This window comes from Stenotrophomonas rhizophila, from assembly GCF_001704155.1.
Lineage (GTDB): Bacteria > Pseudomonadota > Gammaproteobacteria > Xanthomonadales > Xanthomonadaceae > Stenotrophomonas > Stenotrophomonas rhizophila_A.
This window is the reverse complement of record NZ_CP016294.1, coordinates 105001-162671: the sequence shown is the minus strand read 5'-3', so window position 1 is coordinate 162671 and position 57671 is coordinate 105001. Positions and strand designations below refer to the sequence as shown.

Annotated in this window: 45 protein-coding genes, 1 rRNA gene and 2 pseudogenes (2 of these 48 only partly in view); 25 read left to right on the top strand and 23 right to left on the bottom strand. The window is 67.9% G+C overall.

The features are described from left to right. Both dnaN and dnaA read right to left on the bottom strand, forming a co-directional pair. Positions 1–457 carry the beginning of a DNA polymerase III subunit beta gene (gene dnaN, locus BAY15_RS00610; protein ID WP_068848019.1) on the bottom strand. It extends 644 nt beyond the left edge of the window, so the window shows 457 of its 1101 coding nt (coding positions 1–457); the start codon lies at positions 455–457; its stop codon lies off the left edge, out of view. A 276-nt stretch (positions 458–733) separates the two neighbouring features. Beyond that, positions 734–2068 carry a chromosomal replication initiator protein DnaA gene (gene dnaA, locus BAY15_RS00605; RefSeq protein WP_068848017.1) on the bottom strand — a complete coding sequence of 445 codons (1335 nt, stop codon included), beginning with the start codon at positions 2066–2068 and terminating at the stop codon, positions 734–736. Positions 2069–2321: 253 nt separating this feature from the next. On the opposite strand from dnaA, the gene rpmH reads away from it, so the two are divergent. From rpmH to BAY15_RS00575, 7 genes are all read left to right on the top strand, one after another. After that, complete coding sequence (gene rpmH / locus BAY15_RS00600) at positions 2322–2462, top strand: 50S ribosomal protein L34 (RefSeq protein WP_006404565.1); 141 nt, start codon at positions 2322–2324, stop codon at positions 2460–2462. 5 nt (positions 2463–2467) lie between these two features. Then, a complete protein-coding gene (rnpA, locus tag BAY15_RS18655) occupies positions 2468–2956 on the top strand; it encodes a ribonuclease P protein component (RefSeq protein WP_083214014.1) in 489 nt (162 codons plus the stop codon). Then, the gene (gene yidC / locus BAY15_RS00595; RefSeq protein WP_068848015.1) at positions 2956–4647 is read left to right on the top strand and encodes a membrane protein insertase YidC; all 1692 of its coding nucleotides are present in this window, start codon (positions 2956–2958) and stop codon (positions 4645–4647) included. The genes rnpA and yidC overlap by 1 nt, the downstream gene beginning before the upstream one ends. Positions 4648–4740: 93 nt before the next feature. Then, the gene (locus BAY15_RS00590) at positions 4741–7419 is read left to right on the top strand and encodes a polysaccharide deacetylase family protein (RefSeq protein WP_068848012.1); all 2679 of its coding nucleotides are present in this window, start codon (positions 4741–4743) and stop codon (positions 7417–7419) included. 3 nt (positions 7420–7422) lie between these two features. Continuing rightward, on the top strand, positions 7423–8766 hold the full coding sequence (mnmE, locus tag BAY15_RS00585) for a tRNA uridine-5-carboxymethylaminomethyl(34) synthesis GTPase MnmE (RefSeq protein WP_068848010.1): 1344 nt from the start codon (positions 7423–7425) through the stop codon (positions 8764–8766). A 66-nt stretch (positions 8767–8832) separates the two neighbouring features. Then, complete coding sequence (locus tag BAY15_RS00580; RefSeq protein ID WP_237334295.1) at positions 8833–9924, top strand: virulence RhuM family protein; 1092 nt, start codon at positions 8833–8835, stop codon at positions 9922–9924. Positions 9925–10088: 164 nt separating this feature from the next. After that, a complete protein-coding gene (locus BAY15_RS00575; RefSeq protein ID WP_068854469.1) occupies positions 10089–11126 on the top strand; it encodes a glycerophosphodiester phosphodiesterase in 1038 nt (345 codons plus the stop codon). A gap of 152 nt (positions 11127–11278) precedes the next feature. On the opposite strand, the gene BAY15_RS00570 is transcribed toward BAY15_RS00575, so the two are convergent. Then, positions 11279–12058, bottom strand: a complete 780-nt coding sequence (locus BAY15_RS00570; protein ID WP_068848008.1) for a rhomboid family intramembrane serine protease — start codon at positions 12056–12058, stop codon at positions 11279–11281. Between the two features lie 99 nt (positions 12059–12157). Continuing rightward, a complete protein-coding gene (locus tag BAY15_RS00565) occupies positions 12158–13114 on the bottom strand; it encodes a TerC family protein (RefSeq protein WP_068848006.1) in 957 nt (318 codons plus the stop codon). A 277-nt stretch (positions 13115–13391) separates the two neighbouring features. On the opposite strand from BAY15_RS00565, the gene BAY15_RS00560 reads away from it, so the two are divergent. Both BAY15_RS00560 and BAY15_RS00555 read left to right on the top strand, forming a co-directional pair. After that, complete coding sequence (locus BAY15_RS00560; protein ID WP_068848004.1) at positions 13392–14564, top strand: class I SAM-dependent rRNA methyltransferase; 1173 nt, start codon at positions 13392–13394, stop codon at positions 14562–14564. Between the two features lie 114 nt (positions 14565–14678). After that, a complete protein-coding gene (locus BAY15_RS00555; protein WP_068848002.1) occupies positions 14679–15914 on the top strand; it encodes a dipeptidase in 1236 nt (411 codons plus the stop codon). Between the two features lie 44 nt (positions 15915–15958). Here the strand turns inward: BAY15_RS00555 and BAY15_RS00550 are convergent, their stop codons facing one another. From BAY15_RS00550 to BAY15_RS00535, 4 genes and pseudogenes are all read right to left on the bottom strand, one after another. Continuing rightward, the gene (locus BAY15_RS00550; RefSeq protein WP_068848000.1) at positions 15959–17389 is read right to left on the bottom strand and encodes an amino acid permease; all 1431 of its coding nucleotides are present in this window, start codon (positions 17387–17389) and stop codon (positions 15959–15961) included. Between the two features lie 100 nt (positions 17390–17489). Continuing rightward, positions 17490–17873, bottom strand: coding sequence for a hypothetical protein (locus BAY15_RS00545; protein ID WP_208856117.1), 384 nt, complete (start codon positions 17871–17873; stop codon positions 17490–17492). A 165-nt stretch (positions 17874–18038) separates the two neighbouring features. Further along, positions 18039–18665: a leucine efflux protein LeuE gene (gene leuE, locus BAY15_RS00540; RefSeq protein WP_068847996.1), complete on the bottom strand. Its 627-nt coding sequence runs from the start codon at positions 18663–18665 to the stop codon at positions 18039–18041. 16 nt (positions 18666–18681) lie between these two features. Further along, positions 18682–19649 (bottom strand): annotated as a pseudogene (locus tag BAY15_RS00535) (LysR family transcriptional regulator); the annotation flags it as partial. A gap of 87 nt (positions 19650–19736) precedes the next feature. Between BAY15_RS00535 and BAY15_RS00530 the strand changes: the two are divergent. Continuing rightward, complete coding sequence (locus tag BAY15_RS00530; RefSeq protein ID WP_068847991.1) at positions 19737–20744, top strand: zinc-binding alcohol dehydrogenase family protein; 1008 nt, start codon at positions 19737–19739, stop codon at positions 20742–20744. Between the two features lie 3 nt (positions 20745–20747). Here the strand turns inward: BAY15_RS00530 and BAY15_RS00525 are convergent, their stop codons facing one another. Continuing rightward, a complete protein-coding gene (locus BAY15_RS00525; protein ID WP_068847989.1) occupies positions 20748–21368 on the bottom strand; it encodes a glutathione S-transferase family protein in 621 nt (206 codons plus the stop codon). A 49-nt stretch (positions 21369–21417) separates the two neighbouring features. Here BAY15_RS00525 and rmuC point away from each other — a divergent pair, with 49 nt between their 5' ends. The 3 genes from rmuC to BAY15_RS00510 all read left to right on the top strand — a co-directional run bounded on the left by rmuC (position 21418) and on the right by BAY15_RS00510 (position 23967). After that, positions 21418–22881 (top strand): DNA recombination protein RmuC, encoded by a 1464-nt coding sequence (gene rmuC, locus BAY15_RS00520; protein ID WP_068847987.1) that lies wholly within the window; start codon positions 21418–21420, stop codon positions 22879–22881. Between the two features lie 92 nt (positions 22882–22973). Next, on the top strand, positions 22974–23348 hold the full coding sequence (locus tag BAY15_RS00515) for a hypothetical protein (RefSeq protein WP_068847985.1): 375 nt from the start codon (positions 22974–22976) through the stop codon (positions 23346–23348). A gap of 58 nt (positions 23349–23406) precedes the next feature. After that, the gene (locus BAY15_RS00510) at positions 23407–23967 is read left to right on the top strand and encodes a glutathione peroxidase (RefSeq protein WP_068847982.1); all 561 of its coding nucleotides are present in this window, start codon (positions 23407–23409) and stop codon (positions 23965–23967) included. Positions 23968–24002: 35 nt separating this feature from the next. Here BAY15_RS00510 and BAY15_RS00505 read toward each other — a convergent pair whose 3' ends face one another. The 6 genes from BAY15_RS00505 to BAY15_RS00480 are packed head-to-tail and all read right to left on the bottom strand — an operon-like array spanning position 24003 to position 28080. After that, a complete protein-coding gene (locus tag BAY15_RS00505) occupies positions 24003–25019 on the bottom strand; it encodes an MlaA family lipoprotein (RefSeq protein WP_068847980.1) in 1017 nt (338 codons plus the stop codon). A 1-nt stretch (position 25020) separates the two neighbouring features. Beyond that, on the bottom strand, positions 25021–25332 hold the full coding sequence (locus BAY15_RS00500) for an STAS domain-containing protein (RefSeq protein WP_068847978.1): 312 nt from the start codon (positions 25330–25332) through the stop codon (positions 25021–25023). After that, entirely contained in the window at positions 25322–25984 is a 663-nt protein-coding gene (locus tag BAY15_RS00495; RefSeq protein WP_068847976.1) for an MlaC/ttg2D family ABC transporter substrate-binding protein, read from the bottom strand. Before BAY15_RS00495 ends, BAY15_RS00500 begins: the two co-directional genes overlap by 11 nt. Continuing rightward, entirely contained in the window at positions 25981–26505 is a 525-nt protein-coding gene (gene mlaD, locus BAY15_RS00490) for an outer membrane lipid asymmetry maintenance protein MlaD (protein WP_068854468.1), read from the bottom strand. Before mlaD ends, BAY15_RS00495 begins: the two co-directional genes overlap by 4 nt. 37 nt (positions 26506–26542) lie before the next feature. Then, positions 26543–27292 carry an MlaE family lipid ABC transporter permease subunit gene (locus tag BAY15_RS00485; protein WP_068847974.1) on the bottom strand — a complete coding sequence of 250 codons (750 nt, stop codon included), beginning with the start codon at positions 27290–27292 and terminating at the stop codon, positions 26543–26545. After that, the gene (locus BAY15_RS00480; RefSeq protein WP_068847972.1) at positions 27292–28080 is read right to left on the bottom strand and encodes an ABC transporter ATP-binding protein; all 789 of its coding nucleotides are present in this window, start codon (positions 28078–28080) and stop codon (positions 27292–27294) included. The genes BAY15_RS00485 and BAY15_RS00480 overlap by 1 nt, the downstream gene beginning before the upstream one ends. 233 nt (positions 28081–28313) lie before the next feature. Here BAY15_RS00480 and recC point away from each other — a divergent pair, with 233 nt between their 5' ends. From recC to recD, 3 genes are read left to right on the top strand one after another with little or no spacing between them, the layout of a single operon-like run. Then, positions 28314–31658 carry an exodeoxyribonuclease V subunit gamma gene (gene recC, locus BAY15_RS00475; protein ID WP_068847970.1) on the top strand — a complete coding sequence of 1115 codons (3345 nt, stop codon included), beginning with the start codon at positions 28314–28316 and terminating at the stop codon, positions 31656–31658. Further along, positions 31655–35302 carry an exodeoxyribonuclease V subunit beta gene (gene recB, locus BAY15_RS00470; protein ID WP_068847968.1) on the top strand — a complete coding sequence of 1216 codons (3648 nt, stop codon included), beginning with the start codon at positions 31655–31657 and terminating at the stop codon, positions 35300–35302. Before recC ends, recB begins: the two co-directional genes overlap by 4 nt. After that, positions 35299–37188, top strand: coding sequence for an exodeoxyribonuclease V subunit alpha (gene recD, locus BAY15_RS00465; RefSeq protein WP_068847966.1), 1890 nt, complete (start codon positions 35299–35301; stop codon positions 37186–37188). The genes recB and recD overlap by 4 nt, the downstream gene beginning before the upstream one ends. Positions 37189–37215: 27 nt before the next feature. Here the strand turns inward: recD and BAY15_RS00460 are convergent, their stop codons facing one another. The 6 genes and pseudogenes from BAY15_RS00460 to BAY15_RS00435 form a co-directional block, all read right to left on the bottom strand. Continuing rightward, positions 37216–37638: a hypothetical protein gene (locus BAY15_RS00460; protein ID WP_068847964.1), complete on the bottom strand. Its 423-nt coding sequence runs from the start codon at positions 37636–37638 to the stop codon at positions 37216–37218. A 35-nt stretch (positions 37639–37673) separates the two neighbouring features. Beyond that, positions 37674–39698: an FUSC family protein gene (locus BAY15_RS00455; protein ID WP_068847962.1), complete on the bottom strand. Its 2025-nt coding sequence runs from the start codon at positions 39696–39698 to the stop codon at positions 37674–37676. A gap of 112 nt (positions 39699–39810) precedes the next feature. Beyond that, positions 39811–41262: pseudogene (locus BAY15_RS00450) on the bottom strand (efflux transporter outer membrane subunit); the annotation flags it as partial. Beyond that, entirely contained in the window at positions 41259–42173 is a 915-nt protein-coding gene (locus BAY15_RS00445; protein WP_068847960.1) for an efflux RND transporter periplasmic adaptor subunit, read from the bottom strand. The pseudogene BAY15_RS00450 and the gene BAY15_RS00445, both read right to left, overlap by 4 nt. Continuing rightward, positions 42170–42379: a DUF1656 domain-containing protein gene (locus tag BAY15_RS00440; RefSeq protein ID WP_017354740.1), complete on the bottom strand. Its 210-nt coding sequence runs from the start codon at positions 42377–42379 to the stop codon at positions 42170–42172. The genes BAY15_RS00445 and BAY15_RS00440 overlap by 4 nt, the downstream gene beginning before the upstream one ends. Before the next feature lie 84 nt (positions 42380–42463). Continuing rightward, a complete protein-coding gene (locus BAY15_RS00435) occupies positions 42464–42919 on the bottom strand; it encodes a MarR family winged helix-turn-helix transcriptional regulator (protein ID WP_068847958.1) in 456 nt (151 codons plus the stop codon). A gap of 129 nt (positions 42920–43048) precedes the next feature. Between BAY15_RS00435 and folE the strand changes: the two genes are divergently transcribed. The 4 genes from folE (at position 43049) to BAY15_RS00415 (ending at position 49294) form a co-directional block, all read left to right on the top strand. After that, positions 43049–43651 carry a GTP cyclohydrolase I FolE gene (gene folE, locus BAY15_RS00430; RefSeq protein ID WP_068847956.1) on the top strand — a complete coding sequence of 201 codons (603 nt, stop codon included), beginning with the start codon at positions 43049–43051 and terminating at the stop codon, positions 43649–43651. Between the two features lie 94 nt (positions 43652–43745). Next, a complete protein-coding gene (locus tag BAY15_RS00425) occupies positions 43746–45215 on the top strand; it encodes a DUF3375 domain-containing protein (RefSeq protein ID WP_068847954.1) in 1470 nt (489 codons plus the stop codon). Then, positions 45202–45903, top strand: a complete 702-nt coding sequence (locus BAY15_RS00420; RefSeq protein ID WP_068847952.1) for a DUF4194 domain-containing protein — start codon at positions 45202–45204, stop codon at positions 45901–45903. Before BAY15_RS00425 ends, BAY15_RS00420 begins: the two co-directional genes overlap by 14 nt. A 19-nt stretch (positions 45904–45922) precedes the next feature. Further along, positions 45923–49294, top strand: coding sequence for an ATP-binding protein (locus BAY15_RS00415; RefSeq protein WP_068847950.1), 3372 nt, complete (start codon positions 45923–45925; stop codon positions 49292–49294). 5 nt (positions 49295–49299) lie between these two features. On the opposite strand, the gene BAY15_RS00410 is transcribed toward BAY15_RS00415, so the two are convergent. Continuing rightward, entirely contained in the window at positions 49300–50076 is a 777-nt protein-coding gene (locus tag BAY15_RS00410) for a sulfite exporter TauE/SafE family protein (protein WP_068847948.1), read from the bottom strand. 59 nt (positions 50077–50135) lie between these two features. Here BAY15_RS00410 and BAY15_RS00405 point away from each other — a divergent pair, with 59 nt between their 5' ends. The 4 genes from BAY15_RS00405 (at position 50136) to BAY15_RS00390 (ending at position 55106) form a co-directional block, all read left to right on the top strand. Continuing rightward, positions 50136–50525, top strand: coding sequence for a YchJ family metal-binding protein (locus BAY15_RS00405; RefSeq protein ID WP_068847945.1), 390 nt, complete (start codon positions 50136–50138; stop codon positions 50523–50525). A gap of 84 nt (positions 50526–50609) precedes the next feature. Beyond that, complete coding sequence (egtB, locus tag BAY15_RS00400) at positions 50610–51902, top strand: ergothioneine biosynthesis protein EgtB (protein WP_068847943.1); 1293 nt, start codon at positions 50610–50612, stop codon at positions 51900–51902. Then, positions 51899–52873 (top strand): L-histidine N(alpha)-methyltransferase, encoded by a 975-nt coding sequence (gene egtD / locus BAY15_RS00395; RefSeq protein WP_068847941.1) that lies wholly within the window; start codon positions 51899–51901, stop codon positions 52871–52873. Before egtB ends, egtD begins: the two co-directional genes overlap by 4 nt. 55 nt (positions 52874–52928) lie before the next feature. After that, on the top strand, positions 52929–55106 hold the full coding sequence (locus BAY15_RS00390; protein WP_068847939.1) for a lytic murein transglycosylase: 2178 nt from the start codon (positions 52929–52931) through the stop codon (positions 55104–55106). 13 nt (positions 55107–55119) lie between these two features. On the opposite strand, the gene BAY15_RS00385 is transcribed toward BAY15_RS00390, so the two are convergent. Next, positions 55120–56313 carry a benzoate/H(+) symporter BenE family transporter gene (locus tag BAY15_RS00385; protein WP_068847937.1) on the bottom strand — a complete coding sequence of 398 codons (1194 nt, stop codon included), beginning with the start codon at positions 56311–56313 and terminating at the stop codon, positions 55120–55122. Between the two features lie 638 nt (positions 56314–56951). On the opposite strand from BAY15_RS00385, the gene BAY15_RS00380 reads away from it, so the two are divergent. Beyond that, positions 56952–57671: ribosomal RNA gene (locus BAY15_RS00380) — 16S ribosomal RNA — on the top strand (it continues 827 nt past the right edge of the window).

Sequence of the window (57671 nt, the reverse complement as noted above, 5' to 3'; positions counted from 1 at the left end):
AGTAGCGCACGTCCTGCTGGGCCATCGCGAACGCGGTGCGTTCGATCAGCTCCTTCAGGGTGGCTTCGCCGATGGCCACGCGCTCGGTGGCTTCCACTTCGTCCACCGACGGGAAGTCGTTGGCCGGCAGCGTTGCCAAGGTGAAGCGGCTGCGGCCGGCCTGCACGGTGATCTTGTCACCGGTCTGCGAGACGGTGATCCGGCTGCCGTCGGGCAGGGCGCGGATGATCTCGAACAGTTTGCGTGCCGGGATGGTGGTCTCGCCGTCCTGGGCATCATCCACCGCGATCCGCGACACCATCTCCACTTCCAGGTCGGTACCGGTCAGCGACAGCTGCCCGTTCTGGACCTGGACCAGGAAATTAGCCAGAACCGGCAAGGTCTGGCGGCGTTCGACCACGTTGACGACTTGTGCCAACGGCTTGAGAAAGGCTTCGCGCTGCAGTGTGAAACGCATGTGGTTCCGTGCCCCTATGCTTTAAAAAGATGTGGAATAAATCAAAAGCTTGGTGGTGATGGTAGAGCCAGAATTGCGGGAAAACACATCTAAGTATTTGTAAATAAAGGCTTTTATGGCCTCGAAACCCTCTGCACTACTACCCCCCAAGGGGTGGGGAAGCCTGTGGATAAAAATCCCGCCAACTCAAACCGGTTTTTTATCCACAGCCTGTCCCTCGCTTACACCCGGATTTTGCACCGTTTTATGCGATGACGCCTATGCGGCGTACATGCATCATTCGCTCAACTTCCGGATCAGCTTGTCCCAGTCTTCCCGCAACTTGCCGTCCGTCTCCATCAACGTCCGGATCTGCCGGCACGCATGCAGCACCGTGGTGTGGTCGCGACCGGCAAAGGCATCGCCGATTTCCGGCAGGCTGTGCTCGGTCAGCTCCTTGGTCAGCGCCATGGCGACCTGTCGCGGACGGGCCAGTGAGCGGGTCCGGCGCTTGGACAGCAGATCCTTGATCTGCAGCCCGTAGTAGTCGGCCACGGTTTTCTGGATGTTGGGAATGCTGATGGCCTGCTGCTGGGCACGCAGCAGGTCGCGCAGGGTTTCCTGGGCGAAGTCGGTGGTGATCGCGCGGCCGGTGAAGTTGGCACGGGCGGTCAGGGTATTGAGCGCACCTTCGAGGTCGCGGACATTGGAGCGCATCTTCTTGGCAATCAGAAACGCCACATCGTCGGGAATCTCAGCACCGCGTTCGCGGGCCTTGGCCAGCACGATCGCGGCGCGCGTTTCGAAGTCCGGCGGCTCGATGGCCACCGACAGGCCCCAGGCAAGTCGCGACTTCAGGCGCGCTTCCAGGCCTTCGACTTCGCGCGGGTACCGGTCGCAGGTGAGGATGATCTGCTGCTTGCCGTCGAACAGGGCGTTGAACGTGTGGAAGAACTCTTCCTGGGTTCGGTCCTTGCCGGCGAAGAACTGGATGTCATCGATCAGCAGCGCGTCCACCTGCTGGAACTGGCGCTTGAACTGATCCATGGTTTTTTCCTGCAACGCACGGATCATGGCGCTGAAGAACTGTTCCGAGCGCAGGTACAGCACCTTGGCGGCCGGATTGGCCTGGCGCATGGCGTTGCCGGCGGCGAACATCAGGTGGGTCTTGCCCAGGCCGGTGCCGCCGTACAGCAGCAGCGGGTTGTGCGCCCGGTCGCCCGGCTTCTGGGCGGCCTGGAACGCTGCGGCCAGGCCCAGCTGGTTGCTGCGGCCTTCCACGAAGTTGGTGAAGGTGTAGTGCGAATCCAGGTTGCCGGCGAACGGCACCAGGGGCTCAACCGGCGCAGCGGGTGCCGAATGGCCCGGAATCGGCGCGATCTGCGCCTCCACGGCCCGCGGACGCGAGCCGATTTCAAGAAAAACGTCGCCAAAACCGGCGAAGTGCGCCAGCAGTTCCTTGATCCGCGCCAGGTACAGCTCGCGGACCTGGTCGACGATGAAGGCGTTTGGCGCATAAAGCACCAGGCTGTCCGCGCGCAGATCGGCCTGCAGCGGCTTCAACCAGGTGTGAACATCTTCGGGCGGGAACTCCGCCTCAAGGCGTTCGAGACAACGGGACCAGGCATCCATCGGCAATAATCGTCTGGGGCCGGCGGTTGGGGCGCAGAAAGCCGCCGTGCCGCAGGCCGGAAGGGGAAAGAATGGATGGCGCAGCCTACCACCGACGCGGGGTGCCGGGAATGGTTGTCCCGAAGTTATTCACAAAATGATCCACAGCTATTGCACAGGCCGGTGAAATCCCGTAGTGACATGGGCTTGACGCGCCCCGGGGTAGGTCTATAGAATTTCCGGTTCTTTCCGTCCCCTTCATATAGAGGCCCGCATGGCCACCAAGCGCACTTTCCAACCCAGCAACCTCAAGCGTAAGCGCGACCATGGCTTCCGTGCCCGTATGAAGACCGCTGACGGCCGCAAGATCCTGTCGCGTCGCCGCGCCAAGGGCCGTAAAGTCCTGAGCGCTTGATTGCAATGCCGCTTCCCGCGGCAGACGCAATCCTGACTGTGAGCAGTTCCGACCCGCGCAAGCGATTTCCTCGCTCTGCGCGGGTTCGTACGCGTGCCGAATATACAACGGTCTTCAACGGCGCCCGCCGTGTGTCCGAACCGCTGATGACCCTGCACTGGCTGAAGAGCGACACGCCGGCCAGGCTGGGTCTTGCCGTTTCGCGCAAAGTCGATCCCCGAGCCGTGGGTCGCAACCGTATCAAGCGAGTGCTGCGTGACGCCACCCGCCACCTACGGCCGTGGATGACGTCCGGCGATTATGTCGTGGTTGCCCGCAGTTCCGCCCGTACCGCAAGTAATTCCGAGATCCGCCAGGCCTTCGAGCGCCTGCTGCGCCGGCTGGGCGCATTGCCCATGCCGGGCGCGGACGGCACAATGCCGCCGCCCGGGGTTGCACCCCTTTCCCAGTCCGAGCCGGCACCCGCTGCCGGCCCCGTCGAGCCTGCACGCTGATGAACCAGACCCGCGTTTTCCTGATTGTTGCCTGGCTGATGGTGGCCATCCTGCTGTGGATGCAGTGGGGTAGCGACAAGGCCCAGCCGGCGCCCACCGCGCCGGTGGCCGCCCAGACCCAGGCACCGGTGCCGGGTGCAACGGGCGCCGTGCCCGCTGCCAACGTGCCGCAGGCCCCGGGCAGCGCCCCGGCCACCCAGCCGACCGCGCAGGCCCAGGCCGGCGCGCCGCGCGTGACCGTGACCACCGACGTGCTGCGCCTGGTGCTCGACGGCGGCTCCGTGCTGGATGCGGAGCTGCTGCAGTTCCCGCAGACCAAGGACGACGGCAGCCCGCCGGTGCGCCTGCTGACCGAAGACCCGGCCCACCCGTACCGCGCGGTGACCGGCTGGACCAGCCAGGACAAGAGCATGCCGGTGCCGGAAGCCAACGGCTTCACGCTGGTGGGCGATGCCAAGGACTTCGTGCTGGCCAAGGGCCAGAACGAACTGCAGATCCCGTTCGTGTGGAATGGTCCGAATGGCGTGAGCATCCGCCGCACCTTCACCGTCAACCGCAATGAATACGCGGTCAAGGTCAAGGACGAAGTGATCAACGCCGGCACCGCCCCGTGGAGCGGCTACGTGTACCGCACCCTGGACCGCACGCCGACGATCCTGTCGCGCAGCATGACCAACCCGGACTCGTTCAGCTTCAACGGCGCCACCTGGTTCGACAAGGACGGCAAGTACCAGCGCCGGGCTTTCAAGGATTACCTGGACGATGGCCCGCTGAACCAGCAGGTCACCGGTGGCTGGGTGGCGATGCTGCAGCACCACTTCTTCACCGCGTGGGTGCCGCAGAAGGACCAGGCCGCGAACTACTCGCTGTCCCAGCATGATGGCCGCGACCAGATTCAGGCCACCGGCCCGGCGTTCACCGTGGCCCCGGGCCAGCAGGTGAGCAGCGAGGCACGCCTGTGGGTGGGCCCGAAGCTGGTCAACCAGATCGCCAAGGAAGATGTGCCGGGCCTGGATCGCGTTGTCGATTACAGCCGCTTCTCGATCATGGCCGTGATCGGCCAGGGCCTGTTCTGGGTGTTGAACCAGGTCCACAAGGTCGTCAACAACTGGGGCTGGGCCATCGTGGGCCTGGTGGTGCTGCTGAAGCTGGTGCTGTACCCGCTGTCGGCGGTGCAGTACAAGAGCGGCGCCAAGATGCGTCGCTTCCAGCCGCGCATCGCGCAGCTCAAGGAACGCTATGGCGATGACCGCCAGAAGTTCCAGACCGCGATGATGGAGCTGTACAAGAAGGAGAAGATCAATCCGATGGGCGGCTGCCTGCCGATCCTCATCCAGATGCCGATCTTCTTTGCGCTGTACTGGGTGCTGGTGGAATCGGTTGAACTGCGCCAGGCCCCGTGGCTGGGCTGGATCCAGGACCTGACCGCACGCGACCCGTACTTCATCCTGCCGGTGATCAACGTGGCGGTGATGTGGGCCACCCAGAAGCTGACCCCGGCCCCGGGCATGGACCCGATGCAGGCCAAGATGATGCAGATGATGCCGCTCATCTTCGGCGTCATGATGGCCTTCATGCCGTCCGGCCTGGTCCTGTACTGGGTGGTCAACGGCGGCCTGGGCCTGCTGCAGCAGTGGTGGATGACCAAGCGCCATGGCGGCGACCCGGTCCCGGCCACCGCCAAAAAATAAAACCCCTGGAAAACCCGCTCCCCGGCGGGTTTTTCTTTGCCGGCGATACAATCGCCTGCATTCACCCACCCGCAGCACCTCACCGAGCCCCCCATGCCCCGTGCGTCGTCGTTGTTCCGCCTGCCGTCCCTGCTGCTGCTGACCCTGGCCGTTGCCAGCTGCGGCAACAACGACCCCGCCGTCCCGGCAACGCCGACCCCGACGCAGCCCAGCGCGCAGGCCGCAGCCTCCGCCGACCCCGCGGCTGCGCCGCTGCTCACCGCCCTGCAGAAGCAGCTCGACGGCCACCGCCGCATCATCGTGCTGCTCGCCGACGAAGCGCAGCAGTCCGCGCGTGACCGTGACACCTCCAGCCGCATCGGCCAGCAGTTGTTCCACGACGGGCTGGACCAGCGCCAGGCCATCGCCACCCAGTTCGATGCGTTGCTGCGCGACGGCAGCCCGCAGCGCTTTGCCACCCTGGGCACGGTGCTGGACTACATCGAATCGGCGCCGGAGCTGTACGACGCCGACCGCCTGGCGTTCCGCGAAGTGCTGCGCGACCTGCACGAGCGCATCGGCACCGATTCCTCGCTGCCGGCGGTGAAGCTGCACCAGCGCGTGGGCGAAGACCTGGACGCGCTCGATGAGATCGAGCGCAACTACAACCAGGAAATCACCAACATCTTCAGCCGCTTCGACCGCACCCGCGCGATCACCCTCAAGCGCGAGAAGTGGGACGACTACCTGGCCCACCTGCACAAGCAGTACAGCCGCGAGGCGATCCTGCGCGATTACGGCGTGATCGAGCCTTATCCGATGTCGATGAAGGACAGCGACCGCGAGATCTTCGGCCGCGACCTGCCGCCCAAGACCGTGGTGCTCACCTTCGATGACGGCCCGCACAAGGCCTACACCGACGAAGTGGTGGCCATCCTCAAGCGCTACGACGTTCCGGGGGTGTTCTTCGAAGTGGGCCGCAACCTGGGCGAAGTGCATGCCGATGGCAGCGTGAAGCTGGGTCCGATGGCCGGTATCAGCCGCAACCTGATGGAACAGGGCTACGCGGTGGGCAACCACAGCCTGACCCACGCGCAGCTGTCACGCACCACCGGCGAGGCGCTGCGCCAGCAGGTGCTGGTGACCGACACGCTGCTCAAGGACGTGGACAAGCGCCGCGCGCCGCTGTTCCGCTTCCCCTATGGCGCGCGCAATGCCGAAGGCCTGCAGCTGCTCAACGAGGCCGGCCTGAAGTCGATCATGTGGAACATCGATTCGATGGACTGGGCCGACCCGGTGCCCGAATCGATCGTGCAGCGCGTGCTGGGCCAGGTGCAGAAGGAACAGCGCGGGATCATCCTGTTCCACGACATCCACGACCGCGCGGTGAAGGCACTGCCGCAGATCCTGGACCGGCTGATTGCCGAGGGCTACCAGTTCGCCGGCTGGAATGGCCGCGAGTTCACCGTCAGCCGCCCGCGCAGCGCTGCTGCCAGCGAAGCCACCGTGACCACCGGCTACGAGAAGTCGTGGGCGATCGTGATCGGCATCGACGAGTACGCCAAGTGGCCGCGGCTGGAATACGCCAGCCACGATGCGCAGGCCATCGCCGATACGTTGACCGGGCAGTTCAGGTTCCCGTCCTCGCAGGTGATCGTGCTGAAGGACAAACAGGCCACCCGTAACAACATCCTGGCCGCCTTCCACGACCGCCTGGCCGATGACCGCACCGGGCGCAACGACCGCGTGTTCGTGTTCTTCGCCGGCCATGGCGCCACGCGGCGGTTGGCGTCGGGCCGCGACCTGGGCTACATCATCCCGGTGGATTCGGACCCCAACGAATTCGCCACCGACGCCATCGCGATGACCGACATCCAGAACATCGCCGAAAGCATGCAGGCCAAGCATGTGATGTTCGTGATGGATGCCTGCTACAGCGGCCTGGGCCTGACCCGTGGCGGCCCCTCGTCGTCGGCCTTCCTGCGCGAGAACGCCAAGCGCAGCGCGCGGCAGATGCTCACCGCCGGCGGCAGCGACCAGCAGGTGGCCGACAGCGGCCCGAACGGCCATTCGGTGTTCACCTGGGTGCTGCTGCAGGCGCTGGCAGGCAAGGGCGACCTCAATGGTGATGGCCTGATCACCGGCACCGAGCTGGCGGCCTACGTGGCGCCGGCGGTATCGGCGGTGTCGCGGCAGACCCCGGCGTTCGGCAGCCTGCCCGGTTCGCAGGGTGGCGAGTTCGTGTTCCAGGTGCCCGACAGCCAGGAATACCTCACTGCCGATACCCGGCAGCTGTCGGCGGACGCGATCGCGCTCAACAACCGGGTGGATGCCGCGCAGGACGCCAAGCCCGCTGGCGAGGCGCCGGTGACCGTGGCCGACCTGCAGGGCGGCAAGAGCACGCTGGTGGTGCCGGCCGCCGTGCCGACCTCCGACCGCCAGCGCGCGCAGCAGGCCAACGATCGTGGCCTGCAGCTGTACCGCGAGAAACGCTATGACGAGGCCGTTGCCCAGTTCACCGAAGCGCTGAAGCTGCGCCCGGACTTCGCCCAGGCGGCCAACAACCTCGGCTTCGTCTACTACCGCCAGCAGCGTTACGCTGAAGCGGCACGCTGGCTGGAAAACACGCTGAAGATCGACCCGTCACGCGCGGTAGCCCACCTCAACCTGGGCGATGCCTACTTCCACGCCGGCGACAAGGCCAAGGCCAGGCAGGCCTACACCACCTACCTGGCGCTGCAGCCGCAGGGCAGCGGCGCTGCCCAGGCCCGCGCACAGCTGGAGAAGCTTTGAGCCATGAACGCCGCCACCGACACCATCGTTGCCATCGCCACCGCGCCCGGTGCCGGGGGCGTGGGCATGCTGCGCGTGTCCGGCCCGCAGGCGCTGCGCATCGCCGTGGATCTGGGCTGCCCGCAACTGCAGCCGCGGCACGCGCACTACGCGCGCTTCCGCGATGCCGCCGGCGAAGTGCTGGATGACGGCATCGCCCTGTACTTCCCGAATCCGCGCAGCTTCACCGGCGAAGACGTGGTGGAGCTGCAGGGCCACGGCAGCCCGGTGGTGCTGCAGCAGCTGGTGGGTCGCTGCATCGCGCTCGGCGCGCGACAGGCACGGCCAGGGGAATTCAGCGAGCGCGCCTTCCTCAACGGCAAGCTCGACCTGGCCCAGGCCGAGGCCATCGCCGACCTGATCGCGGCCAGCGATACCCGTGCCGCGCGCGCGGCGCGGCGCTCGCTGGACGGCGTGTTCTCGCGCCGCGTGGAAGATGCCGGCGAGCAGCTGGTGCGCCTGCGCATCCATGTGGAAGCCGCGATCGACTTCGCCGACGAACCGCTGGATACGCTGGGAGGCGATCAGGTTCGGCAGGGCCTGGGCGAAGTGCAGTTGGCGCTGGCGACGCTGCGCGACGACGCCGAACGCGGCCGCCGCCTGCGCGATGGCCTGCACGCCGTGCTGGTCGGCCCGCCCAACGCAGGCAAGAGCTCGCTGCTCAATGCACTGGCTGGCAGCGAACGCGCGATCGTCACCGACATTGCCGGTACCACCCGCGACACCCTGCGCGAAACCATCCGCATTGATGGGCTCGAGCTGACCCTGGTCGACACCGCCGGCCTGCGCGACGGCGGCGATGCCATTGAACGCGAAGGCATGCGGCGTGCGCGCGCGGAGATGCAGCGCACCGACCTGGCCATCATCGTGCTCGACGCGCGCGACCCGCAGGCCGGCCATGCCGCCGTGGCCGATGCCATCGCCGGGGTGCCGCTGCAGTTGTGGATCCACAACAAGAGCGACCTGCTGGAGGCACTGCCGGCCGACATCGATGCCAACGTCGTGCACGTCTCGGCCGCCACCGGCCAGGGCCTCGACCGCCTGCACACACGCCTGCGCGAGCTGGCCAGCGGCAGCGCCGGCGACAGCGTGGAGGGCGAGTTTTCCGCGCGCGCCCGCCACGTGGAAGCGATCACCCTGGCGATCGGCCACGCCGAGCGCGCCGAAGCAGAGCTGGTGCATGAACACCTGGAGCTGGCCGCCGAGGAACTGCGGCTGGCGCATGAGGCGCTGGGCGAGATCACCGGACGGATGAGCGCAGATGACCTGCTGGGGCGGATTTTCTCGAGCTTCTGTATCGGGAAGTAAGCCAATACTGCCAACTTCACGGACCGGGAAAGGCAGCACGTTCAATCAGCTGCGCTAGCATCAAACTTGTTCACCGGCACCCAGACTCCCAGACGTGCCATCGAGGAGCAGGCGATGGAAAAAAAAACACTGATCCGAAACAGCACTGCCGAGTTCCTGATCTTCACCAGGCAGGCAGGCGAGGCGAGCATTGAAGCCCGCTACGAGGATGAGACTGTATGGCTGTCCCAAAAGCTGATGGGAGAGCTCTTTGGAGTAGATGTTCGCACCGTCAGCGAGCATCTTCAGAACATATTTGCGAGCCAGGAGCTTGGACCTGAAGGAACTATCCGGAAATTCCGGATAGTTCAAAAGGAGGGCTCAAGGGAGGTGTCCCGAACGGTGGACTTCTACAACCTGGACGCGATCATCTCGGTCGGCTATCGAGTCAATTCGGTACGGGCGACGCAGTTCCGCCAATGGGCTACCGGAGTACTGCGCGAGTTTGCCCTCAAAGGGTATGTGCTCGACCGGCAGCGCATGGAGAACGGCAGCTTTCTGGGCGAGGACTATTTCGAGCGCCTGCTCGCCGAAATCCGCGAGATACGTCTCAGCGAGCGGCGCTTCTACCAGAAGATCACCGATATCTACGCTACCAGCCTGGATTACAACAAGGATGCCCCAACGACCAAGGCATTCTTCGCCAAGGTTCAGAACAAGCTTCACTACGCCATCCACGGGCACACGGCCGCAGAGCTGATCAGCACGCGGGCAGACAGCAACCTTCCCCACATGGGCCTGACGTCCTGGGCGAGCGCACCGGATGGCAGGATCCTGAAGACCGACGTTGGGGTGGCGAAAAACTATCTCACCCAGGAAGAGCTGGATTCACTGGGCCGGATCGTCAACGCCTACCTCGAACTGGCAGAAGACCGCGCTCGCCGCCGAATTCCCATGAGCATGGAAGACTGGGCCAAGCGGCTCGACGCATTCCTGGAATTTGATGATCGCAAGGTCCTCAAGAACAGTGGCAAGGTCTCCGCGAAACTGGCCCAGTCTCATGCGGAGACAGAGTTCGAGAAGTACCGGATCGTCCAGGATCGGCTGTTCGAGAGCGACTTCGACAAGGAAGTCAAAGAGCTCGCTGCCGGGGCCGGGGACGTCGCAGGAGGCGCATAACTGGCTTTCTTCGATCTGTCATACCGCGCGACGACAATGCGCACGTCGTTTCCACGCCCCCGCCGCGTCGGCGCGGGCCGCCGTACCAACAGGGGTTTGCAGTGTCGAAGTCGTTGTGGGGTTGTGCGTTGCTGTTCTCGCTGGCCGTGGCACCATCGGTGGCCATGAGCGCTGAATCTTCCCCACCCGCGCCGCGCAAGGCGGCGGTGTACGGCCATCGCGGCGCCAGCGCGCTGCTGCCCGAACACACCCTGGCCGCCTACGCGCAGGCCATTGCCGATGGCGCCGACTACATCGAGCCGGACCTGGTGATGACCAAGGACGGGGTGCTGGTGTCGCGGCACGAGAATGAGATCAGTGGTACCACCGATGTGGCCACCCATCCCGAGTTCGCCAGCCGCAGAACGACGAAGACCATCGATGGCGAACGCATCGAAGGCTGGTTCACCGAAGACTTCACCCTGGCCGAGCTGAAGACCCTGTACGCCCGCGAGCGCCTGCCGCAGCTGCGCAGCACTGCCTTCGACGGCCAGTTCCGCATTGCCACGCTGGACGAGATCGTCACCTTCCTGGTCCAGCAGGCCGGTCGCGCCGGGCGCGGGATCGGGCTGGTGCCGGAGATCAAGCACGGCACCTACTTCAAGGGCATCGGCCTGCCGATGGAAGACCTGCTGCTGAAAACGCTGCAGGCCAACCCCTACACCCGCGTGGCTCCGGTGACGATCCAGTCGTTCGAGGTGGGCAATCTGCGTTACCTGCGCAGCAAGCTTGGGCGCGACAGCAACATCCGCCTGCTGCAGCTGCTGGGTGACCCGAAGCAGCAGCCGGGCGACGTGCTCGCCGCCAAGGGCAGCCAGCGCTATGTCGACATGATCACGCCCGCCGGGCTGGACCAGATCGCCGGCTATGCCGATGGCATTGGACCCAGCCTGCGCATGGTGATTCCGCTGGATGCCAACGGTCGCCTCGGCCCGCCGACCTCACTGGTGCGCGATGCGCACGCGGTAGGCCTGATGGTGGTGCCGTATACGTTCCGGCCGGAGAATGCCTTCATGGCCGCCGAATTCCGCAAGGGTGAGCCCAACACGCGCAATCCCGACGGGTCGGTGGCGGAGATGCGCGCCTACCTGGCCACCGGGATCGATGCGTTTTTCACCGATGATCCGGCATTGGGGCGCAAAGCGGTGGATGGCACCCCGTAAAAACGACGCCGCGCAGGTAGGTACCGACCGTTGGTCGGTACGGAGAATGATCGGCACGCAGCGCATCGACCAACGGTATGCCCGCCGTTGGCGGGCACCCTTCGGGCCGTCGCAAGCGACGTTAGGAACGGCATTACCGTTCCTTGCGACGCCTACCGGGAGGAATCCGAATCCCGCGGGCGGAACGGCAACACGACGAAATCCTGCCCTTCGCGCGGCTGCCACAGCACCGGCACGCGGTGCGGGGAGGGCGGCTCGAGGTCGCTGTCGCGCTGTGCCTCCAGCGCGTCCTCGTCTTCCTCTTCCCAGCTGTAACGCTTGCGCGGGGCCATCGGGTCGGACAGGCGGAACAGCAGCGCGCTGATGATGCCGGCGAAGGCGCCACCCATGTGCGACTGCCAGGACACACCCGGCTCATGCGGGAGGATGGTGATGAGCATGCTGCCGTAGAACAGGAAGGCGATCAGGCCGGCGGCAATGGCGGGGCGGTCCCGACGCAGCAGGCCCAGCACGAACACCAGGAACATCAGGCCGTGGGTGATGCCGCTGGCGCCCAGATGGCGGCTGCCGATATCGCCGAGCAGCCAGGCGCCCAGCCCGGAGCCGATCCACAGCAGCGGGAAGGCCCGCAGGGTCGCCTTTGGATAGACGCTGCCTGCCAAAGTGCCAAGAATTAATAGAGCAAAGCTATTGGCGGCCAAGTGCTGGACCGAACCATGCAGCAGCGGCGCACCGAGGATGCCCAGCAGGCCGTCGCTTTCCAGCGGGGCCACGGCCCAGGGGCGCCAATCGAAGTGACCCTGCGCGGTGAACACCGCCACCAGCACCAGCACGAAGGCCAGGCTCAGGTTGAACGCCCGCACCACGCGGCCACGGTCGTTGCGGGAAGAGACCGGCGGCTCGCCGGCAGGCAGGGGCAGGTTGGCGTTCATACCCAAAGGGATTGCGTCGCGCCAGCCTGAACACAAGGGCAACGCGACGGGAGACAGAGGTGCCGCCGACGGGACAATCCCGCCGGCGGCAATCAGGGGTTACGCGTCGCCGGTCTTCGGCGGGTTCTTCAGGCTCAGCACCACGGTGGCGGCGATGATCACCGCAACCACGCCCAGCGAGATCGGGGTGGGGATCTTGAAGATGTCGATCAGCATCATCTTGGCGCCGATGAAGGCCAGCACCAGGGCCAGGCCGTACGGCAGCAGGTGGAAGCGGTCGGCCATGCCGGCAAGCAGGAAGAACATCGCGCGCAGGCCCAGCACCGCGAACACGTTGGAGGTGAGCACGATGAACGGGTCGGTGGTGATGGCGAAGATCGCCGGGATGCTGTCTACCGCGAAGATCACGTCGGTGACGGCAATCAGGATCAGCACCACGAACAGCGGGGTGTACCAGCGCTTGCCGTCGCGCATGACGCTCATGGCATTGCCGGCGTAATCGGGCAGCAGGCGCAGGTGCTTGCGCATCCAGCGCAGGGCCGGGTTGGTCTCCAGGTCAGGCTCCTGGCCGGCCGAGAACCACATCTTCCAGCCGGTGAACAGCAGGAACGCGCCGAACACGTAGAGCAGCCAATGGAACTTGGTAAGCAGCACGCTGCCAGCGAAGATCATGATCGTACGCAGCACGATCGCACCCAGGATGCCGATGATCAACACCTTCTGCCGCTGTTCCTCGGGCACCGCGAAGTAACCCATGATCATCAGGAACACGAAGATGTTGTCCACCGCCAGGGCCTTCTCGACCAGGTAACCGGTCAGGAACTCCAGGCCGACCTTGTTGGCCACCACCTGGCCGGCGGTCTCGTTCAGGTAGTACCAGAGGCCACCGTTGAAGGCCAGGGCCAGCGCCACCCAGCCGATCGACCACCACAGGGCCTCCTTGAAGGTCACCTTGTGCGGGCCGCCGTGTCGCATCAGTACCAGATCGACCAGCAGCGCGATGATCACCACCGCGCCGAAGCCGCCCCACAACCACAAATTACCGATCGTCTGCATGAGTTTGTCCGTTGAATGAATGAAATGCCTCAAGCCGGACGGCGAGGATCTGCAACGGAGGATCGGAGGGGATCCGGGGACAGAGCTTCGCCATACGGCGAAGGTCTCGCTCGCAGTCCCACCGGGTGGGACTGCCGTTGCACCGGAGCCTGCGGGCTCGAATTGACGGCGACAACGTCTGGGAGCTACTCCCCTTCTGGGGCCGATTCTGCGGGCTGAATGGGTTGGCGTCAAATCGGCGGCCTGCCGGGCCATGGGGCCCGTCTACAATAGGCAGATGAATACCGTCCCCAATCCCGTTGTCCGCCTTAAAAACGCCTGGCGCTCCAGCCACCCGTGGATCTTCCAGAAACTGGTCGAAAAGCCCGCCGTCCGCCCGAAACCCGGCGCCATCGTCGACGTGGTCGGCGTGGATGGGGAGTGGATCGGGCGTGGCTTCTACAACGGTCATTCGCGCATCGCCGTGCGTATCCTTGAGACCGACCAGCGCGTCCCCGTCGATGCCGGCTGGTTCTCGCGGAAGATCGCCCAGGCGGTGTCGCTGCGCCGTGATGTCCTGAAGCTGGACGCGATTTCCGATGCCTGGCGCGTGGTGCACAGCGAGGGCGACGGCCTGTCCGGCCTGGTGGTGGACCGCTACGGCGACCTGGTGGTGGTGGAGTTCTTCGCCGCCGGCATGTTCCGCCACCGCGAGTGGGTCTACGAGGCGCTGCGCGAGCAGTTCCCCGGCTGCCGCTTCCACAGCTTCGCCGACGAACACGTGCAGAAGCAGGAAAGCTTCGACTTCCACGGCAACACCACCACCGAAGCGGCGGTCATCACCGAGTACGGCGTGAAGTTCCGCGCCGACCCGGCCGGTGCGCACAAGACCGGCTTCTTCGCCGACCAGCGCGAAAACCGGCAGTGGCTGAGCCAGGAAGTGGAAGGCAAGTCGGTGCTGGACCTGTGCTGCAACACCGGTGGCTTTGCGGTGTACGCGGCCGCGCGCGGTGCCTCTGATGTGCTGGGCATCGACATCGACGAAGACGTGATCGCCATCGCCAAGGGCAATGCGCGCCTGAACAACGTGCGCCCACGCTTCGTGCAGTCCGACATCTTCCCGTGGCTGCGCGACGCGGCCAACCGCGGCGAGCAGTTCGACGTGGTGATCCTGGATCCGGCGAAGATGACCCGCGACCGCGACCAGGTGATCACTGCGCTGAAGAAGTACCTGGACATGAACAAGCTGGCGCTGGGCGTGGTCAAGCCCGGTGGCCTGTTCGCCACGTTCTCGTGCACCGGCCTGGTGGCCGAGGACCAGTTCCTGGACATGCTGCGTCGCGCGGCGTTCTACTCCGGGCGCACCATCCAGATCCTGAAGGTCGCCGGCGCCGGCCCGGATCATCCGTTCATGGCCCACGTGCAGGAATCGCGTTACCTCAAGGCCGTGTTCTGCCGCGTGCTGGATTGACCTTCGCGTGCCGACCAACGGTCGGCACCTACCGCGGAATGGCAGGGTAGGTACCGACCGTTGGTCGGTACGCTTTGCTATGGTCTGACGCATTCCAATCTAAAATGAGGCGTCATGACGTTGCGCAGCCTGTCCCTGCTGGTGTCACTGGCGCTGTGTGCGCCGCTGTCGGCCCACGCCATCGAGTTCAGCGCGCAGGAGCTTGCGCGCGCTGCCACCCTGCAGAAGAAACTGCTTACCCTCGACAGCCATCTGGACACGCCGGCGAACTTCCACCGGGAAGGCTTCGACATCCAGCAGCGACACGACCACAACGCGCTGTCGCAGGTGGATCTGCCGCGCATGGTGGACGGCGCGCTGGATGGCGGGTTCTGGGCCATCTACACCGACCAGGGCGACCGCAGCCCGGCCGCACACCAGCACGACCGCGATGCGGGCCTGCTGCGGTTGATGGAAATCCGCGAGATGCTCGCTGCGCATCCGGAGACCTTCGCGCTGGCACTGACCGCCGCCGACGCCGCCCGGATCAAGGCGGCCGGCAAGCGCGTGGTGTACATCAGCATGGAAAACGCCAGCCCGCTGGTCGACGACCCCACGTTGCTCAGCTTCTACCACCAGGCCGGCCTGCGCCTGCTCAGCACGGTGCACTTCGCCAACAACGAGTTTGCCGATTCGGCCACCGACACCAAAGGCGCCGAATGGAAGGGCCTGAGCCCGGCCGGCAAGGCATTGGTGGACGAAGCGGTACGGCTCGGCATCGTGATCGACCAGTCGCATGCCTCCGATGCGGTGTTCGATGACCTGATCCAGCGCATGCCGGTGCCGTTCGTGCTGTCGCACAGTTCGGCCAAGGCAATCTACAACCACCCGCGCAACCTGGACGACGTGCGCCTGAAGCAGCTGGCCAAGGCCGGCGGGGTGATCCAGGTGAACGCGTATGGCGGCTACCTGATCGACACCGGCAAGAACGACGCGCGCAAGCAGGCCGAAGACGCGCTGATGAAGCAGATCGGCGCCGACTACGATGACCTGAGCATGGCCCAGGGCGTGCAGCTGAAGCAGGGCCTGGCCGAGATCGACCAGCGCCTGCCGCTTCGGAGGGCAACCCTGGACGATTTCTTCGCCCACTTCGAACACATCCTGGGCGTGGTCGGCCCCGAGCATGTGGGCATAGGGCTGGACTGGGACGGCGGCGGCGGGCTTACCGACCTGCAGGACGTGAGCGATCTACCGAAGATCACCGCCTGGCTGCTGCGCAAGGGCTACACCGAGAAACAGATCGCGGGGATCTGGGGCGGCAACCTGCTGCGTGTGCTGCAGCAGGCGCAGGATCATGCCAACAAAAAATGACCGGTGGGGTGCCGGGCAACGCCCGGCACCCCACCGTCACGGCCTCAACGGCCGATCAGCGCATTGCGGCGGCTGTAGAGGAAATACACCGCCAGGCCGATCACGTTCCAGATCAGGAAGTACAGCTGGGTGCTGCTCGGCAGGCTGATGAACAGGTAGATGCAGCCCAGCGCGGCGGCCGGGCCGATGAACCAGGCGATCGGCGTGCGGAAGGTGCGCTTGGCATCCGGTGCACGCTTGCGCATCACCACCAGGCAGATACCCACGGCAGTGAAGGCGGCCAGCGTGCCGGCATTGGCCAGCGCGGCAATCTCGTCCAGCCGCGCCACGCCGGCCAGGGCCGAGACCACGGCAGCGCTGAACAACGTGGTGGCCACCGGGGTACCGGTGCGCTTGTTCACTGCCGACAGGCCGCGCGGCAGCAGGCCGTCGCGGCCCATGACGAAGAACACGCGGCTCTGGCCGAACAGGAAGGCCAGCAGCACGGTGGGCAGCGCAACGATCGCCACCACACCGATGACCGCCGCCGCCTTGGGCTGGCCCAGTTCACGCATGATCAGGGCCAGCGGTTCGGCGCTGCTGCCAAACACCGCGTAGCTCATCGCGCCAACGGCGGCCAGCGCCACCAGCATGTAGATGATGGTGCAGCCGACCATCGAGCCGATGATGCCGATCGACAGATCACGGCCCGGGTTCTTGGTTTCTTCAGCGGCGGTGGAGATGGCATCGAAGCCGTAGAAGGCGAAGAAGATGATGGCGGCCGCGGCCATCACGCCACGCTCCACGCCATCCGGGCCCAGCGTTTTGGCGAATCCGTGTGGCATGAACGGGTGCAGGTTGGCCGAATCGAACGCGGGCAGCGCCACGGCGACGAACACGCCCAGCGCGATGATCTTCAGCACCACCAGGATCGCATTGAGCGTGGCGCTTTCCTTGGTGCCCAGCATCAGGCCGCCGGCGACCACCCAGGTGATGAGCACCGCGGGCAGGTTGAACACGCCGCCTTCCACGTGCGGGCCGGCCGAAAGCGCCAACGGCAGCCGAAGGTCGATGCCGGTGTTGCCGTGTATCCATTCCAGGAAGCCGACGAAATACCCCGACCACCCCACCGCCACGGTACTCACCACCAGTGAGTACTCCAGGATCAGGCTCCAGCCGACCACCCAGGCGAAGATTTCGCCCAGCGCCGTGTAGCTGTAGGTGTAAGCGCTGCCGGCGGCCGGCATCATGGTGGACAACTCGGCGTAGGACAGCGCCGCGCAGGCGCAGACCGCACCGGCGATGGCGAAGGAGATCAGCACCGCGGGGCCGGCGAGATTGGCACCCACGCCGATCAGCGTGTAGATGCCGGTGCCGACGATGGCACCGATGCCCATGGCGATCAGGTGCGGCCAGCTGAGGGTACGAACCAGGCTCCTGCCGGCTTCATGGACGGTGACGGAATCGAGCGGCTTGCGCCGTAGCAGCGATGACATGGAACCTCACAGAGTGACTGGTATCGACAATTTTCCGAGTGTGACCGAACGCGGCGCAGCATTACTACTGCCGGACGTCGTGAATCCCTTGACGATCATTTCAAATAGCCCGCTTTGACGAATCTGGCACAACCCGGCTGGCCGCGATCAACGGGCCCCAGCGCGCCACATCGTCGGCGCCCTGTGGATAGATCACGCAGGTGTCGTCGGGAAGCTTCTTGCAGCGCAGAACCCCCCGTTCATCGAATACCCGCCAGCCGCAGGCGTCGGCCTCGGCTTCGCAGATGCGCCGGCGCAGCCCCAGCAACAGGCTGGCGGCGCAATCGAAGCGGCAGCCCCGGAGCTCGATGCGGTCCAGCGGCTGCAGGTCCGCCACGATCCGCTGGACCGACGGATGGGCCAGGTCGACGCGGTCGGTGCTCAATGCCAGCAGGCGCTCGTCGTGGCCGGCCAGGTGCTGCACGAAGTACATGGGGGTGGTCATCTCGCGGTTGCCTCGCCACGGGTCGGATGCCCGCGATGGCAACGATTTGACACCTGCCGGCGCCTGGGAAGAATTACGCGCTATCGATCGCCGAGGGCAATTTCGATGACGTTGCCTATCGCCGCGCGCCGGCAATGCAGGCGAAACGCCCACCCCGACAAGGGTTCAGCCACTCAGCCCCAGGCGCAGGCCAAACCCGATCAGGAAAACCCCCGCGACGCGTTTCAGTACTACCCCCACACGCGGGTGCTGGATGATCCGACGGCGCAACAGGTTGCCCACCCCGATCAGCACCGAGCAGTACGCCAGGCTGAGCACGAAGATCAGCGTGGCCATGGTCGCGAACGTCACCACGCCCTGGTGCCGCGCCGGGTCGATGAACAGCGGCAGGAACGCCATGTAGAAGATGATCGCCTTGGGGTTGAGCAGGCTGATCAGCACCGCCTGGCGGAAGTAGTGGCCCGGCTGCAGCCGGATGCCGCCGGTGTCACCGCTGGCCGGCGCGGGCCGCAGCAGGCCGATGCCCACCCACACCAGATAGGCCGCACCGAGGTACTGCACCGCGTGGAACACCAGCGGGTTGGCCTTGAGCAGGGCCGCCACGCCGGCCACCGCCAGCCACATCAGGATCTGGTCGCCGAGCAGCAACCCGAACAGCGCGGTATAGCCGCCGCGCACGCCACCGCGCCCGGTGGCGGTGAGCAGGGTGAAGGTGCCCGGCCCGGGCAGCGCCAGGAACACCAGCACGGCGATGACAAAGGTCCACAGGTCCTGGATGCCCATCCACGGCATGGCGGTGACTCGACTTCGGGGGGCCGCCATTGTCGGCTACCCGGCCCGCTGCCGACAGCGCTACGGCGCACGTCCCGGCAGATCGGCCAGCATCGGCTGCAGCCGATGGGCGCACAACGCATGCAACTGGCGGATCGCGGGCGAAAACTGTTTGCGGTGCGGGCACACCAGGTTCAACGGCAGGCTGTCGCCTGCGCCCCCCATCAGCACCTGCAGGCGCCCGGCGCGCACATCGTCGGCCACATCCAGCCACGACTTGAACACGATGCCTTCGCCCGCCACCGCCCAGCGCCGCACTACGTCAGCGTCATCGCACACCAGCTGGCCGCGCACCGGTACCACCACGCGCCGCCCGTCCTGTTCGAAACTCCAGCGGTCGTAGGGACGCCCGGCCAGCTGGTAGACCAGGCAGTGGTGGTCCTTGAGTGCGTCCAGCGAGGCCGGCGTACCCTGCCGCTCCAGGTAGGCCGGTGCGGCGCACAGCACGCGACGGTTGCCCGGCAGCAGCGGCAGCGCCACGTAGCTGGCGGTGTCGAAGCGGCCCAGCCGGAACGCGATATCCACCGGGTCGCGGAACACGTCGGCCACCTGGTCGGACAACAGCAGGCGCAGCTGCAGCTTCGGGTGCGCGGTACGGAACTCGGTCAGCCAGGGCAGCAGCACATTGCGGCCGAGATCAGAGGGCGCGGCCACCTGCAGCACGCCGCGCAGCTCGGCATCTTCGCCGCGCACCCGGGCCTGGCCCTCGTGCAGGGTGTCCAGCAGGTCCTGGGCATACGGTAGATAGAGCACGCCTTCAGCGGTGAGGCGCAGGCTGCGGGTGGAACGCACGAACAGGCGCAGGTCCAGCTCCCGCTCCAGCCGGGCCACGGCGGCGGCTACCTGGCCGGGCAGCAGGTCGGCCTCGCGCGCTGCACTGGAGAAGCTGCCCAGAGCGGCGGTGCGGACGAACAGCTGAAGATCCTCGAAGCGGACCATTTTCATTCCAGGAGTGAAAGTGCTGCTGCATTCTGCGCCTTTCCGGCTGGGGCCGGGCAAGCCAACCTGAGCGCCTCATCCAAGGACCTTCCCATGAAAGCCATCGCCTATACCCAGCACGGCCTGCCCATCACCGACCCGACGGCGCTGGTCGACATCACCCTGCCAGTGCCGACCCCGGGCCCGCGCGACCTGCGCGTGCAGGTGCGCGCGGTGTCGGTGAACCCGGTGGACACCAAGGTCCGCCGTGGCGTGGCCGTCGAGGCCCCGCGCGTGCTGGGCTGGGACGCGGTAGGCATCGTGGACGCGGTGGGCAGCGAGGTGACCCTGTTCCAGCCGGGTGATGCGGTCTTCTACGCCGGCGACATCAACCGGCCGGGCAGCAACGCCGAGTACCAGCTGGTGGACGAACGCATCGTGGGCCGCAAGCCGACCAGCCTGGACGATGCGGCGGCTGCCGCGCTGCCGCTGACCGCGATCACCGCGTGGGAGCTGTTGTTCGACCGCCTGCGCATCGCCGAAGGCGGTGGTGAAGGCCAGACCCTGCTGGTGATCGGTGCGGCCGGCGGGGTGGGCTCGATCCTGGTCCAGCTGGCGCGCCAGCTGACCCGGCTGACCGTGATCGGCACTGCCTCGCGCCCGAACACCCAGGACTGGGCGTACGCCCTGGGGGCCCACCACGTCATCGACCACAGCCAGCCGCTGACCGAAGGCCTGGGCCGGATCGGGATCGAGGCCGTCAGCCACGTGGCCAGCCTGACCCACACCGACCAGCACTACGCCCAGATCGTCACCGCGCTGGCACCGCAGGGCCAGCTGGCCCTGATCGACGACCCCGGCCAGCTCGATGTGATGGCGCTCAAGCGCAAGAGCCTGTCGCTGCACTGGGAATCGATGTTCACCCGCTCCAGCTTCAGCACGCCCGACCTGCAACAGCAGCACGTGCTGCTCAACCGGGTGGCCGAGCTGGTCGACAGCGGCGTGCTGCGCACCACGCTGGGCGAGAACTACGGCCGTGTCGACGCGGCCAACCTGCGCCGCGCGCATGCGCACATCGAAAGCCACCGCGCGGTGGGCAAGGTGGTCCTGGAAGGCTTCTGAGCCTCAGGCCACGCCGTTGTCGCAGTGGCGGGCAAACCCGGGGCGCGGGCCGAGGCGGTGGAACCACGCCGCCACGGCCGGCAGTTCGGGTTTGTCGCCCGGGGTCAGCCGCCAGCGCTGGGTGGAAAGCCCCAGCACGATGTCGGCGAGGGTGAAGTCCTCGCCGGCCACGTAGGCGCCGGTCCCGGCCAGCTGCTGATCCAGGTGCTGCATGAGCCGGTTCCACTGCACCAGGCTGGCCTGCGCGGCGCCATCGTCAGGGTAGGCCGGGTGCTGGCGCACGCGGGCCATGAACACGTGCCGCCAGGCGGTGTTGAGGTCGGTGGCCTGCCAGTCCATCCATTGCTCCACCCGGGCCCGGCTCCGCGGGTCGCGCGGCAGCAGGTCGTGGCGGCCGGCTGCCGCGGCCAGGTAGCGGCAGATGCTGTTGGATTCCCACAGCACGAAGTCGCCATCGCGGATCACCGGCACCTGGCCGTTCGGGTTGAGCGGGTGCAGGGCCGCGAGGAAATCCGCATCGTGGCCGTCGGCCCCGAGCTGCCGGTACTGCAGGCCCAGCTCGGCGCACAGCCACTGCACCTTGCGCACGTTGATCGACGTCGACTTTCCCAGAAGATCCAGCATGGAGCGATCCGGCGCAGCGAATGAGACCGGCTCAGCCTACACTTCTTCCATGCAACCTGAATTCCTCATCCTTGGCGGCCTGCTGTGTGCCGTCCTCATCCTGCAGCTGGTGGCCCTGCTGCGGCGTTCCGGCCATGGCGACCTTGAGCAGAGCCTGCGCGAAGAAGCGCGGACCGGCCGCAGTGAACTGCGCGAGCAGCTCGAAGGGCTGGGCCGGCAGCAGGACGCGCGGCTGGAAACCTTCGCGCGCGCGCTGACCGACCTGTCCACCCGCACCGACCAGCGCCTGGACCAGCTGCGCGATGCGCTGGGCGAAGACGCGCGCAAGGCCCGCGAGGACGCCGGCCAGGCTCAGCAGCGCAGCGACGCCCACATGGCCGCGCTGCGCCAGGCCGTGGCCGACGATGCCCGGCTGGGCCGCGAGGAAGCCACGCAGTCGCAGCACCGGTTCGGCGAATCCCTGGGCCTGCGCCTGCAGGAGATGACCCAGCGCAACGAACAGCGCATGGGCGAAATGCGCGCCACGCTGGAGCAGCAGCTGCGGAGCCTGCAGGCCGACAACGCGCAGAAGCTGGACCAGATGCGGGTCACCGTCGACGAAAAACTGCAGACCACGCTGGAAGCGCGGCTGGGTGCGTCGTTCCAGCTGGTGTCCGACCGCCTGGAACAGGTGCAGCGTGGGCTGGGCGAAATGCAGCAGCTGGCCACCGGCGTCGGCGACCTCAAGCGCGTGCTGACCAACGTCAAGAACCGCGGCAGCTGGGGCGAGGTGCAGCTGGACAACATCCTGGAACAGACCCTCACGCAGGAGCAGTACGCACGCGGCGTCAAAGTGCGCCCGGACAGCGGCGAAATGGTGGACATCGCGGTGCGCCTGCCCGGGCGCGGCCACGAGGACACCCCGGTCTGGCTGCCGATCGATTCCAAGTTCCCGCGCGAAGACTACGAGCGCCTGCTCGATGCGCAGGAGCAGGGTGACGCCGATGGCGTACGCGTGCAGGGCGCGCAGCTGGAACGCGCGATCCGGATCCAGGCCAAGTCGATCTGCGACAAGTACATCGTGCCGCCGCACACCACCGATTTCGCGGTGATGTTCCTGCCTACCGAAGGCCTGTACGCCGAGGTGATCCGCCGCCCGGGGCTGGTGGACCTGCTGCAGCGGGAACACCGCGTGGTGGTGGCCGGGCCGACCACGGTGACCGCGCTGCTCAACAGCCTGCAGATGGGCTTCCGCACCCTGGCCATCGAACAGCGCTCCAGTGAAGTGTGGAGCCTGCTGGGCGCGGTGAAGAGCGAGTTCGGCAAGTTCGCCGGCATCCTGGAAAAGGCCGAAAAGCAGATCAGCACGGTCGGCCGCAGCCTGGGCGAGGCCAGCCGCAAGACCCGCACCATCGAACGCCGCCTGCGCGGGGTGGAATCACTCGGCAGCGAGCAGACCGATCTGCTGCTGGGCGATGCCAGCGGCGACGATGACGAGGCCAGCGCGGACGACGCGTCAGCCGCGCAGGACTGAAACGCATTGCCGACACCCTGCATGCACGCGATCGGCGATGCTGGGTCGCGGCCACCTGCCTGCCTTCCTTTTCCTCCTCCAGGATTGAACCGATGCGTCTTACCCTGATGTTGTCCCTGATGCTCGCGCTTGCCGGCTGCAGCAGTTCGCCGAATGCCGGCGACACCGCCACGAACGCTCCTGCCGCCGCCGACAACGCCGATGCCGCCCGCTGCGCGGCCGCCGGTGGTGAACTCAAGCCGCTGGGACGGCTGCAGCGCGTGCAGTGCGTGGCGCCCTATACCGATGCCGGCAAGGCCTGCAGCGCCAAGAGTGAATGCACCGGCCAGTGCCTGGCCCAGGGCGAGACCGAACTGGTGGCTGGCAGCAAGGCGCGTGGCGTCTGCCAGACCGACGTGAGCCAGAACTTCGGCTGCCGCCAGCGCATCGACAACGGCGTGGCCCAGGGCACGATCTGCGTCGATTGATTTCCCATTCCCAGGGCATATCTCCGATGTGCCCTTTTCACTTCGCACAGGATTTCCCGTGAGCCAGACCGTCTACGACATTCCCGTTTCCACCATTGAAGGCCAGGCCAGTTCGCTGGCCGACTACCGCGGCAAGGTGCTGCTGGTGGTCAATGTCGCCTCCAAGTGTGGGCTGACCCCGCAGTACGAAGGCCTGCAGGCACTGTATGCCGACAAGCAGGCTGCCGGCCTGGAAGTGCTGGGCTTCCCGGCCAACAATTTCCTGGCCCAGGAGCCGGGCAGCGACGCTGACATCCAGCAGTTCTGCCAGCTGGAATACAACGTGAGCTTCCCGATGTTCGCCAAGATCAGCGTGGCTGGCGATGACATCCACCCGCTGTACCAGCAGCTGACCCAGGCCCAGCCGGCCGCCACCGGCGAAGGTCCGATGCGCGAGAAGCTGCAGGGTGCGGTCGCCAAGTACCCGGATCTGGTCGTCAACCCGGCCCCCGGCGTGCTGTGGAACTTCGAGAAGTTCCTGGTGGGCCGCAACGGCAAGGTCATCGCCCGCTTCGCCCCCGACGTGCCGGCCGACGACGCCCGCCTGGTCGCGGCCATCGACGCCGCACTCGCCGCCTGAAAAAAAACCCCGCGAGAGCGGGGTTTTTCTTTTGATCAGTTGCCCCAGTTGGGCATCGGCATCGCGTCGACCGGGATCGGCGCGTCGTCCGCGTCCTTGCCGCGGTCACGGCGGCCGCGCAGGTCGTTCTGGATCTGGTAGTTGCGGCGCTGCAGCCAGGCATCGCGGGTCAGCGCGTACTCGTCCACGGCGCCATCGCGGATGTCATCCAGTGCCAGCAGCTGCGAGCGCATGTCCACCAACTGCAGGCCCTGCAGGGGGATGCGGACCTTGTCTTCCTCGATCGTGCGGATCGGCGACAGCGGAATGTCGCCAGCCAGGCCGAACACGTCGCGCACGGTACGCGGGCCGAAGAACGGCAGCTCCACGTAACGCGAGCTGCGCCAGCCCCAGGCACCCAGGGTCTGGCCGAAGTCTTCACTGCGGCGCGGTACCAGCGCGCGGCTGGCCGGGTCGAAGAGACCACCGATACCCAGCGTGGAATTCATCACGAACCGGCCCAGGCTGTCCCAGGCATCCCCGGGGCGGCCCTGCAGCAGCTGGTTGGTGATGGTCACCGGCGCGCGCAGGTTGCTGAAGAAGTTGGTCACGCCGGTGCGTGCGAAGCGCGGCACGACATTCACGTAAGCGGTGGCCAGCGGGCGCGCGACCGCGCGGTCGACCACGTTGTTGAACGCGTGCACGCGGCGGTTGAAGCCTTCCCACGGGTCGTACGGCGAGCGACCCGGTTCGGCACCGTCGGCGGTCGGCGCCGGACCGCCGTACAGCGCGGCGAAGTCGTCCTCGGCACCCGTCGGCGCGACCTCCGTGGCGGCCGGCACGGGGGCGCCATCGCCTTGGGCGGAGTCAACGGCGGCCACGGGTGCCGCAGGGCTGGCGACGGTCGGCGAGGTCGCTGCATCGGCGGCGCTGTCGGCCGCTGCGGGAGCCGCCGGTGCGGAGGCGGGCGCCACCGCCACGCTGGCGGGCGCACTGTCGCGGGCCGGCTTGGCTGCACAGGCACTCAGCGCCAAGGCCAGCAGGAGAAGGGAGGCGGTGCGTATGACGTTCATGTCAGCTCGCGGCAGAAGGGGCATTGAAATCCAGGGACGGCGCCAGCCGATAGGCGGCGCTGAGTTCGGTGAAACCAGGAGGGGTACCGTTGAGAACCAGCGTACGCCCGTTCGCGCGCGCGCGCGCCGACAGCTCGGCCAGCAGCGCCAGGCCGGCGCTGTCCACGCCCTCCACCGCCGCCAGGTCGAGCTGGGAGATGCTGTCGGGGAGGGCCTTCAGCTGCGGCCACAACGCCACGACCGCATCGCGGTCCAGCACGCCGGTGAACCGGGCGCGCGGACCGTCGAGCTGCACGGTGGCGTTACTTGCCATTACCGGCCGGCCCGGCCTGCAGGGTACCGCCCCGCAGTTCCTTGGCCACTTCCTGGATGCCCTTCTGGCGCAGCGGGCCGTCGAACTGGGTACGGAAGGTCTGCACGTAGGAAATGCCTTCGATATTGACGTCGAAGATCTTCCACTGGCCGTTGACGTTGCGCATCAGGTACTCGACCGGGGTCGACTCGCTGCCGGCACGCAGCAGCTCGGTCGATACCTTGACCCCGCGGTTGCCCGGCAGCGGCTGCTCGCCCTTCAGGCGGAAGCTCGGCTTGCCCTGGATGGTAAGCAGGGCCGAACCGTAGCGCTGCATCAGGTTGTCGGCCATGGCATCGGCGAACAGCTTCACGTCCGCGTCCGAAGCCGTGCGCGCGTTGGAACCCAGCACCAGGCGCGCCGCGTAATCACGGTCGAAGGTGCGGTTGAGCTCGCTGTCGATATAGCTGCGCAGCGCGGTCGGGTTCTTGCTGAACTCCGCACGGCGCTGCTGCAGGGTGTTCAGGATGCGGGTGCTGGCATCCAGCACCACCTTGCCGGCCTGGCTCTGCGGCGCGGCGGCGGTGGCCGGGGCGGCCTGGGCAAACGACAGCGAGGGCAGGGTGGCGAGCAGGGCCGAAGCGAGCAGCGCCGGAATCAGGGTCTTTTTCATTTCTGCGGTTCCGTTGCCGGCGCTTCCGCGCCGGGAGCTTCCTGGGAAGCGGCGCCGGCATTGCCCGGGCCGCTGAACATGTACTTGCCAACCATCTGGATCAGGTCCACGGCTGGCTGGGTGAAGACGATCTCGTCACCGGACTTGAGCACCTCCGGGTCACCGCCCGGTTGCAGTCCGATATAGCTCTCGCCGAGCAAACCGCTGGTGAATATGCCGGCGGAGGTATCCGCCGGCAGGTCCTTGAACTTCGGGTCCAGCTTCAGGGTGACGATCGAATCGAAGCGGACCGGGTCCAGGTCGATGTTGCCCACCTGGCCCACCACCACGCCGCCGATCTTCACCGGCGCCTGCTTGCGCAGCTGGCCGATCTGGGTGAAGCGCGCCTTGAGTTCATAGCCCTCGCTGCCGAAGCCCCAGCGCTGGTTGGTGGACGCCATCGCCAGCACCAGCAGCGAGGCCAGCGCCAGCAGCAGGAACGCGCCGACGGAAAATTCGAGTCTGGGACCGCGGATGGCCATGTTCATCTCACCGTATCTGATCAAAGGGGGGTGCGGGTCAGCGGAACATCATGGCCGACAGCACGAAGTTGAACATCAGCACCAGCAGCGAGGCGTTCACCACCGCGCGGGTGGTGGCCACCGACGTGCCCTCGATGGTCGGCTCGGCGTGGAAGCCCACGTACGACGCCACCAGCGCGGCGGTGCCGCCGAAAATGGCCGACTTCAGCATTGCCACGCCGAAATCGTCCCAGAAATCCACGCTGTTGCTCAGCGCCGACCAGAACACGCCGTTGTCCAGGCCCAGCACGTGCACGGCTTCGAAGTAGCTGGCGCTGATCGCCAGCGAACAGAAGATGCCGGTGAGCAGGGGCACGGTGAGCACCGCCGCCCAGAAGCGCGGTGCCACCACCTTGGCCACCGGATCGATCGCCATCAGCTCCAGCGCCTTGATCTGGTCGGTGGCGCGCATCAGCCCCAGCTCGGCGGCAATCGAGCTGCCGGCGCGGCCAATGAACAGCAGCGCGGTCAGCACCGGTGCCAGTTCGCGGTACAGCGACAGGCCCAGCAGGGTGGACAGCGCATCTGCGGCGCCGAACGTGGTGAGCGTGCGGTAGCCCTGCAGGGTCAGCACCAGGCCCACGAAGGCACCGCCCACCGCGATGATCGGCAGCGAACGCGCGCCCACCTTGTAGATCTCGCGCGTCAGCTCGGCCAGGAAATCGGCGGTCGGCAGCGATCCGCGCAGCACGGTCAGCGAGAACAGGCCGGCCCGGCCCAGTGAACGGGTGCTTTCAACGAACGGCATCAGGCCACCTTCGCGCGGGGCGCGGCATCGAACGGGATCGGGCCGTCCGGCTGTCCGTGCAGGAACTGGCGCAGCAGCGGGTCCTGGCTGGACTCCAGCGCGGCCGGGCTGCCCTGGAAGACCACGCCGCCATTGGCAATGGCGATCACCTGGTCGCAGATCGGCAAGGTCTCGTGCACATGGTGGCTGACGATGATGCTGGTCAGGCCCAGGCTGTGGTTGAGGCGTTGGATCAGGCTCATGATCACGCCGCTGGCGATCGGGTCCAGCCCGGTCAGCGGTTCGTCGTAGATCATCAGCGGCGGGTCCAGTGCCAGCGCGCGCGCCAGCGCCACCCGGCGCGCCATGCCGCCGGACAGCTCGCGCGGCCAAGCATCGGCTGCGGCCAGCAGGCCCACCGCGTGCAGCTTCATGTCTACCAGCCGGCGCAGCACCGGCGCCGGCAGCTTGGTATGCGTGCGCAACGGCAGCGCCACGTTCTCGGCCACGGTCAGGTCGGTGAGCAGCCCATTGCCCTGCAGCAGCACGCCGACACTGCGGCGCATCGCGCGCAACGCGCTGCTGCCGGTGGGAATCGGCTGGCCGAACAGGGTCACGGTGCCCGCCGCGGGGCGCAGTTCGCCGGTCAGGGCGGCCAGCAGCGTCGACTTGCCGCTGCCCGACGGGCCGAGCACGGCGGTGATGCTGCCACGCGGGACCGACAGCGAAACGTCGCGCAGGATCGCCCGACCGCCGCGATCGATACGCACGTTCTCCAACTGCACCAGCGGTTCTGCGGAAGCCGTCATGGACGCCATTAACAAAATTCCAACGTTGTAAGATCGTGGTGGGCGGCTGAACAAAACCGAACTGGACCGTGCAGTATTGTCGCATGTCGGGATCCCAAGCCCCGCCACGGCGCGGTTCCCGGTCCGCAACAGTGCGTACCGCCCTCATCTGTGCGGGAGGTCACAGACGTCACCGGCTGCCGCCCGTATCGGCGAGGGTCGAGATTGGCGCCGGGCTGCGGCACACTGCCGCGATGACCGACCCCGCTTCAGACTTCCGCCTGTACCACTCCAATTCGCTGGACGTGCTGGCCGCGCTGCTGGCCCGCACCCTGCGCGAGCCGGTGGCGGGGCAGTCGATCCTGGAGCCGGACGTGGTGCTGATTCCCCAAGTGGCGATGCGGCGCTGGCTGCAGTCCACCCTGGCGGCGGAGTATGGCATCGCCGCCAACCTGGCGTTCCTGACCCCGGGCGAGTTCGTGGCCCGCGCGCTCAATGCCAATGTGCCGGGCGAACATGACGACCTCACTGCCGCCGCGCTGCACTGGAAGCTGTACGCCGCGCTGACCGACCCGCTGCTGATGGCGCAGCCGCCGCTGCGCGCGCTGCAGGCGTACCTGTCCCAGCCCGACCCGCTCAAGCCGTGGGCGCTGGCCGGGGAGCTGGCCTCGGTGTTCGAGAAGTACCAGGCCTGGCGCCGCGACTGGCTGCTGCGCTGGGAGGCCGGCGCCGACCCGCTGGATCCGCAGGCGATCCTGTGGCGCCACATCGGCAGCGGCCACCAGTACCGCGCGCGTCGCATCCATGCTTATCTCGACGGCTTCGAAGGCGCGGACCGTCCGTTGCCGGCGGGGCTGCCGCCGCGTCTGTTCGCCTTCGCCACCTTGAACGTCTCACCGGATGTGCTGCGCGTGGTGGCCACCCAGGCGCGGGTCGGCACGCTGCACTTCTACCTGCCCACGCCGACGCGTTCCTACTGGGGCGACCTGCAGACCCTGGGCGGGCGGCTGCGCGCTGGCGCGGTTGATCCGTTCGGCAATGGCAGTGATGAGAACCGCCTGCTGCAGGCCTGGGGCGCGGCAGGGCGCGACTTCATGGCGGTGCTGGGCAGCTATGAAGTGGTGCATCCGTCCGGTGAGATCGCGGCCTACGACGATCCCGAAGAGGACGCGCGCCCGGACATGGCGCACGGCGGCCTGTCCGACAGCCTGCTGCACCGCCTGCAGCGCGACCTGTTCCACCGCCGCGCGCAACCGGCCGGTGCGTTGCGCCCGGGGCTGCTGCGCAACGACCCCAGCCTGCAGGTGCATGCCTGCCACACCCGCCTTCGCGAGCTGCAGGTGCTGCACGACCAGCTGCGTGCACTGCTGCAGGACCCGCGCTTCGATCCGCCGCTGCAGGCACGCGACATCGCGGTGCTGGCACCGGACATCGACCCCTACGTGCCGTACCTGGAAGCGGTGTTCGGCGGCCGCAGCGGTGGCGAAGACCACATTCCCTACGCCCTGGCCGATACCAGTCCGCTGACCGGCGAACCACTCGCCGATGTGTTCGTGCACCTGCTGGGATTGCCGGTGTCGCGCTTTGGCCTCAATGAAGTGCTGGACCTGCTGGCGAGCGCGCCGCTGGCCGAAGCGGCCGGGCTGGATGCGGCCGCGTTCGACCGCCTGCACGACTGGCTGCAGGCCGCCGGTGCGCGCTGGGGCTTGAGTGCGGCGCACCGCGCGCAGCACCAGGCACCGGACGATGATGCCTACACCTGGCAGTTCGCGCTGGACCGCCTGCTGCTGGGCCATGCCAGCGGCAGCGACGGCGACATCGCCGGGGTGGCGCCGTGGCCGGAGCTGGAAGGCAGCGCACTGGATGCGCTGGACCGCCTGCTTGGGCTGATGCGGGTACTGGCCCGTTACCAGCGCGCACTGGGCGAGGCGCTGACACCGGCGCACTGGCGCCAGCGCCTGCTGGCCATGCTGGATGCGCTGTTGCCCGAAGCACCGGAAGCGGCCAGCAGCCAGCGCGCGCTGGAACGGCTGCGCAAGCTGGTCAACGAGTTCGCCCGCGATGCCGAACGCGCCGGGTTCACCGGTACGGTACCGCCAGAGGTCGTGCGCGCACATTTCGCCGGCGCCTTGAGCGAGGCCGACACGCGCGCGCCGCTGCTCACCGGTGGCATCAGCTTCGGGCGCATGGTGCCGATGCGGCTGCTGCCGTTCCGGGTGATCTGCGTGCTCGGCCTGAACGATGGCGATTTCCCGCGCCGCGACCCGGCCGCCGGGCTCAACCAGCTCACTGCCGAACTGGGTACCGACAAGCGCCGCCACGGCGACCGCTCGCTGCGCGAGGACGACCGTTTCCTGTTCCTGCAGCTGTTCGCCTCGGCGCAGGATGTGTTCTACCTGAGCTACCTGGGCGCCGATCCGCGCGATGGCAGCGTGCGCGAGCCCTCGGTGCTGGTCAGCGAGCTGATCGATGCCGCCGCCGAATACCATGAGGATCCCTCGGCGGCGGCAAAGCAGCTGACCGTGCGCCATTCGCTGCAGCCATTCTCGCCGGCCGCCTTCGGTGGCGGCGATGAGCCGCGCCGTTTCAGCTACCGCCAGCAGTGGCACCCGGCCGCCGGTTCGCTGGGCCGCGTGCGTCGCGCGCCGCCGGCGTGGTTCGAGCAGGCGCTGGCGCCGCTGGAGCAGGAGGGCATGCCCGAACTCTCGCTGGACGCGCTGCGCCGCTTCCTGGTCGATCCCGCCGGGCAGTTCCTGTCGCAGCGGCTGGGCCTGCGCCTGCCCGATGACCTGACCACCGCCGACGACCTTGAGCCACTGGTGCTGGCCGGCCGGGGACTGGAGCAACGCCTGCTTCAGCACGCGGTGATCGAGGCGACCCTGCAGGGCGATGACACCCCTCTCTATGCACGCCTGCGCGCCCGCGCGCTGCTGCCGTCCGGCGCACTGGGCGAACGCCAGTTCCAGGCCCTGCAGGAGCAGACCCGCCCGTATGCGTTGGCACTGGCCCAATGGCGCGGCGACAGCGACGCCGACAGCCGCCGCTATGAGGTGGAGATTGATGGCGTGCGCCTGCATGGGCGGGTGGACGACATCCACCCGCAAGGCATCGTGCGCCTGCGCGCGGGCAGCTTGAACGGGCCGGCGGCGATCCGGCATGGGCTGGACTGGCTGCTGGCCAACGCCGCCGGCGATGCGCTGGCCCTGGTCGAGTTCCACGACGGCGGCGACGACGGGGTAGGGCCGCACGTGCTGCCGGCAGTGCCCGCGCCCGCCGCCAGGGCGGCGCTGCAGGCGCTGTTGCAGCTGCGCCGCGACGGCATGCGCGCGCCCCTGTTGTATGGGCCGTACACCGCCTGGACGCTGTACCGCGCGCCCGCCGCCAAGCGCGAAAGCGAAGGCTGGGCGCAATGGCATGGCGGCGAACGCCGGTGGGGCGAAGCCAGCGGCGATGCGGTGCAGCTGGCCCTGCGCGGCCGCGATCCGTTCGCCGACGCAGACAGCTATCAACAGCTGCTGCACACCAGCTTCGTGGTGTTCAGTGCGGTCCGAGAGGGCCGGGTGTTCCAGGGCTTCAGCGACGAAGGAGCCGTGGCATGAGCCGGCTGATGCTGCAGGACGACCCGTACCTGTCGCTGCCGCTGGACGGCGTGCGCCTGATCGAGGCCAGCGCCGGCACCGGCAAAACCTTCACCCTGGCCACGCTGTTCACCCGGCTGGTGGTGGAGCAGGGTTACCGCATCGGCCAGATCCTGGCGGTGACCTTCACCGACGCGGCCACCCAGGAACTGCGCAAGCGCATCCGCGAGCGCCTGGCGCTGGCCGCGCAGCTGCTGGCGCGCGCACCGGCCGCCGACGACGCACCCGAGGTGCAGCTGACCCGCTACCTGCTGCAGCGCGAACTGGCGCTGGGCCGGGAAACACCCGCAGCGCTGGCCCAGCGCCTGCAGACCGCCGCCGATGAGATCGACCTGGCCTCGATCTTCACCATCCATGGCTTCTGCACCCGCGTGCTGCGCGAGCACGCGCTGGAAAGCGGGCATACCTTCGACCCGCCCACGCTGCTGCCCAGCGAACGCGAACTGCACGACCAGCTGGCGGCCGATCTGTGGCGCGTGCACGCCAACGACCCGGCCACGGTGGATGCGTTGACCCGGTTGTGGTCCGCGCCCGATGCGCTGGCGCGCGACCTGTCGGCGCTGATCAAGCCATTGCCGCTGCTGCCCGCGTTGCCGCAGCAGTATCTGGAGGATCCCAGCCCCGCGCTGCAGGTGGCCGCCGAGGCGCTCGGCAGTGCGATCGACGCGCATGTCGACGCCGCCCAGGCCAGCATCGCCAACGCCTTCGAGCGCAAGCTCTTCGACGGTCGCCGCGCGCGGAGGCCGAGCTTCGACAAAGCCTTTGCCGAGCTGCTGGCCGGTCGTGCAGCGCGCACCTGGCCGCGTGGTTCCACCTCGCACCTGGGCAAGCTGCTGCCGGTGGCGTTGCTCGGGTTCTGCAAGGAGGACCAGCAGGGCCATTGCCCGGCCTCGCCGCTGTTCGATGCGCTGCAGACCTGGTGGCACGCCGCCGATGCCTGCGACCAGTGGCTGCGGCAGCAGGCGCTGCTGCTGCTGCACCAGCTGCGCGGGCAGGCCCATGCGCGGCTGGACGAACTCAAGCGGGTCGGCCGCGTGCAGACCTACGATGACCTGATCGACGGCGTGGCCGCCGCACTGGAGGGCCCGCACCGCGCGGCACTGGTGCAGCAGCTGCGCGCACAGTACGCCATCGCGCTGGTGGATGAGTTCCAGGACACCGACGACCGCCAGTGGGGCATCTTCCAGCGCGTGTTCGGCGATTCGCCCGAAACCCGCGACGCCGGGCTGGCGCCGGCGCTGTTCCTGATCGGCGATCCCAAACAGGCCATCTACGGGTTCCGCGGCGGCGATATCCACACCTACCTCAAGGCCAAGCGCGAAGCAGAGGCCGCACCGGCGTTGAACCGCAACTTCCGCTCGCGCCCCGGCGTGCTGCGCGCGCTGCAGGCGTTGTACGCAGCCGCAGGCGAGCGCGCGTTCCTGGAAGCGGACATCGCCTTCGAACCGGTGCTGCCGGGCAGTACCCGCGACGATGCCGATTTCCTGCGCGATGGCCAGCCCGCACCCGGGCTGACCCTGCGCCTGCTGCGCAGTGACGATGGTGCTGACTTCAAGGCAGACCCCTCGCGCCAGCAGGCCACCGACGCCTGCGTGGCCGCGATCCACCAGGTGCTGCTGGAGGGTCGCGAAGGCCGCGCGCTGCTGCGCGGGCAGCCGGTACAGCCAGGCGACATCGCAGTGCTGGTGCGCCGCCACCATGAAGCCACCCGCATCCAGCGCGCGCTGAGCGCGGTGGGCATTCCGGCGGTGGCTGCCGGCAAGCAGAGCCTGTATGCGACCGCCGAAGCCCGCGAACTGCGCGTGCTGCTGCTGGCCCTGCTGCAGCCGGCCGATGAAGGCCGCCTGCGCGCGGCGCTGTCGACCGTATTGCTGGGCGAAAACGCCGCCGCCATCGACGCGATGGAGCGCGACGGCGACCCGCAGCGTGCGTTCCAGACCCGGCTGCTGCTGTGGCGGGAACGCTGGCTGCGCGGCGGGCCGTTCGCGGTCATCGCCGACCTGTGCGCCGAACACGCCGAGCGCCTGCTGGGCCTGCTGGATGGCGAACGCCGGCTCACCAACTACCTGCAGCTCGGCGAGCTGCTGCAGCAGGCCGCAGGCCAGGCGCTGGGCATGCACGGCCTGCTGGACTGGTTGCAGGTGCAGATGGCACACGCCGACCAGGACGATGAACAACAGCTGCTGCGGCTGGAATCGGATGCGCGCCGGGTGCAGATCATCACCCTGCACAAGAGCAAGGGGCTGGAATACCCGCTGGTGTTCCTGCCGTTCGTGGGCATCGACAGCGGTGGCGGCAACACCGACTCCAACTGCACCGTGTACGCCGAAGGTCGCCGAGAGCTGCACTGGAAGCTGGACAAGGACGAGGCCTGGAGCGCGGCCAGCGAGCGCAGCGCTCAGGAGCAACGCGCTGAAGACGCGCGACTGCTGTATGTGGGCCTGACCCGCGCCGAGCATGCGCTGTGGATCGCGGCCGGCGACCTGGCCGGGCTGGCGAAGACGCGGCTGGCGCCGATGCTGTCCGACCTGGAAGCGCTGCGCGCGCACCCGGACATCGCGGTGATCGAAGGCCCGGTGGAGCCGCGCCCGGCGCAGCTGCCAGTGCAGCGCGAAGGCGAGCTGCCGCCGGTGCGCGCCATCACCCGGCGGGTGCCGCACGACTGGTGGGTGTACAGCTTCACCCAGCTGGCCCACGCCGACGCCGGCCACGACACCGACGCGGTGGCCACCGAAGCGCCGGCCCCGGCAGCCGACGAACCGGCCGGCGTGGAACTGCCGCTTGAAGTGGAACCGCCCGCGCCCGGTGAGCCGCAGCCGGAGATCGACCCGCGCTTCATGGGCAGCCGCTTCGGCAACGTGCTGCACGATGCACTGGAGAACACCGATTTCGCGCGCTGGGCGGACTGGCGCGCGGGCGACCCGGCACCGGGCGATGAGGCCGAGGTGCTGCGCGAATCGCTGCGCAGCGAAGGCTACGCCGATGCCGACCTGGACGACGGCGTGGCGGTGCTGGTGCCGCTGGTCGGCCAGACCTTGACCGTGCAGCTGCCCGAAGGCGGCGCGCTGCACAGCGTGCCGCTGCACGACCGGCGGGCCGAGATCGAGTTCCACTTCGCCATGCAGCCCACCGCGGTGCCGGCGCTGCTGCAGCTGCTGCACCACCACGGGCTGGTGCCGGACCGCCGCGGCTTTGGCACGCGACGCCAGCTCGAGGGGCTGATGACCGGCAAGATCGACCTGACCTACGTGCGCGACGGACGCTGGTACGTGCTCGACTACAAATCCAACCGCTTGCCCGGCTACGACGCCGCGCGCCTGGCAGCCGCCATGCAAAGCAGCGAGTACGACCTGCAGGCCCTGATCTACACCGTGGCACTGCACCGCTGGCTGCGCTTCCGGCTGGGCAGCCACTACATACAGGAGCGCGACCTGGGTGGCATCCGCTATCTGTTCTGCCGCGGCCTGGAAGCGGGACGCGCGGACGCACCGGGCGTGCATGCGCAGCGCTTTGCCCCGGCCCTGGTCGAGGCGATGGATGCACTGTTCGCAGGCGGCCCCGGGAAGCACGCCGAACTGGTGGCACGCGCGCGGGGTGAGGCATGAGCCTGCTCGACGCACTGCTGAAGCAGGGCACCCTGCGCACGCTCGACCATGCGCTGGCGCAGAGCCTGCGCCGGCTGCAGCCGGAGACGCCGGATGCGGTGCTGGCCGCCGCCGCGCTGGCCTCGCTGGCGGTGGCGCAGGGCCACGCCGGCGTCGACCCGGCAGCGCCCCGGCGGTTGGTGGATGCCGAGCTGGACTGGCCTTCGCCGGACACATGGCTGGCGCAGCTGCGTGCGTCGCCGTGGGTGGCATCCCCCGACAGCGACGACGTGCTGGCCGCCGATGCACCGCTGGTGCTCGAACACGGCCTGCTGTACCTGCGCCGTTACCGCGAATACGAACGCCGTTTGGCACTCGGCCTGCAGCGCATCGCCGCGCATTCTTTGCCGGCGCACGACCCGGGCGGGCTCGCCACGCTGTTCGCCCAGCTGTTCCCGCAGGCGCTGGAGGGCATCGACCACCAGGCGCGCGCGGCTGCAGTGGCGCTGCGCCATCCACTGGTGCTGGTCACCGGTGGCCCCGGTACCGGCAAGACCACCACCATCGCGCGCCTGCTGGTGCTGTTGGCCGCGCAGGCGCAGCAGGCCGGTGCGGCCCTGCCACGGGTGGCACTGGCCGCCCCCACCGGCCGCGCCGCCGAGCGCATGGCCGACAGCCTGCGCCAGGCGCTGCAGCGGCTGCGCCTGGTGGGTGTCGCGTCCGAACTGGCCGAGGCCATGCCGACCACCGGGGCGACCCTGCACCGGCTGCTGGGCGTCATTCCCGATTCGCCACGCTTCCGCCACCACGCCGACAACCCGCTGCCGTACGACATCGTGGTCGTGGATGAGGCCTCGATGATCGACCTGCCGCTGATGACCAAGCTGGTCGAAGCGGTGGCCAGCGGCACCCGGCTGGTGCTGCTGGGCGACCCGGACCAGCTGCCGTCGGTGGAAGCCGGCGACGTGCTCAGCGCGATCCTGCAGGCCAGCGGCGACGGCTTGGGCACCCAGGCCGATGACGCCGCCGCGCTGCGCCCGCTGCTGGCCGCCCCTGCGTTGCTGCCGGTGGCCCCGCCCCGCGCGTTCGCCGGTCGCCGCGTGCAGCTGCAGCGCGGGTACCGGCAGAGCGATGCGCTGGACCTGGCGCCGCTGGCGCGCGCGGTGCGCGAGGGCGACAGCGCTACCGCGCTGCAGCTGCTGCGCGGCGGCAGCCTGGCCGGCGTGGCGTTCCACGAAGACCAGGTCGACCCACTGCTGCAGCACCGGCACACCCTGCTGGCGCACTGGCGCGGGTTGGGCGAAGCCGATGATCCGGTGCAGGCGCTGGCGCAGGCCGGACGGCTGCGCCTGCTCACCGCGCTGCGCGAGGGGCCGCAGGGTGCGCGCGGGCTGAACGAGCGGATCGAAGCCGCCCTGGCCGGCAGCGCGCGCCCGGGCAGCGGGCCCCGCTATTTCCATGGCCGGCTGCTGCTGATCACCGAAAACAGTTACCGGCACCGCTTGTTCAACGGCGATATCGGCTTGTGCCTGCGCAGCCGCGAAGGCGCGATGCTGGCCTGGTTCCCCGGCGACAGCCCGGAGCAGCCACGCGCCTTCCACCCGGCGGCGTTGCCCGCCCATGAAAGTGCCTTCGCCATGACCGTACACAAGGCACAGGGCTCGGAATTCGATGAGGTCTGGTTGCAGCTGCCTCGGCGCGACAACCGGGTGCTGTCGCGCGAGTTGGTGTACACCGGCATGACCCGCGCGCGGCAGGCGTTGCATGTACTGGGCAGTGCAGAGGTGATGCAGGCTGCGTTGGCGCGGCATGCCAGCCGGTTGTCCGGGCTGGCGCAGCGACTGGAGGGTAGAGCCGGGCCTTGCCCGGCTGTACCTGCAGCGCCCGCCCAAGGCGAACTCTGGTAGAGAAAGGCGCTACCGCCGCTTGCAGAATCAGGCGTTGCCTTCTTCTTCTTCCTCTTCCCCGGGAATCAGCACGGTGCCGTCCGGGTACACGATCGCACCGTCGCCGCTGACATCGAAGAAGCCGATCTGGTGCTTGTTGGCCAGGATCTGCACCTGGCCATGGGCGTCTTCGGCCACTTCGTCGTCGAACGAGGCATAGATGATATGGGTGCCGATGCTGTAGTCGGTCACCTGCGGGCGGTCATCCTCGTCATCGGACAGGGGGCCGTCCATCGGCGGGAAATCTTCGGCCAGTTCGGTGAAGAAGGCCTGCAGCGCCGGCACCGAGACGGCGGCGTCGTCGTACTCGTGCTTCTCGTTCCATTCGGTCTGAGCGTTGTACCACTGCAGGAACGCCTCCGCTTCGCGCGGCGCCACGGCCGGGTCGAACACCATCACGTCGTAACTCATTGGGATTACCTTGTTCCATGCAGGAATGCAGGGCGTCAGGATACTCCCCCCTGTGTGACCGCCGGCTGCTCCGGGAACAGCGCATAGCGCAGCCCCAGAACGCCCATCAGCGCTTCATCACGCGCCTTGCCGGCCTCCACCGTCTGCACCCGCTTCAGCGAGGTCTCCAGCTTGGCCTGCAGCGCGGGCGGCGCGGGCTGTGGCCGGCGCAGCGCCACCTGGGCGCGGTAATGCGCGGCCACGTCGTCCAGGATCGCCTCGATCGCCTGCATGCTCGCCGCCGGCAGCCCATGCCGTGCCCGGCGCAGCTGCAGGATGTTCAGGCCGATGCGGGCCTCGGTGAGCATGTCCACCGAGGCGATGTCGCTGCCTTCGGGGGTGGCCGCCAGGCGCGGGGCGAGCAGGCCCAGCAGGTCCAGCATGCGCGCGGCGAACTGCTGGCGGTCCTGCTGGCCACGGCCTTCGGCCGCTTCGGCCAGCGTGGTCCAGCCCTGGCGCACCAGGCGGCGGGCGGTCCATTCAGCGCCGACCGAGCGGAACAGCCGGGTCATCACCACCGCAAAGCCGATGCCGATGAACATCGCCACCGACGAATTGATGAAGCTCTGGATGTTGGCGCTGTAGGTGTTCTGCACGTTGAGCAGCGCCACCAGGTTGACCGTCAACGGCAGCCCGATCAGCGCGGTCTTGGGCCGGTGCAGCAGCAGCCCCAAGGGCAGGAAGATCACCGCCAGCACCAGCGCCAGGCTGCCGAAGTCGTGCACCGCCGGGAATACGCCGAACAGGTACACCGCCGCCACCAGGCTGGCCACGATCGCCCACAGCAGGAACTGCAGCATGCTCGGCGCCGGGTCGTCCTGCGCGGCGAAGAACGCGGCGGCCACCGCGGCCATCATCGCGCCGTTGCCACCGCCTTCCCAGCCCAGCCCGATCCACAGCGCGCAGTAGGTCATCAGCGCCACGCCGGCACTGGCGGCCGAGAACAGCGCCATGCCGTAATCCACGTGGCGGCTGGCGCCCAGGCGCTTGGCGTTGATCCTGTAGTGGGCGACGTCGAGCGGCGCGGTCCCGTTCTCGATGGCCTGGTGCAGCGTGGCGCAGTCCTGCCACAGGTCCACCAGCTCCTCCAGCCGGAGCAGCAGGGTGACCAGCAGCAGGTGGTCCAGCTCGCCATCCACCGCCGGCTTCAGCGCCAGGATGCGAGCGCGCAGCGCGGCGTACTCGCTGGCGCTGGAGCGGCCCGGCTGTTCCAGCCAGTGCGCGATGTCGTTCACCAGCGGCTCCAGCCCCGGCGGCAGCGGGCGGCCGCCGGCGCGCAGCGCGCCCAGCCGGTCGGCGATGGACGACAGCACCGGCAGCATCAGCAACATGCGTTCGCGCAGGCGCTCCATGGACACCGCTGCGCCTGCATGGCGCGGGTCATCGCGGCGCAGGAACTCGATCAGCGCCTCGAACTGCACCAGGTCGGCGGCCAGCCGGTTGCGCGGGCCATGGGCCTGGCCGCGCAGCAGGATCTGCCGGCACCATTGCGCGGCATCGTCCATCCAGTTGCCGATCCGCGCGCGCAGCATCGGCCGCGCCGAGGTCGGGAAGAACAGCGAGGCGAACAGCACCGCCACCACCGTGCCCAGGATGATTTCCTCGCTGCGCGCCACCACGGTGTCGAAGATGGTGTCCGGCGATGTCACCGCCGGGAAGCCGATGAACGCGGTGGTGTAACCGGCCAGCAGGAACGCATAGCCGCGCGGGCCGCGGTTGAGCAGGGCGATGAACAGGCACGCCGACAGCCACAGCGACATCGCCGCGCTCAGCAGCAGCGGCGTTTCCACCAGGTGCGGCAGCATCCACAGCGTGGCCGCGCCGGCAATGAGCGTGCCGACGATGCGGTAGACGCCCTTGGCCCGGGTCGGACCCAGCATCGGCTGGGTGACGATGTAGACGGTGGCCATCGCCCAGTACGGGCGCGAGAGGTTGCCGGCCAGGCCGATGTAGAGCGCGGCGAGGGCGGCCAGGAAGGTCTTTACCGAGAACAGCCAGGCTTGGCGGTCGAGCAGGAGCATTGGGTTAGTGCTGCTGGGTTGTGGCGTGCCGACTGGCAGCTTGCCGACTAACAGTCGGCACTACCGTCTGTGCGCCTGTCGGCGTTGACGTCACCGTCTGTGCGCCTGTCGGCGTTGACGTTGTCGGTGCGGCGTTGGCGTTCCAGCCGCCGCCTAGGACCAGGAACAGCTGGATCTGGTCGCGCGAGACCTGCGCCTGCTGCTGCGCGAGCGTGGCATCGGCCGACACCAGGGTGCGGTCGGCGTCCAGGCTGGACAGGTACGGGGTGCGCCCGCCCTGGTACAGCCGACGGTTCTGCTCGGCGGCCAGCGCGGCCTGGGCCTGCGCCTGCTGCAGCGACTGCAGGCGCTGCAGGTCGTGTGCGTAGCGGCTCAGTGCGGTCTGGGTTTCGCGCAGCGCCTGCAGCACGCTGTGGTCGAACTCGGCCAGCGCCGCATCGGCCCCGGCTTCGGTGGCGTGGATGCGCGCGTGGGTGCCCGAGGACGGCAGCGTCCACGAGATCAGCGGGCCGAACGACCACTGCTGGGTCAGCGGTTCGCCGAAATCAGCAAGCAGGCCGGCCGCGCCAAGCGACGCGCCCAGGCGGATGTCCGGGTACAGCTCGGCGGTGGCCACGCCGATCCGCGCGGTGGCCGCAGCCAGCTTGCGTTCGGCCTGGCGGATGTCGGGGCGGCGCTGCAGCAGCGCGCGGCCATCGCCCACCGGCAGCGGCTGGGCCAGGGTCGGGGCGTGGTCGCACGCGTCCACGCCCTCGGGCAGCTGGCCCGGGGTGCGGCCGAGCAGGGCGGCCAGCTGGTATTCGGAGGCCTGGCGCTGCGCCTGCAGCGGCGGCAGTGCGGCTTCCAGCATCGCCACCTGCGCGTTGGCGCGGGCCAGTTCCGGCGGCGTGCCGCGCCCGGCGCTGATCAGCCGCTGGGTCACCTCGCGGCTGCGCTGCTGCAGCTGCAGGGAGTGTTCGGCCACGTGCAGTTCGTGGTTGGCGTGGCAGATCTCCACGTAGCTGCCGGCGACCTGGGCCACCAGCGAGACCCGTGCCAGGTCCATCGCCGCGGCCACCGACTGCTCATCGGCCCGCGCGGCTTCGGAGGCGCGCTTGAGCTTGCCGAACAGGTCGAACTGGTAGGACACCGCGAACTTGCCGTCGGCCAGGTTGATCGGCGGCAGCTCGTGCTCGAGCAGGAACGATTCGGCCGAGAGTTGCGCGCGGCTCACCCCGGCCTCGGCGTCGTATTCGAAACCACCGGCATCCAGCGCCTGCTCGTACACGGCGGCGGCGCGGCGCAGGTTGGCATCGGCCACCTTCAGTTCCACGTTGTCGCGCAGCGCCTGTTCCACCAGTCCATTTAGCGTGGCGTCCTGGTACAGCTCCCACCAGCGTGCCGGCAGCTCGGCGCCTGGTGCCACCTGCGGGTTGGCGGTGTCGATGAACGCCGCGTTGGCCTCAGGGTGCTGGAAAGCCGAACCGGCCGGTACCGCGTAATCCGGGCCGACCGTGCGGCATGCGGCCAGGCTGCTGGTCAGCGCCAGGGCGAAGGCGATGCGGTGCAGGGTCGGGCGGTTCACAGGGCCGCCCGTGCCGGTTGCGCCGGCGTGGGGGTGGGAGTGGCGGCGTCCGGCTCGATGGTGACCGTGGCGGTGCGCCCGGCGATCAGGTTCACGCCGGTGGGAATGGTGTCGATGTGGATGCGCACCGGGATGCGCTGGGCCAGCCGCACCCAGTCGAACGCCGGGGTCACGTTCGGCAGCAGGCTGGAGCCTTCGCTGCGGTAACGATCCTCGATGCCGGCGGCGATGCTCTGCACGTGGCCCTGCAGCGGCTGCGCCTCGCCCATCAGGCGGATGTCGACCTTCTGCCCGGCATGCACGCCGCGCAGGCGGGTTTCCTCGAAGTAGCCATCCACCCGGAACGAGCCGGTATCCAGTACCGCCATCACCGGGCGGCCCGCGGTGACGTAGTCGCCGGCGCGGACGGTGCGGTCGTTGACGTGGCCATCGCTGGGGCTGCGCACCTCGGTGCGGGCCAGGTTGAGCTTGGCCAGGTCCACCGCGGCCTGCGCGGTGGCGGTGGACGCCTGCGCGGCCTGCAGCTTGGCGCGGCGCACTTCGGCGTCCTCGGCGGCCACCAGGTCCTGCAGGCTGCGGTCGCGGGCGATCTCGCGCCGCAGCTGCTCCAGCGTGGCGCGGCGTTCGCCCAGCGTGGCCTGGGCCTGTTCCAGCGCGATCTGGTAACGCGCCCGGTCCACCACGAACAGGACCTCGCCGCGCTCCACCGGCTGGTTGTCGGCCACCTTCACCGCTTCCACCAGCCCGGACACGTCCGGCGCGACCTGGACCACGTCCGCGCTGACGTGCGCATCGCGGGTCCACGGCTCGTCCATGTAGTACGACCACAGGTGGCGCAGCACCAGCAGGGCGGCAAAGACGGCAACCACGGTCAGGACGACCGGGAAGGTGTGCTTGAGGATCTTGTTCACGATTGCATCCAACGCATCAGGGAAAACAACCCGCCGAGCACGATCACGTACACGGCCAGGTTGAACAGGGCGGGGTGCCAGATGTGGCGATAGGCGCCGGTGCGCTGCAGGACCAGGCGCAGCCCGCTCTTGAGCAGGTAGGCCAGCAGCATCAGCCCGAGCAGGGTCGGGACGAACACACCATAGAGACTGAATTCACCGTACATCGGGGCAGGAAGTTCGCAGGAAAGCGGAAAGGGGAACACCACGGCGTCGCAGGACAACACCGGGAGGTGGGGCAGGGCAGCGGCTTACGTCACGCGGTCGGACGCCTCGGCCAGCAGCTTCCACAGCTTCAGCACGGTGCGCAGTTCCTCGGTGGTCAGCTCGCCGAACACGTCCTGGCGCAGGCCGATCAGCTGGCTCTCCAGCGCACTTACCAGCGCCTCGCCCTTGTCGGTCAGCCACAGCAGGTTGGCCCGGCGGTCGCTGGCATCGCTTTCGCGGCGCACCAGTTCGCTGGCCGACAGCTTGTCCAGCAGGCGCACCAGCGAGGGGCCTTCCATGCCCAGCTGTTGGGCCAGGGTGACCTGGCGGATACCACCGCCGGCGCGGCCGATCATCAGCAGCGGCATGGTGCAGGCGGCGGAAATGCCATAGCTGCCCAACGCCTGGTCGGCCAGGCGCTGCCATTGCCGCCCTGAGTGGAGCAGGCCGGAGCTGAGCTGCATCTGCAGCTGGGTGCGTTCGTCAAGGGAGCGTTTCATGGCAGATAGATAGGATACTACTAATTTCATTCCTATCAATACCCCCGACCCAACCGCAGCCCAACGGCCGGGGGACGCCCGGGGGCTCTGTCGGGTACGATGCTCGCCCCCCTTCGGGTGCTGTATGTAATGAGCAAACAAGACAACGACGTGACCCCGGTGACCCAGGACGAGGCCGAATCGGCCGTGCGCACCCTGCTGCGCTGGGCCGGTGAAGATCCCACCCGTGAAGGGCTGCTGGACACCCCGCGGCGCGTCGCCGAAGCCTATGGCGACTGGTTCAGCGGCTACCGCGACGACCCGCGCGCCTACATGGAACGGACCTTCGAAGAGGTTGCCGGCTACGACGAACTGATCGTGCTGCGCGACATCGAGTACGAAAGCCACTGCGAACACCACATGGCGCCGATCATCGGCCGCGTGCACGTCGGCTACCTGCCGGCCGGCAAGGTGGTGGGCATCAGCAAGCTGGCCCGCGTGGTGGAGGCCTATGCCCGCCGCTTCCAGGTCCAGGAGAAGATGACCGCGCAGATCGCCCAGTGCATCCAGGACGTGCTGCAGCCGATCGGCGTGGGCGTGGTGGTGGAAGGTGCGCACGAGTGCATGACCACCCGCGGCATCCACAAGCGCGGCGTGAGCATGGTCACCTCCAAGATGCTGGGCAGCTTCCGTGAAGACGCCCGCACCCGGGCCGAGTTCCTGCGCTTCATCGAAGTGGGCGGCAAGCGCTGAGTACGCCGCGCGCCCGGCATGAGCGTGCCGGGCCGATGCCCCTCCCGCTGCGCGGCGCCTGGCCGCGCGGCGTCTATCCGGATGTCCTGGCTGCATGAAGCACCGCGAACGCATCACCCGTTACCGCACCCTGCGCGAACAGCCCCAGTGGAAGCTGCTGGCCGCTGCCAACGCCCCGGAGATCATCGGCCTGCTGCAGAGCCTGCTGATGGACGGCGAGCGCACCCTGCCGGCGGCAGCGCTGCACGAGCGCCTGCAGCGCGCGCTGGACCAGCTCAATGGCGAAGAACTGTCGCGCGAGCTGCCGCGCACCGCCCAGGCCTACATCGCCCACTGGCTGGCCCAGGGCTGGCTGGAGCGGCGCCTGCCCGAGGGCGCCGACCAGGAGCAGTACGAACTGTCCACCCAGGCGCTGCAGGCGATCCGTTTCGCCGACAGCCTGGAGCAGACGCGCGTGGCGGCCACCGAAAGCCGGTTGGCGCTGGTCATCGAGCAGCTCTCGCAGCTGGCCGCGCAGACCGAATCCGATCCGGACGCGCGCTTGTCGGCGCTGCGCGACGAGCGCGACCGCATCGACGCGGAGATCGCGCGGGTCGGGGTTGGCCGCGTGGCGACCCTGGATGGCAAGCGCGCGCTGGAACGGGCGCGCCAGATCATCGGCCTGGCCGACGATCTCACCGAAGACTTCCGCCGTGTCCGCGACGACTTCGAACGGCTCAACCGCGAGTTCCGCGAACGCATCATTGACGACGAGAGCGAACGCGGCGACGTGCTGTCGCGGCTGTTCGAGGGCGTGGATGTGATCGGCGACAGCGACGCCGGACGCAGCTTCCAGGCGTTCTGGCGGCTGCTCAACGATGCCGAACAGAGCGCCCAGCTGGATGCGGCGCTGGAGACCGTGCTCGCGCGCGGCTTTGCCCGCAAGCTGGACCGTGACGAGCGCGCCTTCCTGCGCGGCTTCACCGGCACCATGCTCGACCGCGGCGGCCAGGTCCACGATGTCCTGCAGCACTTCGCACGCAGCCTGCGCGGCTTCGTGCAGAGCCGTGGGTATCTTGAGCAGCGCCGGCTCAACCAGCTGCTCAAGCAGGCGCAGTCCGAAGCACTGGCGCTGCGCGATGAATTCACCGCCCAGCGGCCGATCGGCCGCGACCTGCAGCTGACCACCAGCCGCCTGCGCTCGTGGTCGCAGTGGAAACTGCATGACCCGCGCAGCGCCCACGTCGATGGCAGCGTGCAGCGCAACGATGCCGCCAGCATTTCGCTGGAAAGCGTCGGCGACCTGGTGGCTTCGTCGGAAATCGACTTCCGCACCCTGCGCCGCGACCTGCACGACCTGCTGGCCATCCAACCGAAGCTGAGCATTGCCCAGGCCCTGTCGCAGCGCGACGCGCCGCAGGGGTTGGGCAGCGTGATCGGCTACCTGTCGCTGGGCACGCGCCACGGCACGGTGGTGGAAGGCGAACAGGAAACCGCGCATTGGCGTGGCGGCGATGGACAGTGGCGGCGGGCCCGTATCCCGTTGGTTTGGTTCACCCAGGAGAAACGCCATGAGCTGGCATGAAGATTCCAACGACGCCACCCTGATCGACGGTGACGCACCCGACCTCGACGCCGAGCCGGTGGTGGTCACGCCGCTGCCGCGGCGGAACAACGACGTCTACTACCTGGGCGACACCGGCCGGCTGCCGCTGGATGGGCGCCGCGCGCTGTGCCAGCTGCTGATCGGCCCCAGCATCGACCAGCTGCGCCATCCCAAGCTGTGGCCGGCGCTGATCCGCAGTGAAGCGGCCATCCGCTCCTCGCTGGCCGACCTGTTCCTGGAACTGGTGCTGGACCGCGACAGTGGCGTGGCCTTCACCCGCCAGGCCGACACCGAAGACGTCGAAGCGCCGGTGCTGCTGCGCAGCTCGCCGTTGACCTTCATCGATTCGGTGCTGCTGCTGTACCTGCGCCAGCAGCTGGCCGAGGCCGACGCGCGTGGCAATCGCGCGGTCGTGGCCGACACCGAGATGGCCGAAGCGCTGGCGATCTACGAGAAGAACCTCTCCACCGACCGCGCCGGGTTCAACCGTCGCGTCGCGGCGGCGGTGCAGAAGATGAAAGAGAACCACATCCTGACCCGCCTGGCGGGCCAGGAAGACCGGCACGAAGTATCGCCCGCACTGAAGCTGCTGTTCTCCGCCGAAGACGTGTCCGCACTTTCGTCGGTGTACCGCCAGTTGCGCGAAACCCCTGCTGCCAAAGCCTGAACGGAACGACCGATAACGCATGGCCATCTCCAAGAACACTCCTGCCCTGTTCACCGAAGGGCTGCCGGACCCGCGCCAGCAGCAGTTCCGCATGCGCCGGCTGCAGGTGCACAACTGGGGCACCTTCAACGGCCTGACCGAAGTTCCGATCGCCGAGCGCGGCTTCCTGTTCGTCGGCCGTTCCGGTTCGGGCAAGTCGACCCTGCTCGATGCCATGTCGGCAATGCTGGTGCCGCCGTCGATCGTGGACTTCAACGCCGCCGCCCGCGAAGCCGAACGCAGCGGCCGCGACCGCAACCTGGTCTCCTACGTGCGTGGCGCATGGGCGGACCAGCAGGACCGGGGCACCGGCGAAATTGCCACCCAATACCTGCGCAAGGGCGCAACCTGGACCGCGCTCGTGCTGGAGTACCGCGCCGGCGATGGTCGCGTGGTCAGCCTGGTGCGGCTGTTCTGGATCGCCGGCAACGGCGCGGCCGCCGCCGACGTCCGCAAGCATTACCTCATCGCCGAGCGTCCGTTCGATATCGCCAAGGACCTGGGCGGCTTTGACCTGGACCTGCGCAAGCTCAAGCAGCGGCTGGGCGATGTACACCACTTCGACAGCTTCACCGGCTACGCCGAGCGCTTCCGGCACCTGCTGGGCATCGACAATGAAATGGCGCTGCGCCTGCTGCACAAGACGCAGTCGGCCAAGAACCTGGGCGACCTGAACGTCTTCCTGCGCGACTTCATGCTGGATACGCCGCGCACCTTCGATGCCGCCGAACGGCTGGTCAGCGACTTCGCCGAACTGGATGGCGCGCACAAGTCGGTGGTCACCGCCCGCCTGCAGGTGGAAACCCTGCTGCCGGCGCGCGCGCTGCATGCCGAACTGAAGGCGATGAACCTGCAGCGTGCCGACGAGGAGACGCTGAAGCTGGGCCTGGACAGTTTCCGCGAGTCGCGCCTGCAGCTGCTGCTGGAGAAGCGGCTGCAGGAAATCGATGTGCGCAACCGCGGGCTGCAGGGTGAAGAAACCCAGCGCCGGCAGGCCCTGGCCAACCATGAGGAGCACCTGGCCGAGCTGGAGCTGCAGCGTCGCCAGCAGGGCGGCGAGCGCATCGAGGAACTCGAACGCGAACAGGGCCGGGCCCAGGCCGAACTGGACCGCCGCCAGTCCAAGCGCGAGCAGGCCCGCCAGGCCGCCGCCAGGCTGCAGAACGAACTTCCCGATGACGCCCATGCCTTCGCTGCGCTGGTTGCGCGCGCGCAGGGCGAACTCGACAACCGCCAGCAGGCCGCCGCAGCCCTGGATGACGCCATTTCCGAGCGCCAGGCTGGCAAGCAGGACGATACCCGCCGCTTCGCCGATGTCCGCGCGGAACTGGAGGCCATGGAGCGCAACCCCTCGAGCATTCCCGCGCCGCTGCAGAAGCTGCGCAGCCGGATGTCCGAAGAAACCGGCGTGCCCGAGGCCGCACTGCCGTTCGTGGGCGAGCTGATCCAGGTCCACGAGGACCAGAGTGCCTGGCAGGGTGCGATCGAGCGCGTGCTGTTCGGCTTTGCACAGTCGCTGCTGGTCGAGGACAAGCACTACAACGAGATCAACGCCTGGGTGAATCGCACCCAGCTGGGCATGCGCCTGACCTACTACCGGGTCCGCCGCAACGACGACGCGATCGCACGCTCGCCGTCCGCGCGCTCGCTGCTGCACAAGCTGGAGCTGCGCGACAGCGTGTTCGAGCCATGGCTGCGCCGCGAGCTGGGCAAGCGCTTCGACTATGAGTGCGTCGATGCCAGGCAGCTGCGCGATGTCGAACGCGGCATTTCGCGCGAAGGCCAGGTCAAGCATCCCGGCGACCGGTTCGAGAAGGATGACCGCAGCGCGATCGGCGATCGCCGTCGCTGGCTGCTGGGCTTCAACAACCAGGAAAAGCTGGCGCTGTTCCGCCGCGAAGCGCAGGAACTGGCGCAACGCATTGCGGCCTGCGACGAGGATGTCGTGCGCCTGCGCGGCCAGCGTGACCTCGACAACGAGCGTCGGATGGCCTGCCACCAGCTGGTGAACGTGGCGTGGGAGGAGGTCGACGTCGCCACCGCGCTGCAACGCCTGCAGGACATCGGAACGGCACTGCGTGAGCTGCGCGAAGGCAACACCGACCTGGCCCGCCTGGCCCAGCAGATCGACCAGGCCCGGGCGGACATCGTGCAGGCACGGCGCACCTACGAAGACACCCGGGTCGAGCTCATCCAGCTCTCGCGCGAGCGCGACAAGCTCGATGCCCAGCGCCAGCGCAGCCGCGCCCTGGTGCTGCCGGCGCTGGGCGCCACCCAGGAAGCCGGGCTCAAGAAGCGCCTGGATCTGCTCGGCGGGCTCAGCCTGGAAACGCTGGAAGCGCACATGCGCGAGATCAGCAAGGGCATCAACGAAAGCCTGGCCTCGTCCCAGCAGGACGTGCACCGGGTCGAGACCCAGCTGGTGGGCTGCTTCCGCCGCTTCGCGCAGGCGTGGCCGGAGGAGTCCGGTGATTTCACCGCCTCGGTGGCTTCCGCGGAGGATTACCTGGCGCGCCTGGCGCGGCTGGAACGCGATGGCCTGCCGCAGCACGAGGAGCGCTTCTTCGACCTGCTGCAGAACCAGAGCAAGAACAACCTGCTGGCCCTGCAGCGGCACAGCGCCGAAGCGCGCAAGTCGATCGGCCAGCGGCTGGACGAGGTCAATGCATCGCTGGAGCAGGTGCCGTTCAACCGCGGCACCCTGCTGACCATCGAGCTCAGCGACCGGCGCCTGCCGGAAGTGCTCGAGTTCCACCAGCACCTGCGCGAAGTGCTGTCGCATCACCAGACCGAAGAGCGCGACGTCGCCGAGACCCAGTTCGCCGTGCTGCGCGAGCTGGTCAAGCGGCTGGGCTCGCAGGAAGGCGAAGACAAGCGCTGGCGCGAGAACGTGCTCGACGTACGCCTGCATGTGGAGTTCATCGGCGTGGAACTGGACGCTGCCACCCGCCAGCAGGTCGAGATCTACCGCAGCGGCGCCGGCAAGTCCGGTGGCCAGCGCCAGAAGTTGGCCACCACCTGCCTGGCGGCGGCGCTGCGCTACCAGCTCGGCGGCGCCGACAGCCAGCTGCCCAGCTACGCCGCCGTGGTGCTGGACGAAGCGTTCGACAAGGCCGACAACGAGTTCACCGCCCTGGCGATGAACATCTTCGAGAACTTCGGCTTCCAGATGGTGGTGGCCACCCCGCTGAAATCGGTGATGACGCTGGAGCCTTTCATCGGCGGTGCCTGTTTCGTCGAGATCAGCGGCCGCCACGACTCCGGCGTGCTGTTGATCGAGTACGACGAAGAAGGCAAGCGGCTCAAGCTTCCCGAGCGCACCCGCACTGCGGCCGGGCAGGTCGAGGACTGACCTGCCTAGCCGGCGAACGTGTCCCAGCCCATCCGGGCGATCAGCACCACCACCAGGCCCACGAACAGCTTGCGGATGAACGGCGTGCCGCCGCGCAGCGCAAGCCGGGTCCCGACCACCGAACCGACGATGTTGGCGGTGGCCATCGGGATGGCGAACAGCCACAGGATGTTGCCGGTCGGCACGAAGAACGAGATCGCGGCCACGTTGGTGGCCAGGTTGACCACCTTCGAGGCGGCCGAGGCGCGCAGGAAATCCAGCCCGAAGAAGCGCACGAACAGGAAGATCAGGAAGCTGCCGGTGCCCGGCCCGAAGAAGCCGTCGTAGAAGCCGATCACCGCGCCGATCGCCAGCGCCGTGGCAAGTTCCTTGCGGCCGATCTCGCGCGGCCGGTGCAGGGCGCCGAAGTCCTTCTTCCACAGCGTGTAGCCCAGCATCGCCACCAGCAGCACGAGCACCAGCGGGCGCACCGCGTCCTTGGGCAGCAGGCTCACCGCCGTGGCCCCGGCGAACGAGAACACGAAGGCCGTGGCGGCCGCGAACAGTACCGGTCGCCAGGGGAAGCGCACATTGCGCGCGTAGCGGAATGCCGCTGCGGCGGTGCCGAACATCGAACTGAACTTGTTGGTACCAAACAGCATCGCCGGGGTGTGCTGCGGCAGCACCGTGAACAGCCCGGGCAACTGCACCAACCCACCACCACCGACGGCGGCATCGACCAGGCCGGCGATGAAGGCGATCGCCACCAACCACAACAGTTCAGGGGGAACCAGCTCGAACACGGCAGCGCATCACGGCGGAAAGCGCGCCAGCATACGCCTCCCCGCGGCACAATACGCCCATGACCCCTGCCGATCCCTGTCCCTGCGGCCGCCCCGTCGCCTACACCGCCTGCTGCGGCCGCTTCCACGCCGGTGACGCCGCGCCCGATGCCGAGGCGTTGATGCGCTCGCGCTACAGCGCCTATGTGAAGCAGCTGCCCGCATACCTTCTGGCCAGCTGGCACCCCGATACCCGCCCGGAAACCCTGTCTCTGGACGAGCCGGCCGGGCAGCGCACGCACTGGTTGGGTCTGACCGTGCACGAACAGACCCTGCAGGATGCCGACCACGCCCAGGTGCGTTTCACCGCGCGCTATCGGATCGGCGGCGGCAGCGCGGTGAAGATGCAGGAGCACAGCCGCTTCGTGCGCCTCGATGGGTGCTGGCTCTATCTCGACGCGCTGCCCTGATCGCCTATTCAACTTGAACGGCGTAACACCGCGTACGCCGCGCCATGACATCGCGCTCACCCATGCTCGCCGATCCTTCGTGCGATGAACGCCGTCGTTGCCCCGCCTCCTACCGCCGTCACCGCTGCCACCGCACTGGCGGCCCAGTTCGCCCGGGTACGCGCCCGCAGCGTGGCCCTGGCTGCACCGCTCAGCGCCGAAGATGCGATGGTGCAGAGCATGCCCGATGCCAGCCCGAGCAAATGGCACCTGGCCCATACCACGTGGTTCTTCGAGCGCTTCGTGCTGGCGACCCAGCCGGACTACGTCGCGTTCGACGCCGATTGGCATTACCTGTTCAACAGCTACTACCAGAGCATCGGCCCGGCCCATGCGCGGCCGCAGCGCGGCCTGCTGTCGCGGCCCTCACTGGACGAGGTGCTGCGCTTCCGCAGCCTGGTCGACCAGCGCGTGCTGGCGGCGCTGCAGGCGGATGCACTGGATGAGCAGGCCACCCGCCAGCTGGTGCTGGGCCTGCACCACGAGCAGCAACACCAGGAGCTGCTTCTCACCGACATCAAGCACGCGCTGTGGAGCAACCCGCTGCAGCCGGCCTACCGCGACGACCTGCCGCGCAGCACCGGCACCGCCTCGCCGCTGGCGTGGATCCACAGCCCGGAACAGATCGTGGAGATCGGCGCGCCCGCGTGGCCGGCGCATGCCGCCTTCGCCTATGACAACGAATCGCCGGTGCACCGCGTGCTGGTGCCTGCCCATGCGCTGGCCAACCGCCCGGTCAGCAACAGCGAGTTCCGCCGCTTCGTCGAAGCCGGGGGCTACCGAGAACCCGCCCATTGGATGAGCGAGGGCTGGAGCCTGTGCCAGCAGGAACACTGGCAGCACCCGCTGTACTGGGATGACGCACTGGCGCGCGAGTTCACCCTGGCGGGCTGGCGCGCGCTCGACCCCGATGCACCGGTCTGCCACCTCAGCTACTTCGAAGCCGACGCCTACGCCCGTTGGGCCGGTGCGCGCCTGCCCACCGAGTTCGAATGGGAAGCGGCCGCCGCCGGACAGGCGCCGCAGGGCAACTTCGCCGACAGCGGGCGCCTGCATCCGGCCGCGCCCGACCAGGGCAGCGCGCACGCACGCCACCTGCAGCTGTTCGGCGATGTCTGGGAGTGGACCAGCAGTGCCTACGGGGCCTATCCCGGTTTCCGTACCTTCGAAGGCAACCTCGGCGAATACAACGGCAAGTTCATGTGCGGGCAGTGGGTACTGCGCGGCGGCAGCTGCGCCACCCCGGCCGACCACATCCGTCCCAGCTACCGCAATTTCTTCGCACCGTCGGCGCGCTGGCAGTTCGCCGGCCTGCGCCTGGCCAAGGATGCCGCATGAGCACTGTCAGTGATGCCCTGGATGCGTTGACCGACCTGCAGCCGGGCCGCGCGCGGATCACCGCCGACATCCTGCACGGCCTGTCGCAGCGCCCGCGCCAGTTGCCTTCCAAGTATTTCTACGATGCACGCGGATCGCAGCTGTTCGAACAGATCACCCGCCAGCCGGAGTACTACCCCACGCGCACCGAGCTGCAGCTGCTGCAGCAGGTCAGCGCCGAGATCGCCCGCGCGGTGGGGCCGCACCTGCACGTGGTGGAACTCGGCAGTGGCAGCGGGCGCAAGACCGAGCTGCTGCTGCATGCCCTGGCCGATCCGGTGGCCTACACCCCCATCGAGATCTCGCGCGCGGCGTTGCTCGACAGCGTGGCACGCCTGGCCGAAGCGCTGCCGGAGATCGAGATGCTGCCGGTCTGCGCTGACTTCACCCGCCCCGTAACGCTGCCCGAACCGCAGCGCGAACCGGCACGCCGGCTGCTGTTCTTCCCAGGTTCCACGCTTGGCAACTTCGCCCACGACGATGCCGTGGCGCTGCTCGATGCCATGCGCCAGACCATGGGCCCCACCGGGCTGGCGCTGATCGGCATCGACCTGCACAAGGACCCGGCACTGATCGAAGCGGCCTACAACGATGCGGCCGGGGTCACGGCGGCGTTCACCCTCAACCTGCTGCGCCGGCTCAACCGCGAGATCGGCAGTGACTTCGACCTGGACGGCTTCGAGCACCGCGCGCGTTACAGCGTGCCGCGCCTGCGCATTGAAACCGAGCTGGTCAGCCGTTGCGCACAGCGGGTGCACGTGGCCGGCCGCGCGTTCGATTTCGCCGACGGCGAAGCGATGACGGTGGAATACAGCCACAAGTACACCGACGCCGCCTTCGGCGCGCTGATCGCCGAGGCCGGCCTGCGCGTGCGCATGCAGTGGAATGCCGATGCCCCCGCCTTCGGCCTGCGGTTGCTGGAACGGGCCTGAACCGCGTGGGTTGCCGCTATGATGCGGTAACACTTGGCTGCAGGGATTCACGCCAATGAGGTTTACCACCGTCGGCTTGCTGGGCGCGCTGTGCCTGGCCAGCGCCCCGGCCGCTGCCGCGCCGCAGGACGATTTCGACCGCTGCCTGGCCACGTTGCAGCCGCAGGCGCTCAAGCAGGGCGTCAGCGCGGCCGGGTTCACCCGGCTCACCGCCGGCCTCACCCCGGACCTGAGCGTGCTGCCGCTGCTGGATGCGCAGCCGGAGTTCACCACGCCGTTGTGGGATTACCTGGCCGCCCTGGTCGATACCCAACGCGTCGACGACGGCCGCGCCCGCCTGGACGAGCACCGCGCCCTGCTCGCCCGCGTATCCGCGCAATACGGCGTCGATCCGGCCACCATCGTCGCGGTCTGGGGCGTGGAGAGCGATTACGGCCGCGTATTCGGCAAGCGCCCGCTGCTGCAGTCACTGGCCACGCTGTCCTGCAACGGCCGCCGCCAGCCGTTCTTCCGCGGCGAGCTGCTGGCCCTGCTCAAGCTGCTCGACGCCGGTGATCTGAGTGCCGATGGCCTGACCGGCTCCTGGGCCGGCGCCTTCGGCCACACCCAGTTCATGCCCTCCACCTATGCGCGTATCGCGGTGGACGGCGATGGCGATGGCCGCCGCGACCTGGTCGCCAGCATTCCCGACGCGCTGGCTTCCACTGCCAATTATCTCAAGCAGGCCGGCTGGCGTACCGGCCAGCCGTGGGGCATCGAAGTCACGATCCCCGCCGGCTTCAACGCCAGCCTGGCCGGGCGCACCCAGCGCAAGCCGCTCGCGGCCTGGCGGGCATTGGGCATTGCCCCCATCGGCGGCGGCGCGCTCGCGCCTGCGGGACTGCCCGAGGATGCCAACGCCGCGCTGCTGCTGCCCACCGGCGCCAAGGGCCCGGCCTGGCTGGTGTTCCGCAATTACGACGCGATCTACGCCTACAACGCTGCGGAGAGCTATGCCCTGGCCATTGCCACCCTGGCCGACCGCCTGCGCGGCGGCCCCGGCATCGTGGCGGCCTGGCCCACCGACGATCCCGGCATTGGCCGCACTGAACGCCGCGAGCTGCAGACCCTGCTGCTGGCACGCGGCCACGATATCGGTGCCGCCGATGGCATGGTCGGCACTGCCACGCGGCGTGCCATCCAGACCGAACAGCAGGCGCTGGGCTGGCCCAATCCGGACGGCCGCGCCGGCCAACGCATCCTCACCGCGCTGCGCAGCGCACCCCCTCTACCCAAGCCCACTACCGCCATGCCCGACAGCACCGCATTCTCCCTGCCGCCCAACCACGCCCGCCTCGTGCAGTCGCCGGCCGTCCCCGACGCCGCGCTGCCCAAGCTCGAGGGCCTGAGCATCGTCGACATCCAGGGCTTCCCGGCCTGGAAGGTGGAAACCCCGCTGGCCACTGCCGCGATCTCCGTGTTTGGCGGGCAGCTGCTGTCCTTCATTCCCAAGGGCGGCCAGGACGTGCTGTGGCTGTCGCCCACCGCGCAGGCGCTGCCCACCCCGATCCGCGGCGGCAGCCCGGTGTGCTGGCCGTACTTCGGCAAACAGGGGCAGGGCAGTGACGTGCCCTCGCATGGCTTCGTGCGCAACGTGCCATGGACCCTGCAGAGCGCGCAGCGCGAAGCCGATGGCACCGTGGTGCTGACCCTCGCCCCGCCGGCGCTGGACACCCTCGACCTGCGCCTGAGCATGCAGCTGCGGGTCGGCCGCACCCTCGAACAGCGCCTGGTCACCGAGAACACCGGCCGCCAGCCGGTCACCTTCACCCAGGCGCTGCACAACTACTTCAAGGTCAGCGACGCCATGCAGGTCAGCGTGTCCGGGCTGGATGGCCTGACCTACCTGGACAAGTTCGAGAACTACGCCACCCCGCGCACCCAACAGGGCGACTGGTCGCTCAACGACCCGCGTGACCCCGGCCGCAGCGACCGCATCTATACCCAGGCCGGTGGCCGTTACGTGCTGAAAGACCCTGGGCTCAAGCGCAGCATCGAGATCAGTACCCAGGGCAGTCGTTCGCTGGTGGCCTGGAACCCCGGCCAGGCAGGAGCGGCGAAGATGGCCGACGTCGGCGCCGGCTGGAAGCACTACGTGTGCCTGGAGGCGGCCAACGCCGGCCCGGACGTGGTCACCCTGGCCCCGGGCGCGCGCCACAGCCTGGTGCAGACCCTCCGCGTCCTGCCCCAGTAAGCGCGGTCAGCGCTCAGGGCAGGGCGGGACCGCGCGGCCGCAAGGCGAGCAGGCAGATGCCGCCGGCCACCAGGCCCCAGAAGGCAGAGCCGATCCCGCCCAGCGACAGGCCTGAGGCGGTCACCAGGAAGGTGACCAGTGCGGCCTCGCGGTCGCTTTCCTCGCGCAGGGCCATGGCCAGGCTGTTGGCGATGGTGCCGAACAAGGCGATACCGGCGACGCAGGCCACCAGTTCCTTCGGGAAGGCGGCGAATACCGCGGCCACCGTGGCGCCGAACAGGCCCACCACGATGTAGAAGGCACCGGCAGCCACGGCAGCGGCGTAACGCCGGGCCGGATCCTCATGCGCTTCGCGTCCCATGCAGATGGCCGCCGTGATCGCCGCGAGGTTGAGGCCGTAGGCGCCGAACGGGGCCAGCACCGTGTTGGCCACGCCGATCCAGCCGATGACGGGGGAAATCGGGGTGTCGTAGCCGGACGCCCGGATCACGGCGACCCCGGGAATGTTCTGCGAGGCCATGGTGACCACGAACAGGGGCAGGGCGATGCCGAATACCGCCGGCCAAGACAGGGTAGGCCAAGTGAACACCGGCGTGGCCAGTTCCAGCCGCAGCTGTTCGGCATGCAGCAGGCCCTGTGCAACGGCAACGCCTACGCCCACCAGCAGGGTGGCAATCACGGCGTAACGGGGGAAAAGCCGGCGCCCGACCAGCCAGGTCGCGAACATCGCCAGCGCCATGCCCAGCTGCGTGCCCATGGAGACGAACACCTCCAACCCGAAGCGCAGCAGTACGCCGGCCAGCATGCCGGCGGCCAACGCCATCGGCACGCGGCGCATGACCTTGGCGAACACACCGGAGAAGCCGGCCAGCATCCCCAGCACCGCCGCCAGTACGAATGCCCCGATGGCATCGCTATAGGCCACTGCGCCCGTGCCTACCACCAGCATCGCGGCACCAGGGGTCGACCATGCAGTCACCACGGGAACGCGGTAGCGCAGCGACAGCCCGATGCAGGTCACGCCCATGCCCAGGCCCAACGCCCACATCCACGATGCGATCTGCGCCTGCGTTGCACCGACCGCCTGTGCGGCCTGGAACACGATCACCGCGGAACTGGCAAAGCCCACCAGCACCGTAATGAAGCCTGCGACCACGGCGGGCAATGAGAGATCGCGCAACAACGAACGCTTGGCAACCGCAGACATGACGCATGCTTCCCTGACGACAAGAAGCTGCATTGTTGGCAGCCCTGCGCAGCACGCGCAACGCGCGTGCTGCGCATCGCCGTTGGCGCTGTGCCCACACACGGCAGGTACCGGGCGTTTGTCGGTACGAATTGAAAAAAGCGCTTGACGAATTTCGAGAAGTCTTTAGTATTCGCTCCCTCGCTGCGACGCGGTCTTCACCCCGGTGAACACCAAGCCAAAGCGGCGGCAACATCCTTCGAAACAAGGTGTTGACGGAAACGAAAAGCCTGACATAATAGGCGGCTCGCTTCGACGAAAAGACCTTCGGGTCGCACGGCGAAGCAGCATCGGCAACAACGTCCACTTCGGTGAGGCGGCCCTTGAAGAAGGGTGTTGACGAAGCGGAAAAGCCAGCTATAATGGGCGGCTCGCAACGACGGAAACGTCGGGGCACACGGAGAAAGGCGCTGAGGCCGACTCCCAAGTTCTTTGACAGTATGCGCAGGTATCTTGTGAAGGCGCCTGCAGGAAGGATGATTTGTCCATCTTGCAGACGTTTGATCAAGCAACATATCAATTGTTTTAAAGCAAGCGAAACGTTGCCAGCGGTCAAGCATCTGCAGCTTTAAATTTTTAGTCCTCGGACTATGCGTTTTTAAGTGAAGAGTTTGATCCTGGCTCAGAGTGAACGCTGGCGGTAGGCCTAACACATGCAAGTCGAACGGCAGCACAGTAAGAGCTTGCTCTTATGGGTGGCGAGTGGCGGACGGGTGAGGAATACATCGGAATCTACCTTTTCGTGGGGGATAACGTAGGGAAACTTACGCTAATACCGCATACGACCTTCGGGTGAAAGCAGGGGACCTTCGGGCCTTGCGCGGATAGATGAGCCGATGTCGGATTAGCTAGTTGGCGGGGTAAAGGCCCACCAAGGCGACGATCCGTAGCTGGTCTGAGAGGATGATCAGCCACACTGGAACTGAGACACGGTCCAGACTCCTACGGGAGGCAGCAGTGGGGAATATTGGACAATGGGCGCAAGCCTGATCCAGCCATACCGCGTGGGTGAAGAAGGCCTTCGGGTTGTAAAGCCCTTTTGTTGGGAAAGAAAAGCAGTCGGCTAATACCCGGTTGTTCTGACGGTACCCAAAGAATAAGCACCGGCTAACTTCGTGCCAGCAGCCGCGGTAATACGAAGGGTGCAAGCGTTACTCGGAATTACTGGGCGTAAAGCGTGCGTAGGTGGTTGTTTAAGTCTGTTGTGAAAGCCCTGGGCTCAACCTGGGAATTGCAGTGGATACTGGGCGACTAGAGTGTGGTAGAGGGTAGTGGAATTCCCGGTGTAGCAGTGAAATGCGTAGAGATCGGGAGGAACA

What these genes read in the sequence shown, in the direction of transcription:
- dnaA (WP_068848017.1), bottom strand. Translation starts at nt 2,068, where the DNA reads ATGGATGCCTGGTCCCGTTGTCTCGAACGCCTTGAGGCGGAGTTCCCG.
- rpmH (WP_006404565.1), top strand. Translation starts at nt 2,322, where the DNA reads ATGGCCACCAAGCGCACTTTCCAACCCAGCAACCTCAAGCGTAAGCGC.
- rnpA (WP_083214014.1), top strand. Translation starts at nt 2,468, where the DNA reads ATGCCGCTTCCCGCGGCAGACGCAATCCTGACTGTGAGCAGTTCCGAC.
- yidC (WP_068848015.1), top strand. Translation starts at nt 2,956, where the DNA reads ATGAACCAGACCCGCGTTTTCCTGATTGTTGCCTGGCTGATGGTGGCC.
- BAY15_RS00590 (WP_068848012.1), top strand. Translation starts at nt 4,741, where the DNA reads ATGCCCCGTGCGTCGTCGTTGTTCCGCCTGCCGTCCCTGCTGCTGCTG.
- mnmE (WP_068848010.1), top strand. Translation starts at nt 7,423, where the DNA reads ATGAACGCCGCCACCGACACCATCGTTGCCATCGCCACCGCGCCCGGT.
- BAY15_RS00575 (WP_068854469.1), top strand. Translation starts at nt 10,089, where the DNA reads ATGAGCGCTGAATCTTCCCCACCCGCGCCGCGCAAGGCGGCGGTGTAC.
- BAY15_RS00570 (WP_068848008.1), bottom strand. Translation starts at nt 12,058, where the DNA reads ATGAACGCCAACCTGCCCCTGCCTGCCGGCGAGCCGCCGGTCTCTTCC.
- BAY15_RS00565 (WP_068848006.1), bottom strand. Translation starts at nt 13,114, where the DNA reads ATGCAGACGATCGGTAATTTGTGGTTGTGGGGCGGCTTCGGCGCGGTG.
- BAY15_RS00560 (WP_068848004.1), top strand. Translation starts at nt 13,392, where the DNA reads ATGAATACCGTCCCCAATCCCGTTGTCCGCCTTAAAAACGCCTGGCGC.
- BAY15_RS00555 (WP_068848002.1), top strand. Translation starts at nt 14,679, where the DNA reads ATGACGTTGCGCAGCCTGTCCCTGCTGGTGTCACTGGCGCTGTGTGCG.
- BAY15_RS00550 (WP_068848000.1), bottom strand. Translation starts at nt 17,389, where the DNA reads ATGTCATCGCTGCTACGGCGCAAGCCGCTCGATTCCGTCACCGTCCAT.
- BAY15_RS00545 (WP_208856117.1), bottom strand. Translation starts at nt 17,873, where the DNA reads ATGACCACCCCCATGTACTTCGTGCAGCACCTGGCCGGCCACGACGAG.
- leuE (WP_068847996.1), bottom strand. Translation starts at nt 18,665, where the DNA reads ATGCCGTGGATGGGCATCCAGGACCTGTGGACCTTTGTCATCGCCGTG.
- BAY15_RS00530 (WP_068847991.1), top strand. Translation starts at nt 19,737, where the DNA reads ATGAAAGCCATCGCCTATACCCAGCACGGCCTGCCCATCACCGACCCG.
- BAY15_RS00525 (WP_068847989.1), bottom strand. Translation starts at nt 21,368, where the DNA reads ATGCTGGATCTTCTGGGAAAGTCGACGTCGATCAACGTGCGCAAGGTG.
- rmuC (WP_068847987.1), top strand. Translation starts at nt 21,418, where the DNA reads ATGCAACCTGAATTCCTCATCCTTGGCGGCCTGCTGTGTGCCGTCCTC.
- BAY15_RS00515 (WP_068847985.1), top strand. Translation starts at nt 22,974, where the DNA reads ATGCGTCTTACCCTGATGTTGTCCCTGATGCTCGCGCTTGCCGGCTGC.
- BAY15_RS00505 (WP_068847980.1), bottom strand. Translation starts at nt 25,019, where the DNA reads ATGAACGTCATACGCACCGCCTCCCTTCTCCTGCTGGCCTTGGCGCTG.
- BAY15_RS00500 (WP_068847978.1), bottom strand. Translation starts at nt 25,332, where the DNA reads ATGGCAAGTAACGCCACCGTGCAGCTCGACGGTCCGCGCGCCCGGTTC.
- BAY15_RS00495 (WP_068847976.1), bottom strand. Translation starts at nt 25,984, where the DNA reads ATGAAAAAGACCCTGATTCCGGCGCTGCTCGCTTCGGCCCTGCTCGCC.
- mlaD (WP_068854468.1), bottom strand. Translation starts at nt 26,505, where the DNA reads ATGGCCATCCGCGGTCCCAGACTCGAATTTTCCGTCGGCGCGTTCCTG.
- BAY15_RS00485 (WP_068847974.1), bottom strand. Translation starts at nt 27,292, where the DNA reads ATGCCGTTCGTTGAAAGCACCCGTTCACTGGGCCGGGCCGGCCTGTTC.
- BAY15_RS00480 (WP_068847972.1), bottom strand. Translation starts at nt 28,080, where the DNA reads ATGACGGCTTCCGCAGAACCGCTGGTGCAGTTGGAGAACGTGCGTATC.
- recC (WP_068847970.1), top strand. Translation starts at nt 28,314, where the DNA reads ATGACCGACCCCGCTTCAGACTTCCGCCTGTACCACTCCAATTCGCTG.
- recB (WP_068847968.1), top strand. Translation starts at nt 31,655, where the DNA reads ATGAGCCGGCTGATGCTGCAGGACGACCCGTACCTGTCGCTGCCGCTG.
- recD (WP_068847966.1), top strand. Translation starts at nt 35,299, where the DNA reads ATGAGCCTGCTCGACGCACTGCTGAAGCAGGGCACCCTGCGCACGCTC.
- BAY15_RS00460 (WP_068847964.1), bottom strand. Translation starts at nt 37,638, where the DNA reads ATGAGTTACGACGTGATGGTGTTCGACCCGGCCGTGGCGCCGCGCGAA.
- BAY15_RS00455 (WP_068847962.1), bottom strand. Translation starts at nt 39,698, where the DNA reads ATGCTCCTGCTCGACCGCCAAGCCTGGCTGTTCTCGGTAAAGACCTTC.
- BAY15_RS00440 (WP_017354740.1), bottom strand. Translation starts at nt 42,379, where the DNA reads ATGTACGGTGAATTCAGTCTCTATGGTGTGTTCGTCCCGACCCTGCTC.
- BAY15_RS00435 (WP_068847958.1), bottom strand. Translation starts at nt 42,919, where the DNA reads ATGAAACGCTCCCTTGACGAACGCACCCAGCTGCAGATGCAGCTCAGC.
- folE (WP_068847956.1), top strand. Translation starts at nt 43,049, where the DNA reads ATGAGCAAACAAGACAACGACGTGACCCCGGTGACCCAGGACGAGGCC.
- BAY15_RS00425 (WP_068847954.1), top strand. Translation starts at nt 43,746, where the DNA reads ATGAAGCACCGCGAACGCATCACCCGTTACCGCACCCTGCGCGAACAG.
- BAY15_RS00420 (WP_068847952.1), top strand. Translation starts at nt 45,202, where the DNA reads ATGAGCTGGCATGAAGATTCCAACGACGCCACCCTGATCGACGGTGAC.
- BAY15_RS00415 (WP_068847950.1), top strand. Translation starts at nt 45,923, where the DNA reads ATGGCCATCTCCAAGAACACTCCTGCCCTGTTCACCGAAGGGCTGCCG.
- BAY15_RS00405 (WP_068847945.1), top strand. Translation starts at nt 50,136, where the DNA reads ATGACCCCTGCCGATCCCTGTCCCTGCGGCCGCCCCGTCGCCTACACC.
- egtB (WP_068847943.1), top strand. Translation starts at nt 50,610, where the DNA reads ATGAACGCCGTCGTTGCCCCGCCTCCTACCGCCGTCACCGCTGCCACC.
- egtD (WP_068847941.1), top strand. Translation starts at nt 51,899, where the DNA reads ATGAGCACTGTCAGTGATGCCCTGGATGCGTTGACCGACCTGCAGCCG.
- BAY15_RS00390 (WP_068847939.1), top strand. Translation starts at nt 52,929, where the DNA reads ATGAGGTTTACCACCGTCGGCTTGCTGGGCGCGCTGTGCCTGGCCAGC.
- BAY15_RS00385 (WP_068847937.1), bottom strand. Translation starts at nt 56,313, where the DNA reads ATGTCTGCGGTTGCCAAGCGTTCGTTGTTGCGCGATCTCTCATTGCCC.